The organism is Listeria marthii, assembly GCF_014227425.1.
Lineage (GTDB): Bacteria > Bacillota > Bacilli > Lactobacillales > Listeriaceae > Listeria > Listeria marthii.
Genome location: NZ_JAASWB010000006.1, coordinates 115343 through 165116, shown reverse-complemented (window position 1 = coordinate 165116; position 49774 = coordinate 115343). Strand labels below are relative to the sequence as shown.

The 49774-nt window shown below is 38.7% G+C and carries 41 protein-coding genes, 1 tRNA gene and 1 other RNA gene (1 of these 43 only partly in view); 3 read left to right on the top strand and 40 right to left on the bottom strand.

All coding sequences use genetic code 11. The features are described 5' to 3' along the window. Window positions 1-108: 108 nt before the first annotated feature. The 7 genes from HCJ55_RS12155 to HCJ55_RS12125 form a co-directional block, all read right to left on the bottom strand. A complete protein-coding gene (locus tag HCJ55_RS12155; RefSeq protein ID WP_185518377.1) occupies window positions 109-1974 on the bottom strand; it encodes an ATP-binding protein in 1866 nt (621 codons plus the stop codon). Continuing rightward, on the bottom strand, window positions 1971-2207 hold the full coding sequence (locus HCJ55_RS12150) for a helix-turn-helix domain-containing protein (protein ID WP_070294522.1): 237 nt from the start codon (window positions 2205-2207) through the stop codon (window positions 1971-1973). The genes HCJ55_RS12155 and HCJ55_RS12150 overlap by 4 nt, the downstream gene beginning before the upstream one ends. Window positions 2208-2417: 210 nt before the next feature. Then, window positions 2418-2787: a transfer-messenger RNA gene (gene ssrA, locus HCJ55_RS12145) on the bottom strand. A gap of 115 nt (window positions 2788-2902) precedes the next feature. Then, the gene (locus HCJ55_RS12140; protein ID WP_185518375.1) at window positions 2903-3964 is read right to left on the bottom strand and encodes an internalin N-terminal domain-containing protein; all 1062 of its coding nucleotides are present in this window, start codon (window positions 3962-3964) and stop codon (window positions 2903-2905) included. A gap of 51 nt (window positions 3965-4015) precedes the next feature. Next, window positions 4016-7948 carry a TIM-barrel domain-containing protein gene (locus HCJ55_RS12135; RefSeq protein ID WP_185518379.1) on the bottom strand — a complete coding sequence of 1311 codons (3933 nt, stop codon included), beginning with the start codon at window positions 7946-7948 and terminating at the stop codon, window positions 4016-4018. A gap of 15 nt (window positions 7949-7963) precedes the next feature. Next, on the bottom strand, window positions 7964-8908 hold the full coding sequence (locus tag HCJ55_RS12130; RefSeq protein ID WP_185518373.1) for a lmo2445 family class 3 internalin: 945 nt from the start codon (window positions 8906-8908) through the stop codon (window positions 7964-7966). A gap of 61 nt (window positions 8909-8969) precedes the next feature. Further along, on the bottom strand, window positions 8970-12245 hold the full coding sequence (locus HCJ55_RS12125; protein ID WP_185518371.1) for a TIM-barrel domain-containing protein: 3276 nt from the start codon (window positions 12243-12245) through the stop codon (window positions 8970-8972). A gap of 383 nt (window positions 12246-12628) precedes the next feature. Here HCJ55_RS12125 and HCJ55_RS12120 point away from each other — a divergent pair, with 383 nt between their 5' ends. Next, window positions 12629-13531 carry a helix-turn-helix domain-containing protein gene (locus tag HCJ55_RS12120; RefSeq protein ID WP_185518369.1) on the top strand — a complete coding sequence of 301 codons (903 nt, stop codon included), beginning with the start codon at window positions 12629-12631 and terminating at the stop codon, window positions 13529-13531. A gap of 59 nt (window positions 13532-13590) precedes the next feature. Here the strand turns inward: HCJ55_RS12120 and smpB are convergent, their stop codons facing one another. From smpB to HCJ55_RS12020, 20 genes are all read right to left on the bottom strand, one after another. Continuing rightward, a complete protein-coding gene (smpB, locus tag HCJ55_RS12115; protein WP_003723350.1) occupies window positions 13591-14055 on the bottom strand; it encodes an SsrA-binding protein SmpB in 465 nt (154 codons plus the stop codon). A 15-nt stretch (window positions 14056-14070) separates the two neighbouring features. Continuing rightward, window positions 14071-16452: a ribonuclease R gene (gene rnr / locus HCJ55_RS12110; RefSeq protein ID WP_185518366.1), complete on the bottom strand. Its 2382-nt coding sequence runs from the start codon at window positions 16450-16452 to the stop codon at window positions 14071-14073. A gap of 33 nt (window positions 16453-16485) precedes the next feature. Beyond that, complete coding sequence (locus tag HCJ55_RS12105) at window positions 16486-17232, bottom strand: alpha/beta hydrolase (RefSeq protein WP_185503284.1); 747 nt, start codon at window positions 17230-17232, stop codon at window positions 16486-16488. 319 nt (window positions 17233-17551) lie between these two features. Beyond that, the gene (gene secG / locus HCJ55_RS12100; protein WP_003727926.1) at window positions 17552-17785 is read right to left on the bottom strand and encodes a preprotein translocase subunit SecG; all 234 of its coding nucleotides are present in this window, start codon (window positions 17783-17785) and stop codon (window positions 17552-17554) included. A 94-nt stretch (window positions 17786-17879) separates the two neighbouring features. Further along, window positions 17880-18623, bottom strand: a complete 744-nt coding sequence (locus HCJ55_RS12095) for an alpha/beta hydrolase (protein ID WP_003727925.1) — start codon at window positions 18621-18623, stop codon at window positions 17880-17882. A gap of 182 nt (window positions 18624-18805) precedes the next feature. Then, the gene (locus HCJ55_RS12090; protein ID WP_008948696.1) at window positions 18806-19525 is read right to left on the bottom strand and encodes an alpha/beta fold hydrolase; all 720 of its coding nucleotides are present in this window, start codon (window positions 19523-19525) and stop codon (window positions 18806-18808) included. Window positions 19526-19657: 132 nt separating this feature from the next. Beyond that, the gene (locus tag HCJ55_RS12085; RefSeq protein WP_185392420.1) at window positions 19658-19831 is read right to left on the bottom strand and encodes a hypothetical protein; all 174 of its coding nucleotides are present in this window, start codon (window positions 19829-19831) and stop codon (window positions 19658-19660) included. Window positions 19832-19933: 102 nt separating this feature from the next. Beyond that, entirely contained in the window at window positions 19934-21226 is a 1293-nt protein-coding gene (eno, locus tag HCJ55_RS12080; protein ID WP_185503283.1) for a phosphopyruvate hydratase, read from the bottom strand. A 135-nt stretch (window positions 21227-21361) separates the two neighbouring features. Next, the gene (gpmI, locus tag HCJ55_RS12075) at window positions 21362-22894 is read right to left on the bottom strand and encodes a 2,3-bisphosphoglycerate-independent phosphoglycerate mutase (protein ID WP_008948699.1); all 1533 of its coding nucleotides are present in this window, start codon (window positions 22892-22894) and stop codon (window positions 21362-21364) included. A gap of 1 nt (window position 22895) precedes the next feature. Further along, the gene (gene tpiA / locus HCJ55_RS12070; RefSeq protein WP_009930392.1) at window positions 22896-23651 is read right to left on the bottom strand and encodes a triose-phosphate isomerase; all 756 of its coding nucleotides are present in this window, start codon (window positions 23649-23651) and stop codon (window positions 22896-22898) included. A 45-nt stretch (window positions 23652-23696) separates the two neighbouring features. Then, complete coding sequence (locus tag HCJ55_RS12065) at window positions 23697-24887, bottom strand: phosphoglycerate kinase (protein WP_185481096.1); 1191 nt, start codon at window positions 24885-24887, stop codon at window positions 23697-23699. Window positions 24888-25021: 134 nt separating this feature from the next. After that, window positions 25022-26032 (bottom strand): type I glyceraldehyde-3-phosphate dehydrogenase, encoded by a 1011-nt coding sequence (gap, locus tag HCJ55_RS12060; RefSeq protein WP_185356973.1) that lies wholly within the window; start codon window positions 26030-26032, stop codon window positions 25022-25024. Between the two features lie 33 nt (window positions 26033-26065). Beyond that, entirely contained in the window at window positions 26066-27112 is a 1047-nt protein-coding gene (locus tag HCJ55_RS12055; RefSeq protein WP_008948703.1) for a sugar-binding transcriptional regulator, read from the bottom strand. Between the two features lie 442 nt (window positions 27113-27554). Next, window positions 27555-28898 (bottom strand): RNA polymerase factor sigma-54, encoded by a 1344-nt coding sequence (rpoN, locus tag HCJ55_RS12050; RefSeq protein WP_008948704.1) that lies wholly within the window; start codon window positions 28896-28898, stop codon window positions 27555-27557. Between the two features lie 148 nt (window positions 28899-29046). After that, window positions 29047-29973 (bottom strand): dipeptidase, encoded by a 927-nt coding sequence (locus HCJ55_RS12045; protein ID WP_185503282.1) that lies wholly within the window; start codon window positions 29971-29973, stop codon window positions 29047-29049. Window positions 29974-30051: 78 nt separating this feature from the next. Continuing rightward, window positions 30052-32214, bottom strand: a complete 2163-nt coding sequence (locus tag HCJ55_RS12040) for an MMPL family transporter (RefSeq protein WP_185518364.1) — start codon at window positions 32212-32214, stop codon at window positions 30052-30054. A gap of 78 nt (window positions 32215-32292) precedes the next feature. Beyond that, window positions 32293-32901, bottom strand: coding sequence for a TetR/AcrR family transcriptional regulator (locus HCJ55_RS12035; RefSeq protein WP_185504672.1), 609 nt, complete (start codon window positions 32899-32901; stop codon window positions 32293-32295). Between the two features lie 16 nt (window positions 32902-32917). Beyond that, on the bottom strand, window positions 32918-33316 hold the full coding sequence (locus HCJ55_RS12030; RefSeq protein ID WP_008948708.1) for a hypothetical protein: 399 nt from the start codon (window positions 33314-33316) through the stop codon (window positions 32918-32920). Window positions 33317-33438: 122 nt separating this feature from the next. After that, window positions 33439-33966, bottom strand: a complete 528-nt coding sequence (locus HCJ55_RS12025) for a hypothetical protein (protein WP_185504639.1) — start codon at window positions 33964-33966, stop codon at window positions 33439-33441. Continuing rightward, window positions 33963-34358, bottom strand: coding sequence for a hypothetical protein (locus HCJ55_RS12020; RefSeq protein WP_185518361.1), 396 nt, complete (start codon window positions 34356-34358; stop codon window positions 33963-33965). The genes HCJ55_RS12025 and HCJ55_RS12020 overlap by 4 nt, the downstream gene beginning before the upstream one ends. Before the next feature lie 263 nt (window positions 34359-34621). Between HCJ55_RS12020 and HCJ55_RS12015 the strand changes: the two genes are divergently transcribed. Next, entirely contained in the window at window positions 34622-34957 is a 336-nt protein-coding gene (locus HCJ55_RS12015) for a YjgN family protein (protein ID WP_185518359.1), read from the top strand. Between the two features lie 55 nt (window positions 34958-35012). Here HCJ55_RS12015 and HCJ55_RS12010 read toward each other — a convergent pair. Together HCJ55_RS12010 and HCJ55_RS12005 are read right to left on the bottom strand one after the other, a co-directional pair. Continuing rightward, window positions 35013-35084, bottom strand: a tRNA-Arg gene (locus HCJ55_RS12010). A 119-nt stretch (window positions 35085-35203) separates the two neighbouring features. Beyond that, window positions 35204-36640, bottom strand: a complete 1437-nt coding sequence (locus tag HCJ55_RS12005) for a lytic polysaccharide monooxygenase (RefSeq protein WP_185518357.1) — start codon at window positions 36638-36640, stop codon at window positions 35204-35206. A 156-nt stretch (window positions 36641-36796) separates the two neighbouring features. Here HCJ55_RS12005 and clpP point away from each other — a divergent pair, with 156 nt between their 5' ends. Continuing rightward, window positions 36797-37393 (top strand): ATP-dependent Clp endopeptidase proteolytic subunit ClpP, encoded by a 597-nt coding sequence (clpP, locus tag HCJ55_RS12000; protein WP_008948713.1) that lies wholly within the window; start codon window positions 36797-36799, stop codon window positions 37391-37393. A gap of 49 nt (window positions 37394-37442) precedes the next feature. Here clpP and bcaP read toward each other — a convergent pair whose 3' ends face one another. From bcaP to HCJ55_RS11945, 11 genes are all read right to left on the bottom strand, one after another. Continuing rightward, window positions 37443-38834 (bottom strand): branched-chain amino acid transporter BcaP, encoded by a 1392-nt coding sequence (bcaP, locus tag HCJ55_RS11995; protein ID WP_185397099.1) that lies wholly within the window; start codon window positions 38832-38834, stop codon window positions 37443-37445. A gap of 181 nt (window positions 38835-39015) precedes the next feature. Beyond that, on the bottom strand, window positions 39016-40032 hold the full coding sequence (gene namA / locus HCJ55_RS11990; RefSeq protein WP_185518355.1) for an NADPH dehydrogenase NamA: 1017 nt from the start codon (window positions 40030-40032) through the stop codon (window positions 39016-39018). A gap of 26 nt (window positions 40033-40058) precedes the next feature. Further along, window positions 40059-41030 carry a DNA-binding protein WhiA gene (gene whiA, locus HCJ55_RS11985; protein ID WP_008948716.1) on the bottom strand — a complete coding sequence of 324 codons (972 nt, stop codon included), beginning with the start codon at window positions 41028-41030 and terminating at the stop codon, window positions 40059-40061. A gap of 7 nt (window positions 41031-41037) precedes the next feature. After that, complete coding sequence (locus HCJ55_RS11980; protein WP_185503271.1) at window positions 41038-42006, bottom strand: YvcK family protein; 969 nt, start codon at window positions 42004-42006, stop codon at window positions 41038-41040. 1 nt (window position 42007) lies between these two features. Further along, entirely contained in the window at window positions 42008-42883 is an 876-nt protein-coding gene (gene rapZ, locus HCJ55_RS11975; protein ID WP_185518353.1) for an RNase adapter RapZ, read from the bottom strand. 107 nt (window positions 42884-42990) lie between these two features. Further along, window positions 42991-44721 carry a phospho-sugar mutase gene (locus HCJ55_RS11970; RefSeq protein WP_185504636.1) on the bottom strand — a complete coding sequence of 577 codons (1731 nt, stop codon included), beginning with the start codon at window positions 44719-44721 and terminating at the stop codon, window positions 42991-42993. A 41-nt stretch (window positions 44722-44762) separates the two neighbouring features. Next, on the bottom strand, window positions 44763-45824 hold the full coding sequence (locus HCJ55_RS11965; RefSeq protein WP_185518351.1) for an aldose epimerase family protein: 1062 nt from the start codon (window positions 45822-45824) through the stop codon (window positions 44763-44765). 15 nt (window positions 45825-45839) lie between these two features. Beyond that, complete coding sequence (gene galE, locus HCJ55_RS11960; protein WP_185518349.1) at window positions 45840-46823, bottom strand: UDP-glucose 4-epimerase GalE; 984 nt, start codon at window positions 46821-46823, stop codon at window positions 45840-45842. A gap of 116 nt (window positions 46824-46939) precedes the next feature. After that, a complete protein-coding gene (gene trxB, locus HCJ55_RS11955; RefSeq protein ID WP_185503268.1) occupies window positions 46940-47899 on the bottom strand; it encodes a thioredoxin-disulfide reductase in 960 nt (319 codons plus the stop codon). A 78-nt stretch (window positions 47900-47977) separates the two neighbouring features. Next, window positions 47978-49453, bottom strand: a complete 1476-nt coding sequence (locus HCJ55_RS11950; RefSeq protein ID WP_185506917.1) for a tetratricopeptide repeat protein — start codon at window positions 49451-49453, stop codon at window positions 47978-47980. Between the two features lie 84 nt (window positions 49454-49537). Further along, window positions 49538-49774, bottom strand: partial view of an acyltransferase gene (locus tag HCJ55_RS11945; RefSeq protein WP_185518347.1) — the 3' portion only. The gene runs 261 nt beyond the window's last position; only the last 237 of its 498 coding nucleotides appear in the window; its start codon lies off the right edge, out of view; it ends in the stop codon at window positions 49538-49540.

Below are 49774 nucleotides of genomic sequence, written 5' to 3'. Positions count from 1 at the left end.
TGGTTAGCTGCGCGTAGTTGGAATGCAAAATCTCGTATTTCTCCGATGTCGATTCGGCTCACTGGAACAACTCCTTTATTCTCACTAATAACATTTGAATATCCATACTCACACCTTGAATTTAGTTTTGCTGTCAATAATATTTTGAGCCTCGTAATAGTTTTTATTTTTTATATAATTCATCATTTTAAACCAGTCTAAACACTCTTCATACACTCCGTGAGCTATTAAATCTTCCTTTGTTACCTCTAAAATCACCTCATCATTTAAGGCTCTTTTAATTTCTTTTTTGCTCATATTTTTTTTAATATCATTTATATTTGCCACTATGTCATTAACTTTTATTTCTTTTGTATCATCTAATTCTATATTAAAGTATTTATTAATCAAATGAGTTGGTACATAATTTTCCATAGTTTGATAGCTTAGTAAAGTAGCAAATTTATTAATGTTCTCATCACTTTTCATTTCTTTTATAGCAGTAGAATACTTATCAACATCATTATCACTAATGATTAAAACCGGAATTTTTGAGTTATCTAAATAACTTCGTTTTATCCAATTTTCAATATAAGATCCGTTAGCGCATACAATAGAAATATCTCTATCAATATCAATTAGTTCTCGAAACTCTTCAATTTTCCCAATATTACTTAAAAACCTCCGATCATTTTCACCCTCAACAACAACAACTAAATGATTAACAATAGGAGGTAATTCCCCTAAGCTCTCAATTATTTTAGTAGCTTTTTCATTTTTTGTATATTCTTTAATTGTAGGAAATTTATTTTCTTCTTCAATCAAATTTATATTATCAATATCCAATAACCCTGCGATATCTGAACTATGGGTCGTTACAATTACTTGTCTTTTTTCCATACCTGCTATTTCAATTAAAGATTCGATAATCATTTTTTGATAGTTTGGATGTTGGCTAGTCTCTGGTTCTTCAATTGCATAAATAACAGACTTTTTAGCACTTTTATTTAACAGCCTTTCAACTTCTGCTCTAAAGTAACTTAGTAATACTAGCCTGCGAACACCGCTACCTCTCTTGTTTAAAGGAATCCCTTCATCTGTATCTATATTAAAAGAAAAAAGACTATCTATCTTTTTCACTGTCATTACAGGTTTTAAGTTAGATTCTGAAAACTCCGAGAACTCTTTCATCTTTTCTATAGTTTTTTCAAGCATTTTCTTAACTTCTTCTAAAACACTCTCTGATATTTTTTCAAAATCCTTTTCAATATTCTTTGTTGCTTCAGCTGTGACAGCTTTAATAGGATCTTGGACATCCTTATCACCATCGTTATTGCTTCTATCGACTCTAAATATTTGGTATATAGGAAGTACCTCACTTATCTTTCCCCATGTTTTTTTTGCTCCTTCTAAGCTGTTTATATCCATCTCTACAGTTACTTTTTCTTTATCATTTAAATTATTATGTAACTCCTCACGCATCAGATGATTAATCTTAGTGTCAACCTTTGTTTCACCTATTTCTTCTTTAATACATTTCTTTAATTCTGAATTTTTCATTAAAATAAGTGGTTTATCTTTATATATTTTAAAGTATTCACATCTTATCAATCTCGTTATAGAACTTACTGACACAGAGGTAGCATCTTTATCAATATTAATTCTCAATATTAACTCTAAATTTTTTGAAGAATTTAAAAGACACTCTTTTGTAAAGCTTGTAACAGCTGTTGAATCAAGTGTCAATAAATCGTCATCCGCATCCAATTTAAATTCCACAGCAATTTCAATATAGTTATCTTTAGAATAAATATTTAAATCTCTACTATCAATTAATTTTTGTGGACTTTCAGAAAAAAAGATATCCAAAGCCTCAAGTATAGTAGATTTTCCAACATCATTTTTTCCAATCAAAGAAGTAATTTTATCTGAAAAATTTATTTCACATTCTTTGTATCCTCGAAAATTTTTTAAAACCATCTTCTGTAGTATCATTCATCATCTCTCCAGTCATCTTTATTTTCTATTATTAGTATTTCTTCGATACAATCGACCTCTAGAGCATCTGCAATTCTCTCAATATGCCTCAAATAAATTCTCTCATGCTTGTTATTCGCCAACTTATTAATAATTGAAGGTTCAATATCAGACCGTCTTGCAAGTTCCCGTAAAGATATATTTCTATTTGCCACCAGCCTCTTTAAGTTAATAGTCAAATGTCTACTCAAAACATTTCACCTCCCCGTTGCTTATAAAAATATCATATAGCATAATGTGTTGTTGTGCGGTGTCGCTAAAAGCATCAAAAGAAATTTTTATTTATAAATTATTTTTAACCTAGCTTAATTCAACATTTACTCCACCAAACTAGCAAATCCTCACAAAAGCAAAAAACGTTCGAAGTACATTACAAATCAATGCTTCAAACGTTTTTCATTTTATGGAGATGGTGGGAGTCGAACCCACGTCCAGAAATATCGGCACTTAAATATCTACGAGCGTAGTCACCGTATTAGCATTTCGCATAAACATCGGCCCGGTAACAGGCTTCCATTCAGCTAGTCTGATTAAGCTCTTCTATTTAACCTCAGACGGAGATTAACTAGTGTAGCCCACTTAGAGTGAGACCCTTACCGTAGCACATGGGCGATGCACGGAGGATCAGCTATGCTACTGCTTATTAGGCAGCGAAAGCTAGGTTTTGTTTTTCTTTGCCAGTTATTATTGGCTTTGACGTTGATAACGAGGACGATCCCCCCGACTCGCAACTCAAGCTCGAACTATCCCTGTCGAATCCGTAACATCCCCAGAGTTAAAGTCTAACAGTAGTTATTATACAGGAAAAAACGAGGCTTTACAATCAGAAAAAACTTGTGACATAGCCAAATGCGCAACTATTATTTAGCATGTCACAAGTTTTCAATTAATTAATCGTTATTTTTACCGAGTAACTCATAACTTCGCCTTCTTCTACATAAGGCTCTATGCCATTAAAATCAATCCCAATGGTGTATTCGCCTTTATCAAGGGTACTTGTCGGTATAATGATTTGCTTCGTCACTTCGTCGTAATCTACTGCATACGCGTTGTAAATTTCTTTCTCATTTGAATCATGAATCCAAACTTCTTGAAAACCACTAATTCGGCCTAAATCATCCAGTTGCGTATAAATTGGTAAAGTAATAGTTGTATCCTCACCAAAAACAACATTTTGATCCGGTAAAGTTCCAATTTGACCTAGTACGATTACTTTATCCACAATGGTAGGTGGCAACACATTTAAATAATTATAGCTTAAATCCATACTTACCAAACTATCCAAATGAGTAAAATCAGTCATTTCTGTTCTAAATTGGTTCGTTTGGAAATTTACTTTCTGCAAGTTTTTCAAGTTTGTAAAATCTGGAACGTCTTCTGAAGCGAGTCCGCAACTGCTCATCAACAAGGTTTCGAGCTTAGGAATATTAGAAAAATCTGGTAAGCCGCCAACAATAGTTCGACTACTAAGATCCAGATACGTTAACTCTGGGTAGTTTTGATAATCGGGCACTGTAATGTTTGCAGCTAGTATTTCGGATGTTTGGACCCATTCTGCTCTTAAAGTATCTAATTTCGGCAAGGTTGGTAAATCGGGAAAACCTGTAAACATCGTTTGTGTAGGATAAATCATGATGTTGTTTACATTAGTAAAGTAAGCATTTCCCAACATTTGTAAATCTTCGTCCGTTAGATAATCACTAAAATAACCCAATCCTAAAGACGTCACTGCATCTACATCATCTTGGGTAATTACATCTGTCACATTTGTTTTACCAAAATTCTCCACCATATCTTTTGCTAAATTCTCATCTGGAAAAACATCAATTATTCTGGCTGGTAATGGGTAAATATCTGTCACGGACGCACTTACATCGATTGTTTTAACAGAAATGACACCAATGATAATCATACTAACTACTAGAAATAATTTACACAAATTTTTCATTATCTCTCCTCCTTCAAGTATAGGACGGGAAAGATTTCCCGCCCTGTTTTATTATTCCGCAGATGGCATAACGCGCACATTATCAATATGAATACTTGTTCCACCCGGAGAATCCATTTGGAAACTTGTATTTATATTGCCGGTTGTGACTTTAACATCTTTAATTGTTACATAATGCCAAACGTTATCTGCCACCAAATCAAGCGTTTTTCCTTCGCTGCTATCAAAGTTATTGACGGTCATTTGTGCTTTTGCTGCGTCATCTTCACTTACTTTGACCCATGCTTCAACGTCATAATTTGCGTTATTCACTGGAACAGCTATTTGTTGAGATAAAGTTTGTTTATAAGCCCCTGGCAGATAGAAATAGGCGCTCTGCTTGCCAAATGCTGGTGATTCTGGAGGATTCACACCCGAACCACTATCAACACCATAAGCCTTGTCTTGACCATCTGGGTGCGACTCTACCCAATTCGTTGTTGCTGCAGCGTCACGTTCAAATCCGCGATTATCAAGTAAATTCACTTCTGACTGAACAGGAGAATTAATCGGTTCAGCGGAAACTAGGATTCTATCCATATTTATATTCCCAGTCGATTCTCCGTCCATTAGGAAGGTGATTTTATTGGTACCTGCTTTTAAATTCACTGCTGTTTCTGTATCGGACCAGATATTCCAGTTTTCGCCTTTAGAAGGGAATGTTACACGGGAGTTATAATCGCCATTTGTGTATAAATCAAGCGTTTGTGGCATATCAGTTCCATTAGCAGTACGTGTATTTAACACATATTCCCCATCTGCTGGTACGTCCACTTCAAATTTGATTTCATCTCCTGCTGTGCCAAATCCGCCGACAAAACCAGCCCCACTATAAAACCAATGATCATTTGCTACTTTTAAAGTACCTGCGAGACTTGCTTCTTCTGCTTCCACTTTTGCTACAGTTGGCGTAAAACCAATGGCAACTTTATCCAGTGACACTTGATCCGCTTTGTCACCAGTATCTGTCACTACTTTGTACGAAATACTATTTTTCCCAGCTGAAAGAGGTAATGCTTCCGATGCAACTGTCCAATCTGTCGCTGGTTTCAAAGTTGTTTGTTTCACATATTCTCCGTTGACGAAAATACTTAGCGCTTGGTTGTCACCCGAAGCATTTTTATACGTTAAATCAACGTTATAGTCGCCGGAGTCTTTTACATTCGCATAAATAGTTGTTCCGGCGCCATCTGTATCGTAGCCATCTACATACGTGTTTTCTGTGACTGGTTTCTCAGCAACGGTTGCTGCAAAACTAGAGCCATTTTCCATTTCGTAGATGCTGGATTGGTCAACTGTTATCGAACCAGATGTTTTGATGACTGTGTCTTCACTTGCTTGAGCAGGCACTTTTACATACGTTACTGCCCCGTATACATCGTTTCCTACTGCATAGCCGCCGCCATCTGCATTTTCAAGTGCAGATAAATCGTCATATAATTTACTATCCGCGCCATCTACTTGTACATTTTCAGCAGCATTACCGTGTAGTTTGATAATGTAATTTTCTGTATCAGCTTTAAAACTTCCTTCTTTTGCCCCAATGGTAAAAGTAGTAGTATCTGCTGTGTTAGAAGTAGTCATCTTTTGTTTTAAATAGCTGTCTTTTTCGTAATCAAAAGATTTTCCGTCATCGTCATAATGTGTAAAGGAAGTATCTTTATCTGATGCAAAAGTATCCAAATAAACTGTTTTAACTGCGGATTCACCAACATAGTTTTGCGGTTGTTGCATTGGTATAATTGCACCTTTTTTAACAAACATCGGTACGTCCGTCCAGTCTTCATCGTTTACTTCATAATTAATTGTTTGATTACCTTCATAAACATCGCCACGATTATAATCAATCCACGTTCCAGCAGGTAAATAAATATCCCGCGAACCCGCTCCTTCTTCTAAAACTGGCGCTGCTAAAATGGCATCCCCAAACATCCACTCATCCGTCAAATTCACTACATTTTCATCGGTAGGATTATCAAAAGTAAGCGGCTGAACGAGTCCAACTCCTGAATCATAAGCTTGGCGTTCATAAGCATACATGTATGGAATCATCGAATAGCGCCAAGTCATAGCGCTTTTAGCAATTTCTTCTGCCGTTCCACCATAATACCAAGGTTGACGCTGCTGGTTATCGTTCCCATGTGTACGGAAAACCGGAACAAGTGAACTAAATTCCATCCAGCGACTATAAAGTTCTGGATCTGGATTTAAAACTTGTCCAGAATTCGCATTAAATCCACCTGTATCCATACCCCATTTTGTTTGGCCTAGATTAATAGTAGACAGCATCGTACTAGGTTGTTCTTGCATCCCATTTGCCCAGTCAATCACCTCCCCTTTTTTCCATTGCACTCCAATATCACCGGACCAAATGGAGGTAGAGTAGCGTTGTGCTCCTGGATAATAGGTTCTTCCAGTTTGCCAAACACGCTCATTTGTATAGTCTCGTTGACCTTCATACATTGCTTCTGAAGTAAAGCCAGTAGTGAAATTACCAAACCAATAATCTGCACCGTTAGAAGATACTTTATCGGTTTCATCATTCCACCAACCAACGATTCCTTTATCTAGTGCATCTTCCGAATGGGACCACCACCAATTGCGTTCATCCGGATTATATGGATCAATACTTCTAACCATTACCGGGAAAGCATAATCTTCATAAGCTTCTTGCCCCGGATACCAGTAACCATTTGCTTCCGCATCTTTGCCTTGTTGCGTTTCCGTTCCATCCTGCAAAGTAGTTACCACACGAGGTTTTGTAATCCCAATCATTTTTACACCTAGTGCGTCCATATCATTTTTCAAAGTCGTATCTGCTGCTGACGGGAAATTGTCTGTATTCCAAGCAAATTCGCCGTAATCCCCGCCGTACGTTGGATCTCCGTAAAATTTCCAATCATAATCGAATGCGAAAGAATCAATCGGAATCCCTTTTGCACGATACGTATCAATATTTTTTCTGAATTCAGCCTCATTAGTTCCCCACTCGAAATTAGAAAAACCTAGCGACCATTTTGGCATCATTGGTGTGTGTCCAGTTACATCCGCATACGAAGACATAATCGCTTCCGGCTCGCCAGACATTAAATACATTTCCACATTTTCTTTCACATAACGGCGCCCTTCAACGACAGTATCACCATAATAAAATTCCAATTTTTCTTCATCTGAAACGGAATACGGATACCCGCCATCACTATCTACAAGTAAGCCATAACCCGCTGTAGACCACATAAACGGACCGCCTGCATTACCTTGCTGTCCTGCTTGAGCCGTTTTACTACTATCAGCCGCAGTGTTATCCCGTTCCATCCCGAGATCCCCGTCGCTAAAACTAATACCATAAGCGCCGTAAACATGGTCAGAAGCACCGCGTTTAAAACGCACACCCCCATCAAAAATCCCCCCGTCAGCAGATTCAGACAATAACGTTTTACCGTCCTTATCTTTGAAAGTCATCCGTGCTGGCTGTTTGGAAATTTCAAGCGTGCACTCCTCTGTTGAAATAATCATCGGATCGGAGTCCAAATCAATCGTTGCTCCAATCGCAGTAAATGTTGCATTAGGATCAATCATCGGCGTTGATTCGCTATTTTCGATATTTCGAGGTCGCAAATTCACTTTAAGTAAATTATTGGCCAGTGGAGAAATTTCTAGATAGTCATCCTCCGCCTCGTCGCCATTATCAATTTTGAGCGTAATTATATTATCCGTTACAGTTGCTTCAAGTACGTTGCCAAGCCCTTCCTCCGCACTTAATTTCGCATATTCTTCTTTACTAAGTTGCTTGGCAGTCTCTGTATTTGCTTTTTTTTGAGTCTCTTTTTTCTTCGTCTCTTCCGCTTTTACTTCCACTTGTAACGGCTGAGTTATCCCTAAATTCAGCCACACAAGCGGGATGACAGCTAAACTGACGCAAACTTGCTTCATACCTTTTTTCATCATCTCGCCCCTTTTTTATTCCGTAATAGTTACTGGGAAATCATAACAACCCACATATTCTCCGCTGTTATACCCTAATGAAATTTCTAGCAAATGTTCTCCCGGTTGTAAGCCAGCTGTTTCAATAGTGTACATGTACGAACCTTCATATGTCGGATAAACTGGTTGATAAAGCACTTTACCATTGTCCTTAATAATAATTAAATTTCCACTACTCGGTGCAATAAAATCTAATGCTTGGTAAATAAAAGGTACAAAAACTTCTAAATTTTCTCCTTGTTTTATCGTCATTTCAGGATAAGTCGCTGTCTGTTCATCAAAAGAACGGTCACTTAATTGTTGTGACAGAAAGATATCTTCTGGAATAGAAATTAAATGATTACTAAAAAGAAGGAGTGTATCTAAGTTAGGCATGTTCATCCAAATATCTTTCGCCACATAGCCAGACAGTCCCGCTTTCTCCATGTTAATGCTTACTAGCCCTTCCATTCCAACGAACTTAGGAATGTTAAAGCCAAGATTATTTTGACTCAAATCAACATTTGTTAAGTTAGGATAATTGGCATTTGGAAAATCAGTAATATTCGCTCCATTTGCTTGGATATTTTCTAAAGCAGGTAGCGCATCTGATAAGTCAGGCATTGCTCCTATATTGTTACTCCAAATCGCTAATTCAACCGCGTTTGTAAATACTTCATTGTTTAATACACTTAAGTCTTCCCCAGTCAAATCTAATCCCGGTAACGGAATGACTGTAATGGTGTCCAAATCTGCTTGAGTAATCGTATCATTGACAGAGTCTTTATCTAATTCTTCGGCAATCGCCTCCGCTATCGCTTCCACTGGAAAAGCCTCAATAATAGGTGCTGGCAATGGAACTGTGTCTGCTTGTGCTTTTATCGTCGGTACAAATAAAATGCAGCAAATAGCAATAAGTGTTAGTCCAATTATTCTTTTCATTCATTCCAGTCCTTTCAGTATAGCCACCCTTTCTATCCATAAAAAGGGTGGCTTATTGGATTTACTTCTTAAAAACTACATGATCAAAATTGATTCCAGCTGTATCGCCGGCTTCAAAATCAAATACGACTTGGTTATTGCCATCTTGCAATGTTACTGGGACTTCTATCGTACTCCAAGTATCCCAATCGGCTGTTTTTGGTAAAGTAATTTGTTGTTTTTTACCGTTGATATATACTGTTCTCGTTGCATCTTCTACTCCTGCACTATAGCGAACTTCCATCGTATAATCAGAAGCGCCATCTGCTGCATCTACATCAAATTCTACCGCTTCTTTTTCTGCGTCAAAGCCGGCTACAAAACCATTACCAGTATATCCCGCGTGATCACTTGCAGTAGTTACATTGGTTAAATGAGCAAATTCAGCTTCATATGGAGCATGATTTACGCCATTTAAGACAATTGCTTGTTTTGCATCTTTTGTTGCCGCTTTTACGTACGTCAAGTTTTGTACAGTATCATAGTAATAACCAGTCGTTGCTTCGTTAAATGCATCCAGCGTATCCGCTTTTGCTACATCCGCCCCGTCAATTGTTACACTTGTTGGTTCTGTACTGAAAACTTGCATCGTTGTTTCGTCAGCCATTGCCGGAAGATCTACCGAAACTTTCTCATTCGCAAAGTCTTCTGAAACACTGATATCACGCATTTCTCCGCCATTTACATCATCGTAGAAACTATATTCGCTATCTCCAGATGGATAAACTCGGAATGTTAAATTTTCATATGATTTTAAATCGTTTCCGACATTTTGGCCAAGTTGGTAGCCGTCTGTCATGTTCATCGGAATAATCGCACCAGCTTTTGCAAATACAGGCAGCGTATCTACATCCGCATAATAAGAAATCGTTTCGCCACCTGGGTGAATCCCGCCGTTCCAAATATCAACCCATTCGCCTTCTGGTAAATAAACTTCTTTTTCTGTTTGGCCTTCTTGAACGATTGGCGCTACAAGTAAATCATCACCAAACATATACTGCTCATCCAAATCACGTGCATTAACATCTTCCGGATAATCCATTGCCATTTGACGCATCATTGATTTCCCGTTGTCCGCAGTGTCTTTTGCCGCTGTATAAATATATGGAAGTAAATTCATTCGTGTATACAAATATTTTTGGAACGTTGGTAAAATAGTTTCGTCACCTGTTCTAGCTACTGCATTCCAAGGTGAACGTTCTTCACTTGGCGATGGATCTGATTTTTCCGAGTGGAATTGCATAATCGGTGCAAAAGCTGCCATAGCTGTTGCGCGTTTATATAGTTCCGCTGTTGGATAATCTCCCGTAAATCCTGCCATATCCCACGCCCAGTATGAAACACCAGATGTAGAAGCACTAAGTCCAGCTTTTACTGATGCTTGGAAAGAATCAAATGTCGAAGTTTGATCTCCAGACCAGTAAATGCCTGATTTTTGCGCACCAGAAGTTCCTGAACGACTAAAGGAAACTGCTTCTGGATTAATACTTTTCGCAAAATCAAAATAACTAGAAACGTAATCTGTTGGATAACGGTTTCTCATTTCTTGTCCTTTTTCGCCGTTAGAGAAGGTTGTATCACGTCCCCAAACCATTTCGCCGCCATCTGTTTTAAATCCATCAATCCCTACTTCTGTTAATAAATACTCACGTTGCGACGTCCACCAATTGACGGCATCTTTGTTAGTGAAATCTAGTAATATCCCATTCCCAAACCACTGAGATGCCGGCACCCGATAAGGCGCCCCTGTTCCATCGTCCGCACTATACCCTTGGCTTATCATGTATGCTTCATCATTATCTCTTTGTTCATATACTGTATTGTCATCTTTTAATACTGGAACTTGCCATAGAACGATATTCATACCTGCATCATGAACGCTATCCACCATTGCTTTAGGATCTGTCCATTTCCCGTTGAAAGTAAAATCGTCATAACTGAATGCTTCCCCATTTTTCTTCGCTGTATAGGTCGCATTGTTCCAAATGTAGTATGTTTCTTCATCACTCCATTGTTCTAATACAAAGCCTGTTGCTGGAATATCATTTGCTTTTGCATTCGAAAGGGCCGAGCTTACATCGGAGTCTCTATCCCATTCATTCGCTGACATCCAAAGCCCGAAAGCCCATTTTGGAAGTAAAGTTGTTTTCCCTGTTATATCTGTGTAATTATTAACAATGTCATTTTGATCTTTCCCGCTAATAACATAGTAATCTAGCATATTCGTCATATCGCCATCATTATCCAAAACAAAGCTATATTTATCTTCTACTTTGGAAGCCATTTGGAACTGTGAATGAAAATCGGAATTAACAAACATCCCGTATTTATTAGCACTCACGAAAAATGGTACTGCTAAATAAGTTCTTTCTTGCTGCGCTTGATCTTGATACTCATTGTATACGTAGGTTTCAACGTCTTTTCCGCGTTGGTTAATTGTGTCATAACGCTCACCAAAACCATAAAATGCTTCATCACTCGGTGTCATAAAGTTATTTTGGTATTGATTGATGACGTTTTTCCCATCTGTTAACCAGCCTAGGCTATTCGCCGTTGTATATTCACTTGTAAGCAACGTCCCATCTGCTTGGTAAACTTCCATACGATAAGGTGATTTTTGGATTTCGATGCTTAGATCTTCTGTTGTTACAGTCACTTTTTCCGCTGTATCTTCTACCGTATAACCAGACTTCCCAGCATGTCCCGTTTCTTTACCAGTCGGCGAAAGTTCCATGCGCAGTGTGTCTAAATCTTCAAATGAAAGATATAACTTCGGCGTGAAATCACCCGCTGTGGCTGTCATATTTAGTGTAATCGAATCGCCATTATCTACTACGCTACTAACATCCTGCACATATTCCCAGTCTGTTACATAAAACGTGAATGGTCCACTTTCGTAGGCTGTTCCTCCATCTGTGGAACCTTTCGTTGTATAAGTAATTTCATCGCCTTTTTCAAATTTGCCTAAGTCTGCTTTCCAGTATGTGTTGTTGCCGCTGTTATAATCGTAAGCTGCTGTTACATTTTCTTGCGCGACGCCATTCTTCGTCCACTCTACCCAAACATTTTGTCCATCTTCAATTGGCCAAGTAGTAATATTAAGAATGACATCATCGCCAGCTTTTGGATCTCTCGGTGAACGTTCTGTCGGCTGAACCGTATATAAATCGTCATCCCCATACGGCGAGTGGTATTCCCCGTCCATCGCGAAAACATTCGTTCCAAATCCACTCAAGCAACTAAATATCAGTATCCCAAGAATAAACACTAAACTACCTTTTCTAGTTCTTTGCTTCATCTCACTTTCCTCCCTTTATCTAGCATTTACTAAAAATGTATTACTTTTGATATAAAATTTTGCAAAATTAATAATTTTAGACTATCGATATTGTGCAAGCGGTAACATAATGTTATAATTTTTTCACAGATAGACTAAAATCGTTCAAATTATTACTAATTTCACAAAAATACGCAATTATGCCAGACCATTTTTAGTGGAAAAACAATAATTGCGCTCATCGGAAGACCTTGCTTAAACTACTTTAGAATAACCAATTAACACTTGTTAAAAAATTTAACATGTCTTCTCCCTCCTTTTTCATCTATACAGAAATTCTAACCTACACGACTTACATACAATTAAAATACATCAAATTTGAACATATGGAGCTGTGTTTTATTATGCAAACTGTTGGCGATACGTTAAAATTTATTCGTAAAAGTAAAAACTTAACACAACAAGAAGCTTGTACAGATGCGCTTAGTCGTTCTAATTACCAAAAGATCGAAAATAACAAAATTATGCCTAGTATGGACCGATTTATTCAACTGTTACTTAATTTCAATATGACATTGGAAGAATTCGAATTTGTAAAACGGGATTTTATGCCTTCTCCAAAAGAAAATATTCTTTATTTATACTCCAAGATTATTACTTCCTCTGAAACAGATATTTTGTTGAACGTTATTTCCAAATGCGACGCTTATTTAGAAAACCATACTGATACGTTCATTTCTGATATTAAAGCTTCTCTGGAAGGCATTTTGTTAGTTGAAAAAGAGCATGATTTCGAGTTAGCTAGACAGAAAGTAACATACATTTGGGATAGACTTTCGGAATCTGATGAACTATTTTGGAATGATATATTGATTTTAAGAAACATCTTTTTTATCTTTGAAAACGAGACCGCCCAACATATCGTTAACCGCTTAATTAAACAATTGAAAAAATATCGCTTCTTGCACCCGACACTTTCGATTGAAATTTCGCTTCATGTTAATCGGGCAACTTACTTAATTCTCGATGAAAAATACGAACTCGCCTTACATTACATTGAGCAATCTATTAAAATCTCGAAACAAAATCACTACTACCTGCAATTTTGCATGGCCATTGCTAAAAAGGGCATTGTTCTGTATAAACTAGGTCAAAAGCAAGATGGTAAAAGATTTATGCAACGAGCGCTTCGGGTGGCAAAATTTCTTGAAGAAGAGCGGATACTTAATGGAATTAAAAATGAAATTGATTATTTTCTTCATGATGACAATCTCACTTTAAATGAATGTACAAAAATCGACATATAAAAAAAGCCTAAATCTAGCTTCTCCAACATTTTGTTGAATGACTAGATTTAGGCTTTTATTTATTGTTGACGCTCTTTAAAAGCGCGTTCGATATCACGTTTTGCTTCTTTTTGTTTTAAATCTTGGCGTTTATCGTATTTCTTTTTACCTCGAGCTACACCGATGAGTACTTTAGCGTAGCCATCTTTAATATACATTTTTAGTGGAACAATCGAATAACCGGACTCTTTCGTTTCTCCAATTAAACGGCTGATTTGCTTCTTATGTAAAAGCAACTTGCGCGTTCTTAGTGGATCATGATTGTATCGGTTCCCTTGTTCATAAGGACTAATATGCATATTGTGTAAGAAAATTTCCCCTTTGTCGATACGTGCATAGGAATCTTTTAAGTTTACCCGTGCATTTCTAACGGATTTAATTTCAGTACCTTGCAGGACAATGCCAGCCTCAAAAGTTTCTTCAATTGCGTAATCGTGGCGCGCTTTTTTATTTTGCGCGACTAGTTTACCATCACCTTTTGGCATAACTCCCCATCCTTTCTAGCGACGTTTTTTCTTCTTCGGGCTTTCTTTTGCTACACCTTGATAAAAAGGTTTTTTCTTCTTTTTCTTTTTAGGTTTTGTATACCATTCGTCTTCTTTACGTTCTGTTTTTGGTTTCGCGTCTTCAGCTCTACCAGTTCTGCGCTTATTACGACCTTTTTTTGAGCCACTCTTGAAGTTTCTCGTTTTATCGATCGGTTTTTCGCGTTGGCGTTTTTGTTTATCGCTCACTGGACCTGGTTTACCTTCACTACGAAGCGCAAAATCAATTTCACGAGCATCCACATCGACTTTCGTTACTTCGACTTCCACTTCATCACCGATACGATAAATTTGGCCAGTTCTTTCGCCAATCATCGCTAACTGATTTTGATGGAATTTGAAGTAATCGCCTTTCATTGCACTCACATGGACTAAACCTTCAATCGTCGTCGGTAGTTCGATAAATAAGCCAAAATTGGTTACGGAACTAATGATTCCGATGAAACGTTCGCCCACTTTGTCGACCATGAATTCTGTTTTCTTCAGTTCGTCAGTTTCGCGTTCTGCTTCTACAGCACGACGCTCCATTTTCGAGCTATGTTCAGCAATCTCAGGAAGCTCCTCAGCACGTTTTTCTAGCGTTTCCGGACGAACATCCCCGTTGATTAAATACTCTCTAATCAATCTGTGAACGATTAAATCCGGGTAACGACGAATTGGTGATGTGAAATGCGTATAAAAATCAGTGGATAAACCAAAGTGTCCGGCGCTCACTGTATCATACTTCGCTTGTTGCATCGAACGGAGCATAACAGTCGAAACAACCATTTCTTCCGGTTTACCTTTTACTTCTTCTAATACTTGTTGTAAAGCAGCAGGGTGGATATCATTGGCTGTGCCTTTGACAATCAAGCCAAAGTTCGTAATGAATTCAAAGAACCGCGCTAATTTGTCTTCTTTTGGATCTTCATGGATACGATAAATAAATGGTACATCCATCCAGTGGAAATGTTCGGCAACCGTTTCATTGGCAGCAAGCATAAATTCTTCAATTAAATGCTCTCCCGCTGAACGTTCGCGCATAACGACTGCTTCTGGATGTCCGTCTTCATCAACTACTACACGAGCTTCTTTGAAATCAAAATCAATTGCACCACGTTTTTCACGTTTGCGGCGAAGTGTTTCTGCCAATTTTTGCATCGCTTCAAGCATTGGAACGATTGGCGCATATTTTTCGCGTAACGCTTCGTCATTTTCGACTAAAATATCATTTACATCTGTATACGTCATACGTTCGGTTGTTTTAATAATACTTTCGAAAATTTCATGGTTAACAACATGACCATCTTCATCAATTTCCATTTCACAACTCATTGTAAAACGGTCTACTTTTGGATTAAGCGAGCAAATACCATTCGATAGTTTATGTGGCAGCATCGGAATTACCCGGTCAACCAAATAAACACTCGTTCCGCGTTCTTGCGCTTCGATATCAAGTGGCGAGCCTTCTGTCACATAATGCGTTACATCCGCAATATGAACACCTAGCTTCCAGTTGCCATTCGGAAGTTGCATAACAGTAACAGCATCATCTAAATCTTTGGCATCAGCCCCGTCAATCGTAATAATCATTTGATCACGTAAATCACGTCGGTTGCCAATATCTGAACTATCAACAACGTCAGGCGCTTTACTTACTTGCTCCATCACTTCTTCCGGGAAGCCAATCGAAATACCATGTTTATGAATAATCGATAAAATATCCACTCCTGGATCATTACGGTGACCGATAATTGACTTAACGACCCCTCTAGCACGAGTATTCCCAGTTGCATATTCCGTTAGTTCAACGATAACTTTATGCCCGTCTACCGGTTTTAAGCCATCTTCTAAATCGATTTCCACTTCTCCGAAAAGACGTTTATCATCCGGCATCACAATCGGCGTGCCAGCTAAGTCTTCCATATAAGTTCCGACGATTTGCGTTGTCTTCCGTTCGACAATTTTCTTAATCGTGCCCTCCGCCAAATTATCGCCTTTACGTTTCGTAATTGTCGCAAAAACTAAATCACCGTTCATTGCGTCTTTTACTTCATTTGGTGGGATAAAAATATCGTCCATTTCTTTTTCTTCTGGGAGAACAAAGCCAAAACCTCGTTCATGCGCGCGAAACGTTCCTTTTACTAAGTCCATTTTTTCTGGTAATGCATACCGATTCTTCCTTGAGCGGACAATAGTTCCGGAATCTTCCAGTTTCACTAACGCCTTCACCATTAATTTAAAAGCATCCGCGTTATTTAAAGCTATTTCTACTTCCAAATCTTCTAGCGCAAAGGTTTTATCCGGCGCTGAAGTTAATAGATTCATAATTTTTTCTTCCATTTGTTTTTGTTCCACTTCTGTCCCTCCTCTCTCTGTTTTAAAAATTGTTTATTCTTGCCAATCTAAACCATCTAAAAATGTTAAAATGGCTTGGTTTACTTCTTTTCGTTCTTTGTCTAATGTGATGACATGCCCTGATTCTTTAAACCAGTGTAACTCTTTTTTCGTTGACTCTACTGTATCATAAATTAGCTGTGCTCCGCTTACATCAACCATATCATCTTTTTCACCTTGGACGACCATCATTGGAGCATAAATCATATCTATTTCAGCCACAACGCCATTAATCTCGTCTTTTAGCTTAGCAATAGTGTTCATTGGCGCGTCTTTGTAGGCGATCATTTCTGCGTCGATTTGTTCAGGTGTTTTACCTTCTAATTTTTTATAATTGCGTACATAATCTAAAAAGCCTTGAATTATCGGGGATGAGCTGTCCATTCTTGTCGGAGTACTCATGGCTATAATTCCCTTTAACGGCCTAGAAAAACCTAATTTTAGTGAAAAAAGTCCACCTAGTGAAAGTCCCGCCACAGCGATTTCAGTGTAGCCGAGTGATTTTAGATGATCATAAGCTTCAAGAACATCTTCCCACCAGTCGTTTGGTCCTGTTTTTAGTAGTAGGTCTGGGGATACACCGTGGCCTCTGTATTGGGGCGCGTAGCAAGTGTAATTGTTTTCTTGTAAAAACCTGCCTAAAATCCTTACGTCTGCTGAGCTGCCTGTGAAACCGTGTAAGAGGAGGACTGCTCGTTTGCTTTTTTCGAATAGGAATGGTTGTGGTGGTGTTATTTTCATAGTGAATATCGCTCCTTGGTTCTTTTTGGAGGTTTGGTTGGTCTTGGGTGGTCTTTATGGTTTATTAGTTTGTGTTGTGCGTATATTTTTTTAGTAGAAACAGTGTTCCGTTGCGTTACACCTTGTATTGGAGTTCTAGGGGTTGGGTTAATATGAATGCTTTGCTCTCCCCTTTTTGTGTTGTTCGTCCACTTTTTTTTATGGAAACAACGCTCCACTTCGTTACGCCTTGTATTGGAGTTCTCCAGAAGCGGACTACGCTTCTGGAGAACTCCAATAAAAAACCACCTAAATTTTCATTCAGGTGGTTAACATCTCGTTACTGTACAAAATATGCCAGTGCAATTAGTATTGCGAAGAAAACAACGGATAGAACGATGGTAGTGCGATGTAGAATAAGTTCTAGTCCTCTTGCTTTTTGCTTACCGAATAATTGCTCAGCTCCACCAGAGATGGCGCCGGATAGGCCAGCACTTTTACCTGGTTGAAGTATGATAACTGTAATTAACAGTACTGATACGATGATGAGTAAGACCGTTAAAACTGTACTCATTGTTCTTTCCTCCTAAAACCGCCCAATTTGACTAAGGTTAATTTTACCATATTTGTGATTATACGTAAAGGTTTGTTTCCATAGAATGAATGGATTAAACGACTTTTTCCTCAAGCCAAACTAAATCGTCTAAGAAGTAAATTAAGTCTTCTTCTAAAATGTCTTTCTCACAGTCGTTCACGATATCATGACCTGACCCTGCATAGAAACATAATTGTTTGTCATTTGTATGAATATGTTTAAAGATATAATTGGCGTTGTCTGCGTCGATTTCTTCATCTTGGCAGCCTTGACCAATCATGGTTGGTACATGGATTTTTTCAATGTCGCGCGCTACGTTTTTGTAGAAAGTAGCACGAGCTTCCGTCATTACATCAATTTCAGGAAGATAGTTTTTTAACATTTGATCTGCTTCTTGTTCTACTATACCTTGTTTCTTTAATTGTTTAGTTAAATAGTTTTCGATCGGGATATAGCGCATTTTGCGGTTAACGTTGGCGCATAGTGGAACAATCGCTTTTGGTGAAAACGATTCTGCCATTTTAAGCGCAAAAACTCCGCCCATTGCCACACCGACAATTGCAATCTCATTATATCCGTCTTTTTCAAGTTGACGATATCCAGCCACCGCATCTTCGTACCACATTTCCGGTGTTGTTTTCAAGAAAATAGCGGGTTCATCCCCGTGGCCTCTGAAGTTTGGTGCATGCACTGTGTATCCATTTTCTGCTAGAATTTCTCCAAGTTCTCTTACGTCTTCTGTAGTCCCTGCAAAGCCATGCAAGAGCAAAACAGCACGATTTCCCGCTTTTAACGTAAAGCTACGATCCGCACTCATTTTTACGCAATCCTCCTAATATCATCACTTTTATAATCCACTCTATTGTAGCCCATCTGAACTAAATATGCTACCTTTTGAGTTCTGACCAATAGACCAATATTAACGCTATCCGAGGAACTTGTCAAACACTTTTTTCACGAACCACAAACACGTTGGTATCAAAGGGATTTAAGGAGGTTTTATTTGTGAATTTCTGCGCTTAAATTAGAAAAGAAACTATGAATTAATTGTAACAATTGTTTTGGCTTTTGCCGTGGTAAATAATGAAGTCCATTCCTTACAATTACCATTTCACCGTGTTGGACAGAATGCACCATTTTCCTAGTATCTTTGGAAGATATTAAATCATATTCCCCCACGACTGCTAAAAGTGGTGCGCTTATTTTTTGTAAATCCGCTTCTGACATATGCGGATGATAAATCGTTAAAGCAAGCTGCCGTTTCATCCGCTCAAAAAAACGACTAAATGGCGCTAAAAGAAATGCAGCCCCGTAAGCAACTCGGCAAAACAAGTCTGGTAAAAATCGAATTTGATTTACATGATAATTTGTCCCAATAACAACGGATGCGATTTGACGATTTGGCTGCATTTTACCCATTACGAGAGCAACAATACCACCGTCGCTATATCCGATAACTTTATATTTATCAATTTTCAAATAATCGAGTAACGAAAGCATATCTAGCGCCATTACTTCAAAATCAAGCGGCCTATTTCCAGCTTCACTTTTTCCGTGTGCGCGGCTATCTACGGCGATTACTTGATGATTAGTAGAGAGGTCATCAATCATACGCTTTAAAGAACGATGATTTTGACCATTTCCGTGAATAAGCAAGATTGGTTCGCCCTTACCGATTATTTGATAAAACAAGTTAATTCCATTGATTTCTGCAATCATCACGCATCACTCCTTGCTGAAAACATTTTCTACCTTTATTTTACACCTGATTATACTTGAATTCCTATAAAAAAGCTTCCATTTAAATGAAAATACGCCTGATTCTTTGAAAGCTAGAATCAGGCGCACGGTTTATTTCATGAGTCTTCGGTGGAATTGTTGTTGCGGCATATCTGCATTAATAATTTTCTTTTGCACAGAATGCTTTTCCGCTAAGGGGTGGTTTTTTTCATGCACCACAGCGTCTTTGATTTTTGGAGTTTCGAGCACTTTTGAGGCCTGACTATTTTTCACTTTCATCAGCATTACCTCCTCTTCCAAATCATTACCCCTCTTATTATTTTTAAAACAGAAAAAACTCCACGAAAATGTTACTTTTCGCGGAGTTTAGCGTTTTATTCAATCAACTTATTTTTTTAAGTTGTAGAAAGTGTCGTTACCATGGTATTCAGCAAGATCAGCCAAGTTGTCTTCGATGCGAAGTAATTGGTTGTATTTTGCAACACGGTCAGTACGAGTAGGCGCACCAGTTTTGATTTGACCAGCGTTTGTAGCTACTGCAATGTCAGCGATTGTGGAATCTTCTGTTTCACCAGAACGGTGAGAAATAACTGCAGTGTAGCCAGCGCGTTTAGCCATTTCAATTGCATCCAATGTTTCAGTCAAAGTACCGATTTGGTTAACTTTGATTAGGATGGAGTTAGCGATACCTTTGTCGATACCTTCTTTAAGTTTAGTTGTGTTAGTTACAAATAGATCGTCACCTACTAATTGAACGCGGTCACCAATACGTTCTGTAAGTAGTTTGAATCCGTCCCAGTCATTTTCGTCTAGGCCATCTTCAATAGAGATGATTGGGTATTTAGTAATCATTTCTTCATACCAAGTTACCATTTCTTCAGAAGTACGAGTTACGCCTTCACCTTTAAGTTCATATTTACCAGTTTCGCGGTTATAGAACTCACTTGATGCAGCATCCATCGCAAGTTTAACTTCTTCGCCAGGTTTGTAACCAGCATCTTTAATTGCTTGCATGATTGTTTCAAGAGCTTCTTCATTGGATTTAAGGTTTGGAGCGAATCCACCTTCATCACCAACACCAGTGTTTAAGCCTTTACCTTTAAGAACAGCTTTAAGTGCGTGTAGGATTTCAGCACCCATACGTAGAGCTTCTTTAAAGTTTGGAGCTCCAACAGGCATTACCATAAATTCTTGAACGTCGACATTGTTATCAGCATGTTCTCCGCCGTTAAGGATGTTCATCATTGGAACTGGAAGAACTTTACCGTTCACTCCGCCAAGATATTCATATAAATGTACGCCTAGTTCGTCAGCAGCAGCACGAGCAGCAGCTAAAGAAACACCAAGAATAGCGTTAGCACCTAATTTACCTTTGTTAGGTGTACCATCAAGTTCGATCATTGCTTTGTCAATTCCGATTTGGTCAGTTACGTCAAAACCGATAATTTTGTCAGCAATAATGTCGTTTACGTTTTCAACAGCTTTTAAAACACCTTTTCCAAGGTAACGAGCTTTGTCGCCGTCGCGTAATTCTACAGCTTCGTATTCACCAGTTGAAGCACCACTTGGAACTAAAGCGCGACCGAACGCACCAGCTTCAGTATAAACTTCAACCTCAACAGTTGGGTTACCGCGGGAATCTAAGACTTCGCGAGCATAAACTTCAGTAATAATAGACATTTATAATTCTCTCCTTTGTTGGGATTAATTGAACGAAATGAATATGATATTCACTTCAAATTCAAAGACCCATCCGTTTTTAAATTCGTATTTATTGTAGCTCTGTTTGCAAAAAAACTAAAGTAATAACTAAAATTATTTTTGAATTAAACTTTCACCTGTCATTTCGGCAGGTTTTTTTACGCCAAGTAAATCAAGCATTGTTGGCGCAACGTCAGCCAGACGACCACCTTCACGCAGCGTAACACCTTTTTTCGTTACAATTACTGGAACTGGAACGGTAGTGTGTGCAGTGTGTGGTTTTCCTTCTGGAGTAGACATTGTTTCAGAGTTACCATGGTCAGCAAAGATAATAGCTGAGCCACCTTTTTCTAAAATAAGATCTACTACACGACCAAGGTTTTCATCTACTGCTTCGATTGCCTTAATAGTTGGCTCAAGCATACCTGAGTGTCCAACCATGTCTGGGTTCGCGAAGTTTAAGATAATTGCATCGTGTTTGTCGTTTTTAATGTCTTCAACAAGCGCGTCTGTTACTTCATATGCGCTCATTTCAGGCTGCAAATCGTATGTTTCTACTTTTGGTGAATTGATTAGAATCCGGCTTTCACCAGGGAATTCCTCATTTCGACCACCATTCATAAAGAATGTTACGTGTGGATATTTTTCTGTTTCAGCAATACGCAGTTGCGCAAGGCCTTCATTAGAAAGTACTTCGCCGATAACATTTTTCATTTCAATTGGCTCGAAAGCAACTTCAGCATCAACGCTTGGGTTGTAAAGAGTCATTGTCACAAATTTGATGTTTTTAGGGTGATCTGCCCCACGGTCGAAATGATCCCATTCTTTATCAGTGAATGCATTAGAAAGTTGAATCGCACGGTCAGGACGGAAATTGAAGAAAATAACTGCATCGTTGTCTTTAACTGTTGCAACAGGTTTGCCATCTTTAGTAATGATAGCAGGAACAACGAATTCATCATTTTTGTCATTAGCATAAGAAGCTTTGACAAGTTCGATTGGATCTTCAAATTTTTCACCTTCAGCGCTTACGATTGCTTTGTATGCTTTTTCAACACGTTCCCAGCGTTTATCACGATCCATCGCGTAGAAACGTCCAGAAACAGTAGCAATTGCGCCATAGTTTAAATCACTAATAGCTTTTTGCAGTGTTTCTAAATATTCTAGTGAAGATTGTGGAGCCACGTCGCGTCCATCAAGGAATGCATGGATATAAACGTTTTTCACGCCTTTGTCTTTTGCAGTTTCAAGCAGTGCAACGAGGTGATTAATGTGACTATGCACGCCGCCGTCTGATAGTAAACCGAAAAGATGTAGGTCCGAGTTGTTTTCTTTTGTATGAGTGAAAGCATTGTTTAGGGCTTTATTCTCTTGGAATTCGCCTTCTTCAATAGCTTTATCAATACGAGTTAAGCTTTGGTAGACAATACGTCCAGCTCCGATGTTTGTATGGCCAACTTCAGAGTTACCCATTTGACCTTCTGGAAGTCCAACATCAAGACCAGCAGCTTTAAGTTCCCCGTGAGGAAAATTAGCCCAATAACGGTCAAAATTTGGTTTGTTTGCTTGAGCTACAGCATTACCTACTGTTTCTGCACGTTTACCAAAACCATCGAGGATAATAATTGCTACAGGTGATTTACTCATTTTATTTTACTGCCTCCAATAATGCTAAGAACGATGCTGGTTCTAAGCTTGCTCCACCTACAAGAGCGCCGTCAATGTCGGACTCTGCAAGATAATCAGCAATGTTTTCAGGTTTTACGCTACCGCCGTATTGAATACGAACTGCGTCTGCTGCTTTTTGAGATACAGCATCAGCAACTTCTGCACGAATAACTGCACAAGTTTCGTTTGCATCAGCGCTTGTGGAAGATTTCCCAGTACCGATTGCCCAAATTGGTTCATAAGCAATAACAGATTTGATTACTTGTTCTTCCGTTAATCCAGCAAGAGCTGCACGGATTTGACCACGTACCCAAGTATCTGTTTGACCAGCTTCACGTTGATCTAATGTTTCACCACAGCAAATGATTGGTGTCATGCCGTGTTTGAAGATTGCATGTGCTTTTTTGTTAATATCTTCGTCTGTTTCGTGGAAATACTCACGACGTTCAGAGTGTCCGATAATAACATAAGAAACACCTAAGTCAGCAAGTGCAAACGGGCTAATTTCGCCAGTGAAAGCACCTTCGTCTTCAAAATAACAGTTTTGTGCAGATACACGAAGATCAGTTCCTTCAGTAAGACGAACTAATTCTTGTAAAAATAGAGCCGGTGCAGCAACTACTGATTCAACAGCATCGCTTGATGGCACGTTATTTTTTACGTCTTCTGCAAATTGTCCTGCTTTTGCAGCAGTTTTGTTCATTTTCCAGTTACCAGCAATAATTGGTTTACGCATTTGGATAAACATCCTCTCGATATTAAAAATTATTTTTGGTTCAGCTTATTTGTCGCTAATAGAAGCAACACCAGGAAGCTCTTTACCTTCAAGATACTCTAAAGATGCACCGCCACCAGTAGAAATATGTGTGAATTTGTCAGCAAAGCCTAAGTCCATAGCTGCTGCTGCAGAATCGCCACCACCGATGATAGTTGTTGCATCAGTTAAGTTTGCAATAGCTTCACAAACGCCAATTGTACCTTTAGCAAAGTTGCTAAGTTCGAATACGCCCATTGGACCATTCCATACAACTGTTTTAGCGCCTTGAAGTTCTTTTGTGAATAAGTCAATTGTAGCTTGACCAATATCTAGTCCCATTTCGTCAGCAGGCATTTTATCTGCGTCAACTGTGTGGAAAGGAGCATCGTTACTGAATTCTTTAGATACAACTGCATCAACTGGTAATACTAATTTATCGCCAGCTTTTTCAAGTAAGCCTTTAGCAAGTTCAACTTTATCTGCTTCTAAAAGAGATTTACCAATTTCTTGACCTTGAGCTGCCATGAAAGTGAAAGTCATTCCGCCGCCGACAAGTACTTTGTCTGCTTTTGTAAGTAAGTTTTCGATAACACCGATTTTGTCAGAAACTTTTGCGCCACCTAGGATTGCTACTAGTGGACGTGCTGGATTATCAACTACACCGCCGATGAATTTAATTTCTTTTTCCATCAAAAATCCGGCCGCTGATTCTAAGTTAGAAGCGATTCCAACGTTAGACGCGTGCGCACGGTGAGCAGTACCGAAAGCGTCATTTACGAAAACGTCGCCAAGGCTAGCCCAGTATTTTCCAAGTTCTGGATCATTTTTGCTTTCTTTTTTACCATCAATATCTTCAAAACGTGTATTTTCAAAAAGAAGTACTTCGCCGTCTTTTAACTCAGCAATTGCTGCTTCAAGTTCTGGACCACGAGTAGTAGGAACGAATTTCACTTCTTTTCCAAGTAATTCGCTTAAACGAGCGGCTACTGGACGAAGAGATTTTCCTTCTTTATCTTCTTCTGTTTTTACTTTTCCAAGGTGAGAAAATAGAATTGCTTTACCGTTTTGTTCTAAGATGTACTCAATTGTTGGAAGTGCAGCTACAATACGGTTATCGTTAGTGATTTTACCGTCTTTCATTGGCACGTTAAAGTCAACACGAACTAAAACTTTTTTGTCTTTTAAATCTAAATCAGTTACAACTTTTTTAGCCATTTAGAGTTCCTCCATTAATTTTAAAGGATTGGGGTCGCCCCCGTTATTTCAGAAAATAAGCGGAAACAATAGTGTCTCCGCTTATTCTTGTTATTGCTGATGTGACTAGCACTTCAGTAAAATTAATCTGCTAATTATTTAGCGATTTTTGCAAAGTATTCTAAAGTACGTACTAATTGAGCAGTGTAGCTCATTTCGTTATCGTACCAAGCTACAGTTTTAACTAATTGTTGATCGCCAACTGTAAGAACTTTTGTTTGAGTTTCGTCAAATAATGAACCGAAAGTCATACCTTTGATGTCAGAAGAAACAACTTGATCACTAGTGTAACCAAATGTTTCTGAATCAGAAGCTGCTTCCATAGCTGCATTTACTTCGTCAACAGTAACTTTTTTGTCAAGAACTGTTACTAATTCAGTAAGGGAACCAGTTGGAACTGGAACACGTTGAGCAGCTCCGTCTAATTTACCTTTAAGTGTTGGTAATACTTCACCGATAGCTTTAGCAGCACCAGTTGTATTAGGGATAATATTTTCGGCAGCAGCACGTGCACGACGGAAGTCACCTTTTGGATGTGGAGCATCTAATGTATTTTGGTCACCAGTGTAAGCGTGAATTGTAGTCATTAGACCTTCAACAACACCAAATTTGTCTTCTAAAACTTTAGCCATAGGAGCTAAACAGTTAGTAGTACAGCTTGCGCCAGAGATAACTGTTTCAGTTCCGTCTAATGTTTCATGGTTTACATTGTAAACGATTGTTTTCATGTCGCCAGTTGCTGGAGCGGAGATAACAACTTTTTTAGCGCCAGCTTTAATGTGTAATTCAGCTTTGTCTTGCGCTGTGAAGAAACCAGTACATTCTAGAACGATGTCTACTCCTAGGTCACCCCATGGAAGTTCTTCTGGGTTACGGTTAGCTAAAACTTTAACTTCTTTACCGTTTACTTTGAAGAAACCATCATGTACTTCTACTTCACCGTCAAAACGGCCTTGAGTTGTATCATATTTTAACAGGTGAGCTAACATTTTAGCGTCTGTTAAGTCATTGATTGCAACAACTTCAATTCCTTCCACATTTTGAATACGACGGAATGCTAGACGTCCGATACGTCCAAAACCATTAATACCAACTTTAACTGTCATAAGTCAATTTCCTCCTTGAAAATAGTGTTTTTTTTATTTCAAAAGGGTATTACTCCCTTTTAAAAGCGATTTTGCTGCTCCTTCATCCGTGATTAAAATCGTATTTTTTGGAGCGCTTTTCATATACGATTTGATTGCTTTGGCTTTCGATGTACCGCCTGCAACAGCGATAATGTGCGGGATTTGCGCTAAGTCTTCGAATTGAAGACCGAATGTAGGAACCTTATGTACAACCTCGCCCTGTTCATCAAAATAATAGCCAAATGCTTCACCAACAGCTTTACGATGGATGATTTTTTCAAGTACATCTTCGCCGGTATGTCTGCGTTTCGCCATTGCGAGCGCATCACCTATGCCTAAAATAATAGCATTTGCGGATTGTACTAATCGTAAGCCTTCTTGAATTGCCGGTTCTTTCAGTAACGAACGATAGGCTTCTTCGCCTAATTGCTCTGGAACATAGAGAACGCGGTGTTTCGTGTTTGTCTTTGTTGCCATCTTGTCACAAATTGTATTCGCTTGATTGTCAAGGTCTTCACCAATACCTCCACGACCGGGAACGAAAAGTAGTTCTCTGCCTTTTGCGAAATCAGTTGTCATCATTTCGGCAACAGTTGCCATTGTAGAGCCGCCCATAACTGCGACGATGTTTCTTTTTTCGGTGAGTGCCATGTCTAATTGTTCAACAGCCACACGACCCATTTCTTCGCGGACCCATGGAGTATCATCGCTATCACCTTGCACTACCAAGCATTTTTTGATTTGCAATTTCTTCGCTAATTGTTCTTCCATTGAATGTAACCCTGAAAGCTGATTCATGACATTTTCCAAATCGCGGAAAACGACTAAACCTTCTTTTGTAACGGTCATTCCGGAAGAAGCAATTTCTACTAAACCTTGTGCTTTCAAAAATTCTACTTCGCCGCGCAGGACTCGTTCACTCATGCCTAACATTCCGGCAAGTGTTCGTCTCCCAACTGGCTCAGAAAAATAAATCGAGCGTAGGATTTGGTAGCGTTTTTGCATAATCAGTAAAACGTCGGGCAATAACTTTTTCTGAATGTTAATTAAGTCTGACATTTTTAATTGCTCCTCATCTTTGGACGCTTAATGACCCACTTAGTCATCTGACGTCCCGTTAGAACTAAAAAAAGTAGAGATAGAGGTTTTCATAACTTTCAAGACTATTAAACTAGCTACTTCAGCTTGTTAACAAAGTGTCTCTCAATGTGATTTTTACCCCTTCTCTTTCTGCTTACGCTGGTGAATCTTTTTTTAATGTTCTTTAACTACCCTACGTTCCCTATTCTAACAGTCTTGGCACAAATCTTCAAGTGTTAAGTGGGACATTTATGAAATATTCACCTGAAATTTACAATTAATTTTTAAACTGCAAACTTCGAAATAGGCTATATTAGTTGTTTTCCACGTCTCTTGAAAACGAAACATGCTCTTAGTAATTTTTTTATTTTAAAAAGACGTTTTTTGTCCCACACACCGCACGTGAGGCAAAAAACGTCTTTTAAAATCTTTTTCTTTTGGACGAAGAAGGAATATTTAATTCTAAGCGATATTTCGCGATAGCTCTTCTTGAAACTTGGATTTCTTTTTCCGCGAGCATATCTACTATTTTTTGATCGGAAAGTGGTTTTAATTTATCTTCAGCTGCTACAAATTCTTGCACTAGCTTTTTGATGGTTGTGCTCGATATATCGCCTGCATTTTCATTCTCGGAAGATTTCTTCTGTAGCCCCGATGCAAAAAAGCGTTTTAGTTCGTATACACCTGTTGTCGTTTCCATATATTTTCCATTTACAGCCCGGCTTACCGTAGACTCATGCACACCAAGTTCTTCCGCTACTTCTTTCAAAGTTAACGGTTGTAAATGCGCTGAATTATCTAGGAAATAGGCTTTTTGGTGGCTAACGATTGCCTCGCCAACTCTTTGCAACGTATTTTCGCGTTGTTCGATGCCTTTTTTAATCCAATCAAATTCACCAGCTTTTTCACGTAGAAATTGAGCGACGTCTTTTTCTTCCGTTGCTCGCATCGTTTCGTAGTATGCTTCTTGGAAACGGACTTGCGGCAAAAATTGCTTCGCTAGTGAAACAGCAAATTCATTTTCATGTTGAAGTAAGATCAGGTCTGGTACCACATACTGAACGCGTTCGGACTCAAACTCAGAGCCTGGTTTAGGGTTTAGCGTTTGAATATAATCGGAAACTTCTTGGATATCTTGCAAACTAACATCCATTTCTGCAGCAATTATCTTCCATTTTTTCTCGGCGAACTCTGTGAAGAATTTTTGAATCACATCATAAGCAATGTAAGGAGCATCCGGTGAGCGCTCGATTTGCAGTAAAATACATTCGCGCGCATCTCTGGCTCCGACGCCGGCTGGCTCCATGCTTTGCAGAATTTCCAGTCCTTCTAAAACGCTGGAATCATCCATTAAAAGCGCCGCGCTGACATCTTTTAAATCTATTTGTAAATAACCATTGTCATTTAAGCTTTCTATTAAATATAAAACGATAATTTTTTGTGTTTGTGTCACGTCCATTAAATGCAGCTGTTCTTTTAGCGCATCGGCTAATGTCAGCTTATTATCGGCGATTTGTTCTAGCCAATCTGTATCATCAGAACTTCCCGAGCTTTTACGACTACTATAGGAAAAATCTGTTGCAAAATCCGAGCCTGGAATTACTTCAATTAATGGGTTCTCGAGTGCTTTATCTTCTAAAAATGCCACTAAATCAGCTGTCGCAAATTGAAGCATTGCAATAGACTGGGACAATTGTTGCGTCATATTTAATTTCTGTGACTGCTTTTGTTGTTGCTTTTGGACGAAATTAGATTCTAAACGCACATTAAAACCTCCATTAAAAATCTGTCTGATATACACATACCAAACAAAATTCCATTTCTTGTCTTCATTATAACATGCCATTTTTCAAATTACAGCAGATTCTCTTTGAAAAAAATCCAAGTACTTGTTTCAGCACTTGGACTTTTTGTTATTTTGGTAAATGGTTTAAGAAGTTGCGCGATGCAAATCCTTCAACCTCTTCTTTTGTATAATGTTTTTCTAATGTTTGGAGGAAGCTTTGGTATTTGCCAGCGTGTTCAAGGCCTTTAACATGGTCAGGAATACCATCAAAATCTGATCCGAAACCAATGTTTTTCAAACCGCCAAGCTCACAAATATGATCGATATGGCGAATGACATCTTCCATATCAGCTACTCCGGTATTTGTCGTGAAAAGCGGATGGAAAATAACGTGAATCATCGCATCGTGCTCAATCATCGCTCTAATCTGGTCGTCATCTAAGTTTCTAGGATGCGAGCAAATCGCTTTCGCACTCGAATGACTGGCAATCACAAATTCCGCTTGCTCCAACGTTTCCCAAAAAGCTTTTACGCTCAAATGAGAAACATCCGTAAATACTTTTCTTTCATTTAAAAGATGGACAATGTCTTTCCCAAAACGCGTGAGTCCTGCGCCACGTTCTTCCATAATACCATCTGCTGCCAAATTGGCGTTGTTCCACGTTAGTCCGACAGATAATACGCCACCATCAAGTAATTGCGTTAATTTATCTAAATCACGTCCAATTGGTTCAACGCCTTCTAGTGTAAGCATCGCGCCAATTTTGTCTTCAGGTAGATTTTCTAAATCACACCATTTTTTTACATGTTGGATAATTCCACCTTTATGCAGTACGTGTTGTTTAAAAATATTAACTTGCTCAACCGCTTTTTTCCATTTATGTTCAACAGGAATATCTTCATCAAGAAAGATGGCAAACCCTTGCATTAACATTTTAGCTTCTATAAGCCGTTCAAAGTTCACATCAAGTTCTTCCGCATCTTGGAAAGTGTATTTTCCTTTTCCAGCCTGCAACTTGTAAAGCGCATCACAGTGGGTATCAATTACTCTCATTTTCTGTCGTTCCTCCTTTTAGATACATCTATTATATACTTTTCAGAGGAATAGACAAGGAGTTTTTCATGAACAGATTTATTTTGTCATTTTATGTTGTTTCCCTGGCCAGAATGACCATTTTCCAAGAAGAACGGTAATCGATGGGACTAGGAATGGGCGGACGATAAATGTATCAAGCAACACGCCAATTGCTGTAATTAAGCCAAATTGTACGAGAAGTTGAATTGGCAGTGTAGTTAAAACGCCAAAAGTTCCTGCTAAAATCAAGCCTGCGGAAGTGATAACCCCACCAGTTTGGCCTACGCCTTCTGTAATTGCTTTTCTAAGTGGCATTTTCTTGCTGTTTTTCCAGATGCTAGAAATCATAAAGATATTGTAATCTTCCCCGAGTGCGACGATAAAGACAAAGGCATAGAGCGGAATTAAGCCAGAAATTGCCTCCACACCCATTGCGTAATGGATAATGACCCAACCAAGTCCTAGCGCTCCAACGAACGATAACAGAACCGTTGCCACGAGGTAAAGCATTGCTGTAATTGAGCGCAAGTAACATAGGAGTAAAATTGCAATCAAAGCAATAACAAGTGGAATAATCACTTTTTCATCATGCTCAGTTACCGCGCGATCATCATATTGTGTTGCTGTTTGACCAGCGATGTATACGTCATTTCCTTTGTCAGCAGCGGCGCGCACTTTTGGTACGACATCCATCGCTTCATTACTATAAGGATTATCTTTTAAAATGAGCGTATATTTTTGATAGCCCTTGCTTCGTTCAGGTCCAGTAACTGAAGCAACTCCGTCCACATTTTCAAGCGTGCTCTTCATCGATTCTTTCGAGTTTACAACTACTTCCATTGGCGCAAGCATACCAGCACCGAAATGGTCGCTAATGAGTGTAAATCCTTCCCTAGATGGCATATCTTCTGGGAACGTCGAAAGTGTATCATATGTGTATTTAACTTGGGTCGTAAAAATCCCACAGCCAATTAGAATAATTAAAGTGATAATCAAAATGCGAATTGGATGTTTCGCGGACATTTCACCAATTTTATGCCAAAAACGGTTTTCTTTGTGGTGTTTTGGTGTTTTGCCTTTTTTCTTCGCGCGATTTTCTTCCATTTCTACTGTTCTTGGGACAAATGGCCAGAATGAAACGCGTCCAAATATACCTAGAAGTGCTGGTACAAGTGTAAGCGAAGAAATCATCATAATGAAAATTGCTAGGCTAAATGGTACGGCGAAATTATGGAATGAACCATATTCTGCGGCTAATAGTAACAGAAGTGCCGCCATTACGGTCAAACCACTAAGTGCAATCGCACCTGCTGTCCCGCTGAACGCTTCTTTAAATGCTTGGAACCTGTTTTTCTCGGTGTGCAGATGGCTGCGGAATCTGGATATCAAGAATAAACAATAATCTGTTCCGGCACCAAATAGCAGTACGGTCATTATCGAGAGTCCCTGTGATCCGTAAGTGATAATCCCTTCTTTCGCAAGCAAACCAAGAATTGGCGTAATGACTAAATACGCAAAACCAACGGCAATCAAAGGAATTAACGCTAAAATTGGCGAACGATAAATCACTAATAAAAAGACTAAGACAAGTAAAACAGTCCCAATTAATAGCGAAACATCCGCATCTTTAAATAGTCCACTCGCATCCACGCTAATGCCAGCCGGGCCAGTTGTCCGAGCAACAAGCGTGTCATCTGCTGAAACTTTCTGCGCAAATGGATTTTCGCCAATCGTTGTTTTAGCAGCTGATTCAAGTTGTTTGAAACTTTCTGCTAGTTGATCCGATGTTGCACTATCTTTCATAATAATCGTTTGAATAAAAGTAGTTCCGTCTTTTGAAACTTGTTGTTTTAGTGCAACTGGAGGCATTTTATCGTATGGAACCGCCATTTTTTGGTAATCTACTGGATTTTCGGTTAGTTCTTTGCTGTACTTTTGAATATTCATTAAATCTGCTGTCGTCAAACCAGTCGAACGATACCAAGTGATAAGCGCTGGTACCCCATCCGTTCCCGCAAATTTGTCATCAATTAATTTTTGCGCAACAACAGACGGCTCTGAGTTAGGCAAATCTTTCGCCGCATCATCTTTGTAATCGGCCGCTTTTGGAAAGAAAAACTGCAAAATAATAATAGCGATAATCCACAGACCTAACGTGATAAATCGACCTTTCTTGCCGCCAACTCCACCGGCTATTTTACTTAAAAATCCATCTTTCATTAGAAATCCCCCTTTAGTTTGCTCATTTTTTCGTTTATCATTCGATAAGTGAAACTACAAAAAAAGAAGCACGCTAAATTATACCTCTTTTTTGCATATACCAAACATCATTAAATTGATTAATTCATCGATTTGTTCCGTAGTCGTTTGCTTTTGCGCAAAGCTACCTTTCCCAGAAAAAAGTGGGCTAATAGTCGACAAACAGTACCGCGCGGCCGTTTCAGCGCTAACACCTGTCCGTAGTTCGCCAGCATTTTCTAATCGTTCGAAAAAGGCTTGAAATGGCTCTAGATACGTTTGCTGCCATAATTTATAGAGTAAAAACTGATTTTCCGGCTTCATTTCATTGAGGATATCATGGATCATTAATAAAATATTGGTGGGATGCTCCTCAATTAACATGATTAACATATCGTGCAATTGTTCCTCTTTCCCTTTTTCCGCCTGCATAATTGGATGCATTTCCACCTGAATATTTTGCGTCAATTCACGAACCACTTCAATATAAAGTGATTCTTTATCTTCAAAATGGTGATATAGTGCCGGTTGGGTAATTTTGGCAAGTTTAGCTATTTCTCTTGTAGAAACTGCCCGGTAACCTTTTTCCATAAATAAATCACGTGCTGTATCCAGTATTTTTCTTCTTGTTATCCCTAATTCTTCTGCCCGAGTCCGCTTCTTTTCCATCATCACCCCACCTTTCTTATTTTGTTGCAGTTAGTAATGGAAGGTTTTTATTAATGAGCTTTTCTAATGTTTCCTTATGCCATTTACGCCCAAGAACCCGCTTACTAACAAGATATTTCCCTTCCTCCAGCTCACCTTCCTCTGTCACTGCACGAATATATAAACGATAAACCAAAGTCTTTTTCTCAAGCGCAATTTGCTGAACCGTCTTCCCGTCCAAAAAGTGCATTTCCGCATCACTTAATTTAAATACAAACGTAAAAATCCCCGCTTCCGTAAACGCGAGAATAAGCGAGTGCCTTCCTCGCATATGAGGCCCTGCATATAAAAAATCAATCGTTTGCACGGTCAAATTATTATCTTCACTGTATGTTCTTACTTCTTTTTCTAATCGCTCTTTCAAACTTGCAGCCAAAATAAGCGCCTCCCTTAATGATTAATATTTTACCAGAAAACGGTGGGTTGAAGTAGGGAAAGTTTTGTTTATGGGATAAAAATATCGGCAAGGTTGGAGTGCTTTTTAATCGCTTATCGTTTTTAGTTGCTTTTTAAGCCTGATTTACATCTCATGCTTTCATCAAGTTCTTTCCACTCACCCTCTGTAAAACCAGAAAATTCCATTCCTACAATCTTATTATCTTCGTTTAGAAATAAAGCAACACGATTAGACATTTTCATAACAGTAAATATTTTCTCTCCATCAAATTTAAAATATATTTTTTTATGCGCTCTATACACTTTAAACTTAGATTTTTTAGTTATAATTGGATAAGCATCGAAAATAGTCGTTTGAATTAATGGGTTTTTTTCTGCATATTTTTCAATAACCAAATTACTATCTTCTATATCATTAATGGATACGACAACCAATTCCGCAATCTTTTGTGTGATAGCATTGATTTTAACTTCAACAAGTGAGTCATGTTCATTGATAAATAAAAAGTAATAGAGTTCTCCTAGTCTATATTTATCTGCATTTTCGGGAAAAGTTATTGTGATTGGTACATAGTAGTCTATTTCTAGCTCATCTTTAACCAGTTTATTTTCGTAAGTTTGAATTTTCATATTTCGCTCCTCACAAAGTCTTTTAATTCTTTATACGAAAGAAAAACATTATGACTACTATCCTTCTCATTATCTATATATACACTGTATTTTAAACTACCGTCAGAATAATTAATAGATAACATTACAACATCAGTAGTATTTAACTTTACTGCATTTTTGATTTTGAAAAACAATTCATTAACATCAACAAAATTTATTTTTATTTCTGCACTATTTATAAAACTTTGCTCTGTTTCAATTATTGAATTTGTATCTCCGCCAAAAATCCGCTCGTTTTTTTCAGTATCAAATAACATAAATGTATATTTATTGTTTTTTCTAACAGAATCATATTTTAATAACAAATTTGCTTTATTTTCTTTTAAAAACGTTTGCAATTTCTGACACATTTTTTAATCTCCTTTTTGTAATCTTCGTTGTTTTTCATTCAAAACTTGTGCACATGCTCACAATAACAGTTTATCAAACTACACCTCAAAACAAAACGCTTAAACCATTTACCAAGAAACACTTCCCCCTCATAATTCACAAAAAAGTCAAATCCAGTATTCTCTTCTCCACTCATTCATGCTAATATCAATATTAGTGCTTACTACACTGGTATAAACGTTTTTACGATTATATAAATATTAAAGGGAAGTTGGTAGGAAAAGTGGGAGAACTAGGTAACATCGAAACACGAAACGGGAGAACATCATTTTTTGATGGAGGTTTACTGCAATATATCGGTTGGACGATACTTGGGACTTTGGTAACGATTTGTACTGCTGGAATTTGTTATCCATGGGCTTTGTGTATGGTTTATGGCTGGAAAATCAATCATACTGTTATTGAAGGAAGACGTTTGAAATTCCAAGGTTCTGCAGTTGGACTTTTTGGTCACTGGATTAAATGGTTATTACTAACTATTATTACTATCGGAATTTATGGTTTCTGGGTTTTCATTAAGTTAGAAGATTGGAAAGTAAAAAATACGATTTTTAAATAAAAAGAAAAAACATCTTACAAAATGGCTTTTGCCATATGTGAGATGTTTTTTAGTATGCCCTCGGAGGGAATCGAACCCCCATTTTAAGAACCGGAATCTTACGTGCTATCCGTTGCACCACGAGGGCTATATGTAGGCCAGTAATGCTTACCGTACGAATAATAATTATAGCGAAATTCCTAGGGTTTTACAAGTTTTATTTTATTTGAAAAAGCCAGCGCATCCGTAGATTTGCTGGCTCGGTTGTTATTTTACTAATGTCCAAATGGAAGAGCTATCTGGTCTTGCGCCTTTAACCCACCATTTTGCTTGGTATGTTTTGCCGTTATAAATGACTTTGTCTCCGCCGTTATAGGCTTTTAGAGAATTCCAGGCTTGGATTTCTGTGCTTTCATTTTTCCAAGCATCACTTGTGTCTGGTGTGTTGCCTTTTGTCCACCACTTCGCTGTATATGGTACGCCTTTATAATAAATTTGGTCGCCAGCGAGGTAAATTTGATCCGCTTTCCATGTGTTCATTGGATCTAGCGGTTTCGTTTTAACAGTGATTTCGTTACTTACTAATGAACGGTTTCCTGATGTGTCCACTGCATAAACTTTGTATTTATAGTTTGTATTACTTGCTAGTTTTGTATCTTCAAACATTGTTTTTGTTAATGTTGCGATTTTTGTGTTATTGCGATAAAGTTCATAATTTTTCACTTCCACATTATCTGTGGATGCTTGCCAACAAAGGGCAACTGTTGTATCTGTTTGTGCATGTGACATTAAGCTTTTTGGTGCAGTCGGCGCTTCTTTATCCACTGCTGGAGCTTCTTTTGTAGTCACATTAATGCTATTACTTAATGTTGATTTATTTCCACCAAAATCTTTTGCGCGAACGGTATAAGTGTAGGCAGTACTTGAATTTACAGTTGTATCTTCATATGAAGCAACTTGGCTTTCTCCAATTACTTGTCCGTCACGTAAAATTTCATAACCTTTAATTCCAATATTATCCGTTGCAGCAGTCCATGTTAGACTTACTTTTTTCGGAGTAGTAGTTCCAGCTAAATTAGTTGGAGCTGTTGGCGCTTCGTCGTCAGCAATTGGCGCTACATCAGAATTGATGATGTTTGCGTCAATAACTTGGTAAAACGCATTACCTGTATCAGCGATTGTCCAAACGCCAAGGATTACATAGTATCCTGAACGGTCATTTGGAATATTAATTTCTTGTGTCGCTAGAGTTCCTGGAGTACTTCCATCAGCTGCAATTGTTGCTAATGGTTCTAATGATGCTCTAGTCAGTGGCGCATTCGGGTCCCAACCTTTTTTTGTAATAAAATATTGCCAGCCACTTGTTCTATGTGGCGCTGTCAATGTCCATTCAACTGTTAGGGGACCAGACTCAATATCAACTTTTGCCCAACGATTTGCAGTTTGAGCGTCTAAAAGTGAATATTTTCCTCCGCCTGCGATTCTTCCATCAGCAGGCCCACTTACTGGGAAACCTTTTGGAGCTTCTACACTTTGCGGTTCAAATTGCGCTGCTCCAACCCCTACATTGATCCCTCTGTTTGCTAAATAAACACGACTTGCCGGCTTTGATATGTATCCATGAGCTGAAGCAGTTGTTTGGAAAAGAACTACAGCTAACGTAAACACAGCAAAAAACATTCCAATTTTTGAAAATTTCTTCATGATGCACCTTCCTTTCAGTATAGTTAATTATACCTTTTTGTTAAATTTTATTGAAATAGTTTGCCTGAGACTTTATCGTTTGACCTAGTTTGACCATTCGTGTATGATATAAACAAAGCTAATTTAAAATATACATTTAACAGGAGGAATCTTGATATGAACTTAATTCCAACAGTAATCGAACAAACTAGCCGCGGTGAACGTGCATATGACATTTATTCCCGTTTATTAAAAGACAGAATTATTATGTTAGGCTCAGCAATTGATGATAACGTGGCAAACTCCATCGTTTCTCAATTATTATTTCTAGACGCGCAAGATCCTGAAAAAGATATTTTCTTATATATCAATTCTCCAGGCGGAAGTATTTCAGCTGGTATGGCCATTTACGATACAATGAATTTCGTGAAAGCGGACGTACAAACAATTGGTATGGGTATGGCTGCTTCGATGGGATCATTCCTATTAACAGCTGGAGCAAGTGGTAAACGTTTTGCCCTTCCAAACGCTGAAATCATGATTCACCAACCACTTGGCGGCGCTCAAGGTCAAGCAACAGAAATCGAAATTGCAGCTCGTCACATTTTAAAAATCAAAGAACGTATGAATACAATTATGGCTGAGAAAACTGGCCAACCTTATGAAGTAATTGCTCGTGATACAGATCGTGATAACTTCATGACTGCACAAGAAGCAAAAGATTATGGCTTAATTGATGATATCATTGTTAACAAATCTGGCTTAAAAGGTTAATCAATAAAAAAGAGGTTTTGCATTTCGCAAAACCTCTTTTTTTATTACTTTATTTTATACGAAGCGCTGAATGTCTTCTTCCGTAAAATACATAAACTAAAATGCCTAGCACGAACCAAATACCAAAAGCAATCCAAGTCGTTTTCGATAAATTAAGCATTAAATAAACACAAAGTAAAAAGGAAAGTGCAGGTACTACAGGATAAAATGGTGTTTTAAATCCTTTTTGGTTCAAGTCTGGATTTCTTCGTAAAAAGAAAATCCCGATAGAAACCATTGCAAAGGCAAACAATGTACCGATATTAATTAACTGCGCTAAATCTTCCATTGGTACAGTAGAAGCAATTAACCCCATTACAGTCGCAAAAATCATCGTATTTCTAACTGGTGTATCATTTTTACTAATTTTAGAAAATGATTGCGGTAATAACCCGTCACGTCCCATTGCGAATAACAAACGCGTACCGCCGTAAGACATTACTAGAACAACCGTTGTCATCCCAACAATCGCCCCAACAGAAAGTAATCCGGCAATCCAGTTTTGATTAATTGCTTGAAGTGCAAATGCAACTGGTGCGCTAACTCCAACTAAATCTGTATAAGGTACCACACCCGTAAGAACGGCCGAAAGTAAAATATAAAGTAATGTACAAACTGCCAGTGAAGCGATAATCCCGATTGGCATATTTTTTTGTGGATTCTTCACTTCTTCTGCCGCGCTTGAAACAGCATCAAAGCCAATATACGCAAAGAATACCGTCGAAGCACCCGTAATGACTCCTTGCACACCAAACGGTAAGAATGGCGTCCAATTATCCGGTTTAACATAAAAAGCACCTACCAAAATAAATAGCACAACAACCGCAATTTTAACTAAAACCATGATATTATTAACGCGCGTCGATTCGCGAATTCCAAAGCTAAGTAAAATCCCAATTACCATAACAACGACAAATGCTAGTAAATCAAAATACGTTCCCGCACTTGGATCATAAGCAGACGAAATAACCTTTGGAATATGCAAGTCAAATCCCGCTAATAAACTCTTCATATAAGAAGACCAACCACTCGCGATGGCCGCTACAGCCAAGCCATATTCCAAAATGAGTGACCAACCTAAAATCCATGCTACTCCTTCGCCAAAAACATGATAGCTATACGTATATGCACTACCAGCAACTGGTAATTTAGAAGCAAATTCCGAATAACAAAGCGCCGCCAAACAGCAAGCAATTCCCGCAATAATAAATGAAATAATAATTCCTGGTCCTGCAATGACAGAAGCTACCTGCCCTGGAAGAATAAATATCCCTCCCCCAACAACCGCCCCGACTCCAAGCATCGTTAAATCAAATGCTCCTAACGTCTTATTTAAATGATGTTTGTCTGTCGCTGGGTTATGAAAACTCTTTTTTCTGAAAAAAGAATTAACTTTCGTCATAAAGATTCCTCCTTTTTTAATTCCAATTTTCAGTTAATTTGTTTGTGTATGTTTAAACTAACTTGAAAACTATTATTTATGGTAACATAAACAGGCTAAAAAATATACAACATTTGTAGATTTTTGTTCAAAAAAGTTCAAAAAAGCTTGAAACCCTCAGAAAGGGTTTCAAGCTTTTAAATTATTTCCACGCTCGAGAATATTGTTTTGGCCCTTCAATCGCCTCACCCAATTGTTTAGCTGCATCTTTAGCAAAATAAGGATTTCGTAATAATTCACGACCAACAATAATTAAATCTGCTCGTTCGTTGCACAAAATCTCCTCGGCTTGCTCGCCTCGCGTAATGAGTCCAAGCGCACCGGTCGCAATACCAGCCCCGCGACGAATTTCATCCGCAAAAGGCACTTGATAGCCCGGGAAAACTGGTGGTGCTACATTCACTAAGCCACCTGTACTAACATCAATCAGCTCCACACCATCCGCTTTCATCCATTTGGCAAAAGGAATGTGGTCTTCTAATTGCAAACCACCATGCGCATAATCCGTTGCAGAAACACGAACGATAATCGGGCCGTCCCATACTTCTTTGACCGCTTTGATAATATCGCTTAGAACTTTATAACGATTACCAGCAGGGCCACCGTAATTATCTTCACGACGATTCGTAATTGGTGATAAAAATTGATGGATTAGATAGCCATGCGCAGCGTGAATTTCAATGACATCAAAACCAGCTTCTTTTGCTCGATACGCCGCACGTTTAAAATCAGCCACAACTTCTTTAATCGCTTCTTTCGTAAGCTCTACTGGTTTCGCAGATTTTTCATCAAAAGCAATCGCAGAAGGAGCCACTATTTCACCAGGTAAAACAGCTTTTCGTCCAGCATGCGCTAATTGAATTCCCGCTTTTGCACCGTGGTAATGCAAACCATCGACTAATTTTTTTAAAGCTGGAACTTGTTCATCATTCCATAATCCTAAATCAAACTCGGAAATACGACCTACCTCTTGAACAGCCGTAGCTTCTAAAATAACAAGTCCTGTACCGCCAGCTGCTCTAGAAACATAGTGTGCAAAATGAAAGTCTGTTGCGATCCCGTCTTTATTTTCTACTGAATACATACACATCGGTGACATAACAATTCTGTTTTTTAGTGTTACATCTTTTAATTTATATTCTGAAAATAATTTTGACATTCTAATTCGCATCCTTTTCTTTTTAATTAACTATTACTGATTTTCAGTCCTACTTGCGCTGGTGTTTCTCCGCTTCTAAGGCGCTCTGCAATCTGATCTAGTTTCCGGAGACGATGATTAATACCTGATTTACTTACTTGGCCAGTTGTCAGCATTTCGCCTAGCTCTTTTAACGTAACGTCTTCATTGGCTATCCGAAGCGCCGCAATCTCGCGCAGGCGTTCTGGTAAAGCTTCCAGTCCGACAGTTGATTGGATATACTTAATATTATCGATTTGCCTAACTGCCGCATTAATCGTTTTGTTGAGATTCGCCGTTTCGCAGTTGACTAACCTATTCACCGAATTCCGCATATCTCGCATAATCCGAACATCCTCAAAATGAAGAAGTGCGCTAGTCGCTCCAATAATACTCAAGAATTCCGTAATTTTTTCCGCTTCTTTCAAATAAGTAATAAAACCATTTTTCCGTTCAAGCGTTCGTGCGTTGAGGTCAAATTGGTTCATTAAAGCGCAAATCGCCTCGTTGTGCTCCTCATAAACAGAAAAAATTTCTAAATGATACGAAGAAGTTTCCGGATTATTAACTGACCCACTTGCCAAAAAGGCTCCGCGCAAATAAGCACGTTTGGCGCTTCTCTTCTTAACAAATCCCCTATCAATCGATTTAGTAAACGTCATCGGAGGCTCAAGAATCCGTAAATCTTCCAAAATCCCCCGTGTGCCAGCTTTCAAACGAACAATATATACATTATTTTTTTTCAGCTTCATTTTACGACGTACAAGGAGTTCAATTGGGACTTCATATAAGTCTTTCAGTAATTGATACATTCGTCTAGCTATAGCCGCATTCTCGGTTTGAACATCCATTATCACTAATTGATTTGAAAACGAGATTGCGCCATTCATTCGAATAAAAGCTGCGAGTTCCACTTTTGCATCGCTATCACTTACGTCCATATGGGTTAATTCTTTCTTGGTTTCCGATGCAAATGACATGGCTTACTCACTCCTTTTCGTTATTTTGGTCAGGTAACATCGCTAAAAGCGCATCCGCCACCTTTTCAGCAGCATGGCGTACAAGGCCATCCTCTGTAGAAAGAAAATCTTGATAAATTGCTTCCACACCAAGCTCTTCCATTCCTTTGGCGTTATGCTCTACTTGCGCAACATCCTCGGGAAATAGCAGCTCTTTTGGAACTGTTGTCGTATTAATTAACGTTTTATCTATAAAAGATTTGCCCACATGCTCATGGATAACTTTAATGTGATCCGCATCTGAGAAAAAGTCGGTTTCGCCAATTTGCGTTAAAATATTGGTAATATAAACTTTCGGAGCCTTACTCGCTGTAATTTCATCGGCTAATTCCGTAAGTAATAGATTTGGTAAAATACTCGTGTATAAACTTCCTGGGCCGATAACAATCAAATCAGCTTCTTTCACTGCTTCGACCGCTGTCGGATATGGTTTTACATTTTCTGGTTCGATATAAACACGATTAATATGCTTCCCTTGTAACGGGATAAGCGACTCACCGTGCACGATTGAACCGTCTTCCATTTCGGCATTTAAAATAAGCGGTTGATCCGTTGCTGGAATAACTTTGCCACGGATTTTAAGTACCGTCGCAAGAACATTAATCGCGTCGACATAACTATCATTCAGTTGCGATAAAGCCGTTAAAATTAAATTCCCAATAACGTGCCCCGATAAATCACCATCTACCGCAAAACGATATTGGAATAAATCGACAACCCGTGGATCGACATTGGATAAAGCCAGCATCACATTACGAATATCCCCCGGCGGAAGTACGTCCATTTGCTCACGGATTTTACCAGAACTCCCACCATCATCCGCTACCGTCACAATCGCCGTTAAATGAATATCTTTCTTTTTAAGGCCTTTTAAAATGACTGGAAGACCTGTTCCGCCACCGATTACGACTACTTTAGGTTTCGTTTCCTTTTTCATATTAACGACCCTTTCTACGTTTCATATCTCGGTGTGAAATCGTTGTCTCATATTTTTGTTGGATTGCCTTGCCAACGAACTCAGTCAAAGCCACAGAACGATGCTGTCCTCCTGTGCATCCAATTGCAATTACTAACTGTGTCTTCCCTTCTCGTTTGTAGAAAGGAAGAGTAAACATTAATAAATCGACTAATTTATCTAAAAAGGTCTGCGTTTCTGGCCATTTCATCACGTATTCATAAACGTCCTCATCAAGTCCAGTCAGTGGACGCATTTTGTCGATATAATGCGGGTTCGGTAAAAAGCGCACATCAAATACTAAATCTGCATCAATTGGAATCCCGTATTTGAAACCAAACGACATCAATTGCACATTGAATACATCTTTATCTTCGGTTTGAAATTCATTATTAATTCGTTCGCGTAACTCACGTGGCGCCATATTCGACGTATTAATAACTAGCTGCGAACGCCCTTTTAAATCACTAAGCAGTTCACGTTCCGCAGTAATCCCATCAAGCACCGAACCATTTGGCTCCAGTGGATGGTGACGACGCGTTTCTTTATAACGCGAAACAAGCACCTTATCATCTGCCTCTAAAAAGAGGATTTTTGTTGTTATAAAATTGGTATTATCTAATTCATCAAGCGCTGGTTCAATCGAATCGAAAAACTCGCGTCCGCGAAGGTCCATTACGAGCGCAATTTTTTCCATTTTGTCGCTTTCTTTCATTAACTCCCAGAACTTCGGAAGTAAACTTGGCGGTAAATTATCTACACAAAAATAACCGAGATCTTCTAAAGACTGCATTGCAACTGTTTTTCCTGCCCCAGACATCCCAGTAATGATTACTAATTTTAATTGTTTAGAAGCCATATCTGCCTCATCCTTTCGCACAAATAATATCTACCTTCCATTTTAGCACACTTCTCACTAGAAAATCCCGGAAAAGTCTCTAAATAGAGTTTCCGGGATTTTTCTTTTTAAGCTTCGATATGTTGCATCAAATCAGCTTTTACTTTTTCTAATTTTGCGGTACTCTCGGCTTTACTTTCACCGCGAATACTAAAGTAGAATTTGATTTTCGGCTCTGTGCCTGATGGACGTAAACAGAACCATGAACCATCTTCAAAATAACATTTAATCACATCTGCTGTTGGTAAATGAATCGCTTCGGTTTTTCCTGTTGCAATCCAAGTCGTTTCGCTTCTCAAATAATCTTCCGCACGTTCTACGACGAATCCGCCCATACTTGTTGGCAGTTGTTCGCGGAAGCTACTTGTAATTTCTTTGATGCGCTCAGAACCATCTTTTCCACTTAACGTAAGTGAAACGAGATCCTCATTATAATAACCAAATTCATCATAAATTTGATCTAAATCTTCTAATAAAGTTCTACCTGCTACTTTGCTAACAAGCGCCACTTCTGCAACCGCAAGAACGGCTTGAATCGCATCTTTATCACGTGTAAACGGCTTAACCATATAGCCATTACTTTCTTCATAACCAAATTCAAACGTATGCTTGCCAGTTTCTTCAAAATGCTTAATTTGTTCCGCAATAAATTTGAAACCAGTTAATACTTCAATCATTTCAGCACCGTAATGCTTCGCGATTTCCGTTCCAAGATTACTCGTTACAATCGATTTCAATACCGCCGCATTAGCTGGCAACTCATTTTGCGCTTTCTTTTGTTTCAATAAATAATGTAAAATAATCGCGCCAATTTGGTTTCCAGATAATACTTCATATTCTCCGTCAGCATTACGAACAGCCACGCCTAAACGGTCAGCATCTGGGTCAGTTCCTACTAAAATATCGCCGCCAAACTTTTTACCATATTCAATCGCTAGTAAAAAGGCTTCGCGATTTTCCGGGTTAGGCGATTTCACCGTCCCAAAATCAGGATCATTCACAAATTGCTCATCCACCTTAACGATATTCGTGAAACCAACACTTTCAAGCGCAGGAACACCAAGAATTCCGCCAGTACCATGAAGCGGCGTGAAAACAATTTTCAACTCCTCACCGCGTTCTTGAACAAGTTCTTTATTTACAATCACTTCTTTTAATTTTTCCAAATATGGACGGTCTACTTTTTCACTAATTACTTCAAGTAAGCCATTTTCGATTAATAGCTCTTGGTTCGCCACTTCTACAGAAAAAATATCTTCCACTGCATTTATGTACTCAATAACTGCACTCGCGCCAGTTGGAGGCATTTGCCCGCCATCTTCACCGTAAATTTTGTAGCCATTGTATTCTGGTGGATTATGGCTGGCAGTAATAACAATCCCGCCAAACGCATTTAAATGACGTACCGCAAAAGAAAGTTCCGGCGTTGGTCGAAGCGCGTCAAACACATAGCTTTTCACACCATGATGCCCTAAAACTGCCGCCGATTCAAACGCAAATTCGCGTGACATATGACGAGGATCATACGCAATAACAATCCCACGTTCCTTCGCCTCTTCACCATTTTCAGCCACAAATTGCGCCAAACCTAGCGACGCTTTACGAATCGTATAGATATTCATACGGTTCGTCCCAGCACCAAGTACGCCGCGCATCCCCGCCGTTCCAAATTCCATATTACGATAAAAGCTATCTTCCAGCTCTTTTTCATTCGCTTTCATATCCGTTAGTTGCGTTCTTAATGCGCTATCCAAGTTCTCATTAGAAATCCATTTCTGATATTCTTCTTGCCAATTCATTCCCTACACTCCTTCGTTGAAAACTACTTTATTTAAAATAATCAACTCTCCACCGTAAAACGAAAAGCTGTCCTAGATGTAAAAGGTTTTTCTGGTCGTAACACGATATCACTAAATCCGTCATGATTAATCGCATCCACCAAGCCTTGCGTCTCCATTGTTAAACCAGCATATTTCGGCACAGCCCGCCCCTCAATTTCAAAAGAGCCATCCAAACTATTTGCTGTATAAACTAAAACCGAGTCACAAGCCGTTTCCATTTCCAAACGACGACCTGACTTAGGATCAAACAAAACCGCATCCGGACGACCATTTTCATGTTTTAAAAGAAACGCATGATCAAGTCCAGCACCAACCAACCTCACTTGCTGGTCATCACTTTGAGTAACCTCATCTACCTCACGCCCAGCCCGCAAATCAAAAATAGTACCCTCAACTGACCGAATTTCGCCAATCGGAAGGGATGCTTCATCTATCGGCAAAAAGGCATCACTATTAACCCAAAGTTGCTGTTGCAATACCGTAGAGCCAGCTTCCCCACTCAAATTAAAATAAATATGGTTGCTCGGGTTATAAATAGTCGGCTGATCCGCTTTCGCCTCATAATCAATCAGCCACTCATTCTTATTATTAAGTGTATAAGTCATTTTTGCATCGATGTTCCCCGGATAGCCATTTTCTCCGTCTGCCCAGCGATATTCAAAAGTCATCACAATCTGATCTAACTCTTTTTCCACAGAAACATCCCAAAGCTTCTTACTAAAGTTAAGTTTGCCACCGTGACGATGGTTAGCCCCTTCATTTTGAGTCAATTGAAATTGTTTCCCGTCCAGACTAAATTGGCCTTTACTAATGCGACCAGCAACCGGACCAAGCGTAGCACCGAAATACGGAGAGTGCGCCAAATAATCATCTAAATTCGTAAATCCAAGACTTATATTCGCCAAATCACCAAATTTATCCTTCGTTTCAAGGGAAGTCACAATCGCGCCATAATTTAACACGCTCATGCGCATACCATGGTCATTTACGAGTGTCCACTGCCAAACCGTTTCTCCCTCAAATTTGCCAAAATATTCCTTGATTACTTCGATGAAAATCACATTCCTTCATAGTTATTAATAGCCATTTGGATGAGATACATGCCATTTCCAAGCAGTTGCGATAATATCTTTTACGTCTGTATACGTCGGCTCCCAACCAAGAATTTCACGCGCTTTATCACTAGAAGCAATTAATGTTCCCGGATCACCCGCACGACGCGGCACAACCTCAGCTGGAATTTCTTTTCCTGTTACAACACGAGCGGCTTCAAGCATTTCTTTCACCGAAAAACCATTACTGCTACCAAGGTTGAAAACATTACTTTCTCCACCATTTTTCAAATATTCTAGCGCTCTAATATGCGCATCAATTAAATCTTCTACTTGCACATAGTCACGGATACAAGTGCCATCCGGCGTATTATAATCATCCCCGTAAATCGCTAATCTTTCACGTTGACCAAGCGCAACCTGTAAAATAATTGGCACTAAATGGGATTCTGGCTTATGGTCCTCACCAATCGAGCCATCCGCTTTCGCCCCAGCCACATTGAAATAACGTAGTGCAACAAATTTCATGCCGTAAGCTTTATCGCACCATTTCATCATTTTTTCCATAATTAGCTTCGTATCGCCGTAAGTACTTTCTGGGTTTGTTGGCATATCTTCTGTAATCGGCACACGTTCTGGCTCGCCGTATGTAGCCGCACTTGAAGAAAAGACAATATGTTTCACGCCAAATTGCTCCATCACTTCTAAAACAATTTGTGTACCATATACATTATTATTTAAATACTCTAATGGCACTTCCATCGATTCTCCCACAAGCGAACTTGCAGCAAAATGAATCACACCATCAACCGTTTCTTTTTCAAAAACCGAACTTAAAAACGCCTTATCGCGAATATCTCCTTCATAAAATTTTGCCTCTTTATGAATAGATTCTTTATGTCCAGTTCTTAAATTATCAATAACAACAACTTCATATCCGCGAGTAATTAACTCATCCACTGCATGAGAGCCAATATAGCCCGCTCCACCAAGTACAACAATACTCATTATTTATCTCTCCTAACGATAGTCTTTGTCTTTCATTCTACACTACTCAAGCCTATGTAGTCACGCAAAAATGGGTCCAAGATAAATAATCCTAGACCCATTTACGTTTTTTACTATTATTTTGCTGCTTCAGCCTCTAATGACTCTTTTAATTCTTCCACATATTTTTGTGCATTTTGTCCAGCAAGTCCGCCGTCGCCAGTAGCTGTAACAATTTGGCGTAAGCTTTTCGCGCGAACATCTCCAGCTGCAAAAATACCAGGAAGATTTGTACGCATTTCTTCGTCCGTTTTGATGTAACCTTCATCGTCTGTAATACCTAGATTTAAAAAGGCTTTCGTAAGCGGCACAAGTCCAACGTAGATGAAAACACCATCCACTGGCATAATTGATTCTGAACCATCAACAGTAGAAACAATTTTGGCACCTGTTACTTTTTTGCCGTCGCCAACAATTTCTTCTACCGTACTATTCCAAATGAAATCAACTTTTTCATCTTTAAAAGCACGATCTTGTAAAATTTGTTGCGCGCGTAATTTATCACGACGGTGTACAATCGTTACTTTATCTGCATAACGAGTCAAATAAGTTCCTTCTTCAACCGCAGAGTCCCCGCCACCAACCACGATTAATTCGCGATTTTTAAAGAACGCTCCGTCACACACTGCACAGTAAGAAACTCCGCGTCCGCTAAGCTCTTCTTCACCAGCTGCACCAAGTTTACGGTGTTCAGCTCCAGTTGCAATAATAATTGCCCGCGCTTTATACGTTTTTGCACCAGCTGTTACTGTTTTAAATTCTTTTCCATCAACGACTTCTTTAATATCACCATAAGCATACTCAGCGCCGAATTGTTTCGCACCACTAAGCATCTTATCGGATAAATCTGGTCCTAAAATGCTATCAAATCCAGGGTAATTTTCTACCTCTGCTGTATTTACCATTTGTCCGCCGGGTACACCGCGTTCAATCATTAACGTATCTAAATCTGCACGGGAAGTATATAAAGCTGCTGTCATTCCAGCAGGTCCCGCCCCAATAATAATCACATCATAAATTTTTTCTTCACTAGCCATTCTCTTTGCCCTCCTCATTTATGTGTATACAATAGTTAGCCTAAATTAATCCTAATACGGAATAGCAAAAAGGTCTATTTATCTGCTCATAGCTCGCTCGATATCGCGTGCACATTTACCACATTCAAATTCTTCAACTAAATTAAGTTTCAATTGCGGTAAAAATAGCTTTGCAATCGCACTCGCCACCGTCTCTATCGTATAACGACCCAATATCAAATCTTTTCCCGCGTCTGTTAAAACGAGCGAAAACATCTGCTTATAAAGCGCCATATTTTCTTCATTTAACAAAATGCCTTTTTCTCTTAAAATCATCATCGCTTTAGCAATCAAATAACCATTTTGCTCAATATCTCCATCCGGGAAATAATCAAAATTAGTAAACATCAAATGCTCCATATAAGACCAATTACTCATATCAAGTAGCGGATGGAACAATACTAATTCCGGACGATTGCTAGAAATTGTTAGCGCATATACACCTAGCATATGAACCAAATCATCTTCCTCTTGAAGCATATCAAGAACAAGCCGCGTATCATTCGTTAAATCCGCCTCTTGCTCAAACGGAAACCTAACATCCTCATACAAATCACATTCTAAAAAAGAATGCCAAAACATTTTCGCGCCTTCCACTTCATCTAAATAATAACAAGCCTTTGCTCGGAAATAATAATATTTACTACGCTCTGTCACTTCCAAATCAGCCACTTGTTCGAGCAAATCGTCCGCTTCCTCAAACTCACCCATCATCGCATGAATCAAACCAAGCTTTTCTTTATGATGAGCCAGCACTGGTAGTACATCTCGCAGTTCCAAGTAAAGCGCGTCCGCCTCTTTGCGATTCCCTTTATAAAAGTGATAAATAAACAAATCACAAATCCCTAACAGATTTCCCGGGTTTCTCGAAAGTAAATCACTTAAAACTTTAACGCCCTCTTCTTCTTTCAATTGCTCAAAATAAAGTGCTGCCAGTTGATTATAAGCAGGCCAAAAATTCGGCTTCTCATCAATGACTTTTCTTAAAATATCACAAGCCGACGCACTATCTTCTTCCGCTAAATAGCGATTAATTTCTTTTTTATAAGCATAGAATTCCTGCTCTAATTTCGAAAAACCATTTTCAAGCGTTTCGCCAAAAGGAGTTTCTTCCAGTAATACTTCAATTAAATCTTTGGCTTCTTCGGTATATTCCCCGTCAGACACTGTATCGACATAACGATTAGCATACTGCAATGCTCTACGATAATCTTTCATATACGCAAAATTATTGGCAATAAAATAATAGCAGTACTCCATATTCCCATTACGTTGTTCCAGAATATCTCTAAGTAGTTGATTCGATTTATGGAATTGACCAATTTCTGTGTAGCATATCGCCAGCTGACAAAGAATAACAGCCTCTCCCGGTTCCAGTTCAGATGCCCTTACTAAATACCTGATTGCTTCTTTAATTCTTTGATCACGAAACGCTTCGACACCGCGTTCAAAATAAAACTGACCATTTGGATAAAATGGATAGATTTTTGCGGGTGTTTTTTTGTCTTTTTCCATTTTTCCACCTCCAACATTATCCTTATTCTAATGAGTATATCATAGAATTTATTACTTTGGGCGACAAAAAAGCTACTTTGGCTTTTACTCCAAAGCAGCTTTTTCTTTAATGATTAAAGGATTCCCATAAGCAAAACTTTCTGCGGGAACATCCTTCGAGACAACTGCACCAGCAGCAATCACCGCCCCGTCACCAATTACAGTGCCAGGAAGAATAGTGACATTCGCGCCAACCATCACATCCCGGCCAATCACAACTTCCCCAACACGATACTCAGAAAGCAAATATTCATGCGTCAAAATAGTCGTATGATAACCAAT

What these genes read in the sequence shown, in the direction of transcription:
- HCJ55_RS12155 (WP_185518377.1), bottom strand. Translation starts at nt 1,974, where the DNA reads ATGATACTACAGAAGATGGTTTTAAAAAATTTTCGAGGATACAAAGAA.
- HCJ55_RS12140 (WP_185518375.1), bottom strand. Translation starts at nt 3,964, where the DNA reads ATGAAAAATTTGTGTAAATTATTTCTAGTAGTTAGTATGATTATCATT.
- HCJ55_RS12135 (WP_185518379.1), bottom strand. Translation starts at nt 7,948, where the DNA reads ATGAAAAAAGGTATGAAGCAAGTTTGCGTCAGTTTAGCTGTCATCCCG.
- HCJ55_RS12130 (WP_185518373.1), bottom strand. Translation starts at nt 8,908, where the DNA reads ATGAAAAGAATAATTGGACTAACACTTATTGCTATTTGCTGCATTTTA.
- HCJ55_RS12125 (WP_185518371.1), bottom strand. Translation starts at nt 12,245, where the DNA reads ATGAAGCAAAGAACTAGAAAAGGTAGTTTAGTGTTTATTCTTGGGATA.
- HCJ55_RS12120 (WP_185518369.1), top strand. Translation starts at nt 12,629, where the DNA reads ATGCAAACTGTTGGCGATACGTTAAAATTTATTCGTAAAAGTAAAAAC.
- smpB (WP_003723350.1), bottom strand. Translation starts at nt 14,055, where the DNA reads ATGCCAAAAGGTGATGGTAAACTAGTCGCGCAAAATAAAAAAGCGCGC.
- HCJ55_RS12105 (WP_185503284.1), bottom strand. Translation starts at nt 17,232, where the DNA reads ATGAAAATAACACCACCACAACCATTCCTATTCGAAAAAAGCAAACGA.
- secG (WP_003727926.1), bottom strand. Translation starts at nt 17,785, where the DNA reads ATGAGTACAGTTTTAACGGTCTTACTCATCATCGTATCAGTACTGTTA.
- HCJ55_RS12095 (WP_003727925.1), bottom strand. Translation starts at nt 18,623, where the DNA reads ATGAGTGCGGATCGTAGCTTTACGTTAAAAGCGGGAAATCGTGCTGTT.
- HCJ55_RS12090 (WP_008948696.1), bottom strand. Translation starts at nt 19,525, where the DNA reads ATGATTGCAGAAATCAATGGAATTAACTTGTTTTATCAAATAATCGGT.
- HCJ55_RS12085 (WP_185392420.1), bottom strand. Translation starts at nt 19,831, where the DNA reads ATGCTGATGAAAGTGAAAAATAGTCAGGCCTCAAAAGTGCTCGAAACT.
- eno (WP_185503283.1), bottom strand. Translation starts at nt 21,226, where the DNA reads ATGTCTATTATTACTGAAGTTTATGCTCGCGAAGTCTTAGATTCCCGC.
- gpmI (WP_008948699.1), bottom strand. Translation starts at nt 22,894, where the DNA reads ATGAGTAAATCACCTGTAGCAATTATTATCCTCGATGGTTTTGGTAAA.
- tpiA (WP_009930392.1), bottom strand. Translation starts at nt 23,651, where the DNA reads ATGCGTAAACCAATTATTGCTGGTAACTGGAAAATGAACAAAACTGCT.
- HCJ55_RS12065 (WP_185481096.1), bottom strand. Translation starts at nt 24,887, where the DNA reads ATGGCTAAAAAAGTTGTAACTGATTTAGATTTAAAAGACAAAAAAGTT.
- gap (WP_185356973.1), bottom strand. Translation starts at nt 26,032, where the DNA reads ATGACAGTTAAAGTTGGTATTAATGGTTTTGGACGTATCGGACGTCTA.
- HCJ55_RS12055 (WP_008948703.1), bottom strand. Translation starts at nt 27,112, where the DNA reads ATGTCAGACTTAATTAACATTCAGAAAAAGTTATTGCCCGACGTTTTA.
- HCJ55_RS12045 (WP_185503282.1), bottom strand. Translation starts at nt 29,973, where the DNA reads ATGAGAGTAATTGATACCCACTGTGATGCGCTTTACAAGTTGCAGGCT.
- HCJ55_RS12040 (WP_185518364.1), bottom strand. Translation starts at nt 32,214, where the DNA reads ATGAAAGATGGATTTTTAAGTAAAATAGCCGGTGGAGTTGGCGGCAAG.
- HCJ55_RS12035 (WP_185504672.1), bottom strand. Translation starts at nt 32,901, where the DNA reads ATGGAAAAGAAGCGGACTCGGGCAGAAGAATTAGGGATAACAAGAAGA.
- HCJ55_RS12025 (WP_185504639.1), bottom strand. Translation starts at nt 33,966, where the DNA reads ATGAAAATTCAAACTTACGAAAATAAACTGGTTAAAGATGAGCTAGAA.
- HCJ55_RS12020 (WP_185518361.1), bottom strand. Translation starts at nt 34,358, where the DNA reads ATGTGTCAGAAATTGCAAACGTTTTTAAAAGAAAATAAAGCAAATTTG.
- HCJ55_RS12005 (WP_185518357.1), bottom strand. Translation starts at nt 36,640, where the DNA reads ATGAAGAAATTTTCAAAAATTGGAATGTTTTTTGCTGTGTTTACGTTA.
- clpP (WP_008948713.1), top strand. Translation starts at nt 36,797, where the DNA reads ATGAACTTAATTCCAACAGTAATCGAACAAACTAGCCGCGGTGAACGT.
- bcaP (WP_185397099.1), bottom strand. Translation starts at nt 38,834, where the DNA reads ATGACGAAAGTTAATTCTTTTTTCAGAAAAAAGAGTTTTCATAACCCA.
- namA (WP_185518355.1), bottom strand. Translation starts at nt 40,032, where the DNA reads ATGTCAAAATTATTTTCAGAATATAAATTAAAAGATGTAACACTAAAA.
- whiA (WP_008948716.1), bottom strand. Translation starts at nt 41,030, where the DNA reads ATGTCATTTGCATCGGAAACCAAGAAAGAATTAACCCATATGGACGTA.
- HCJ55_RS11980 (WP_185503271.1), bottom strand. Translation starts at nt 42,006, where the DNA reads ATGAAAAAGGAAACGAAACCTAAAGTAGTCGTAATCGGTGGCGGAACA.
- rapZ (WP_185518353.1), bottom strand. Translation starts at nt 42,883, where the DNA reads ATGGCTTCTAAACAATTAAAATTAGTAATCATTACTGGGATGTCTGGG.
- HCJ55_RS11970 (WP_185504636.1), bottom strand. Translation starts at nt 44,721, where the DNA reads ATGAATTGGCAAGAAGAATATCAGAAATGGATTTCTAATGAGAACTTG.
- galE (WP_185518349.1), bottom strand. Translation starts at nt 46,823, where the DNA reads ATGAGTATTGTTGTACTTGGTGGAGCGGGCTATATTGGCTCTCATGCA.
- trxB (WP_185503268.1), bottom strand. Translation starts at nt 47,899, where the DNA reads ATGGCTAGTGAAGAAAAAATTTATGATGTGATTATTATTGGGGCGGGA.
- HCJ55_RS11950 (WP_185506917.1), bottom strand. Translation starts at nt 49,453, where the DNA reads ATGGAAAAAGACAAAAAAACACCCGCAAAAATCTATCCATTTTATCCA.